Raw genomic sequence first — 55,295 nt, 5'->3', positions numbered from 1 at the left:
TGCCGCCCTCGGCGGTGACCAGGTAGTACCAGCCGTCCTTGCGGTAGAGGTTGGGCGCCTCGGTCACGGCGGCGGCGGTGCCGGTGAAGATGAGGTGCTCGTCGCCGATGAGCTTCCGGGCCGTACGGTCGTACTGCTGGATGGAGATGCCGCCGAAACGGTTCCGGCCGGGGCGCCAGTCGGCGACCATCGACAGCATCCAGGTGGTGCCGTCGTCGTCGTGGAAGAGCGAGGCGTCGAAGCCGCGGCCGTGCAGCACGACCGGGTCGGACCACGGGCCGGTCGGGGTGGGGCCGGTGACCAGGAAGTTCTGCGGGTCCCAGAAGCCGCCGGCGAAGGTGGCGACGTCGGAGTAGAGCAGATGGAACTCGCCGTGGGCGTAGGAGAGGTTGGGCGCCCACACGCCGTTGGAGTCGCCCGTGCCGGTCAGGTCGAGCAGGCGTTTCTCGTTGAGCGCGCCGCCGAGCGGGGTCCAGTCGACCAGGTTGGTGGAGTGGTGCAGGCGCACGCCCGGGTACCACTCGAACGTCGAGGTGGCGATGTAGTAGTCGTTGCCCACGCGCAGAATCGACGGGTCGGGGTGGAAGCCGGGCAGCACGGGGTTGCGGATGGCCCGCCGGTCGGTGGTGGCGGTGCTGAGGGTGGTCGCCTCGGCACTGGTCATCGTTGCCCCCTGCTGGCGTCGCGTTTCTCGTAAGTTCCGGACTCTATCGCAAGTTCCGGGTCGCGGTGATGCCAGCCTTGAGAGGTTTCATTTCTCGGTGTCGGTGATCCACTGCGCCGTGGCTCGCAGGCCGCCGAACGTGTAGAAGTGCAGCCCGACGAGGCCGTGGCGGTCGGGGTGGTAGTCGGTGGCGAGGGCCTCGAGAAAACGGTCGGGGCCGGCGGTCGCGAGCAGGTCGGCGCCGAAACGGCGGGCGAGACCGGTGCCGGTGGCCACGCCGAGGCGGGTGGCGTAACGCAGGAGGCGACTCACGCCGGCCGGGCCGGGAACGCCGACACGGATTCCGGCGGTGATGCCGCGCTCGCGGACGGCGGCGATCCAGTCGAGTACGGGGTCGGCGTCGAACCCGAACTGGGTGATGATCTCGGCGTGCAGGTCGCGGGCCTCAAGGGCGGCCAATTTGCTGGTCAGGGTGGGCCACAGCGCGTCGTCGGGGATGCCGGGATGACCCTCCGGATAGCCGGTGATGCTCACTCGGCGTACGACATGGGTCTCGAGAAGGCCCGAGGTGATGACCGAGAGTGAGTCGGGGAACGGGCCCTGAGGGCGATCGGGGTCGCCGCCGGCGACGAAGATGTTCTCGGACGCTCCTATGGTGTGCAGGGCGGCGAGGGTTTCGTCGAGCTCGGCGACCGAGGTGAGCCTGCGCGCCGAGAGGTGGGGGACAGGCGTCATCCCGTACGCCTTGACCGCGCGCGCCGCTGCCAGGCGCAGGCTGAGGTCTTCGGTCGCGAGGGACGTGATGTTGATCCGGGTGCCGGCCGGGAGGAGTTCGCGGGCGGCGGCCAGTTCCGGAACGTCCTTGCCGGTCATCTCGAGCGAGACGCCGGTCATCAGCGTCGCCAGATTCCGTGCCGCGCCGCCCATCGTTCCCCCGTCCGCCCGCGCCCAGCCTCGATCGTAAGCAGCATGGCGCCGGCCGCCGATGGTTCGCCCACGCACCCACGTCAGCGGGCTGGGCTCTTCTCCCACGTGGGCGGGGCGGGGTCAGGCGGGGCGGAGTCCCGAGCCCACGTCGTCGTGCCGCGGGGCGGACGACGGGTCAGGGGCGCTGGAGTTCGGCGGCCAGGGTGCGGCCGTGCTCGGTCCACGGGGCGGGGCGCATCGTGGCCGGGTCGAGGCGGACGTTCACGCGGCGGCCCTCGGCGTGGACGGTCTCGCCGTCGGCCGAGGTCACCTGGAAGCCGTACTCCGCGCTGGTCGTGCCGAGGCGGTCGAGCCAGAAGCGGACGTGGACCTCGCCCGTGCTGTTGATCGGGCGGTGGAAGGTGATCTGGTATTCGCGGACCACGTTGAACGCGTCGGGCGTCGTGGGGCGGCCACCGGCGAACGTCACGCCGCGCTCGGCCCACCAGACGATCGTGGCCCTTTCCACAAGGTTGGCGTAGCGCGAGTTGTGGAGAACGCCCATCGCGTCGAGGTCGTCGAAATTCACCGGCTGGGCGACGACGGCGCCGTAGATGTGGACAGCGGTGGTCATGGTTGCTCCGGAAGGATCGTCGGGTCGGTGGACACAGCTCGAAGATGATCGAGCAGAGCTCGGCGGGCGTGCCGGAACGTCTCGCCGGCGCCGAGCACCGGCGCCTGCATCACCGCGCACACCCCGAAAGACTCGGTCACGTACGCGATGCCGCCCGGGTCGGTGCCCGGGATCAGCTCGCCGTTGGCCACGGCGTCGGTGGCCAGGCCGGTCAGGAAGCCCATCCAGTCGGCCAGCTCGACGGCGAGGCGCTCGCGCACGACACCCGGGCGGGCGTTGAACTCGAAATGCGCGTTCGCGAAGAAGCAGCCGCCGGGCAGCACTTCGGCCTCGTAGAACTCGAGCCGCCGCTGGTGCGCCGCCCACAGTCGGCGCAGGCCGCGCGGTGCTTCCAGGGAAGGAGTGATTACCTGGTCGATCCATTGCGCGCGGGCATGGTCGATCACCGCCAGTTGAAGCGCTTCCTTCGACCGCCAGTGCGCGAACAGCCCCGATTTGCTGACCCCGAGGGCATCGGCGACCTGGCCGAGGGACAGCCCGTCGAGCCCGGCCACGGTGGTCAGCAGCAGGGCCTGATCGAGCACGGCGGTGCGCGTTCGCTCACCTCGCATCAACCTGCCGTCGGGCGCCATGCCCCCGACCCTACAAAACGACCGACCGTTCGTAAATATAGATGTCGTGTTGACTGGAACACGTGGACCGTCAACGTGTCAGCGCGATCGCGCACGCTCATCACCCGATCGCCGCCCCCGTCGCGGGTGTCAACGTGAACAAGCTGCTGCGCCGCGCGGCCCGCGGCCCCGCCGCCCGCATCCTCGACCTGGGCTGTGGACAGGCCGCCTGGGCGATGCAGGCGCTGGCCCACAGCCCCGACGGTCAGGCCGACGGGGTGGACCTCAGCCCCTACGCCCTGGAACGGGCCGAGGCGGCCGCGACCCTGCGTGACCTCGCCGACCGCCTGACCCTGCACGAACGCGACGCCCGCACCTACGTGCCCGACGGCGACTACGACCTGGTGCTCTGCGTCGGTTCAACCCACGTCCTGGGTGGGTTCATCGAGACGCTCGAGCTCGCCGGCCGGCACGTCAACGCCCACGGCATCCTGATCGTCGGCGAACGCTTCTGGGAATCACCGCCCACTCCGGCGGCGCTGGCCGCCCTCGACGCCAAACCCACCGACTACGACGACCTGCCATCCTTGATCGACACCGCCGCCGCGGCCGGCTGGCATCCGATCTACGCCCACGTGAGCGACGCCGCCGAGTGGGACGACTACGAGTGGTCCTGGACCGGCTCCCTGCTCGAATGGGCCCTCGACAACCCCGGCCACCCCGACGCGCCCGAGGCAGCCGTCGTCGCCCGCACACATCGCACGCATTGGCTGAGCGGCTACCGGAACATCCTCGGCTTCGCCACCCTCGTCCTGCGCCCCGAGGCCCCCTGACAAAGCCCGCGCTGCGGATCCATCGGGGGAGGAGCGCGATGCTGACGGCCGCGGTCGTTCTCGCGCTCGTCGGCGTGCGCCTGTGGAACTATCGCGGCCCCCGCACCGCCCAGCCGATCACCGGCCCGCTCGCCGCCGCCGCGCTGTTACTCCTTGCGTGGGCGGCCGGCCTGGCCGTCTCCGAGATCGGCCTGACCCCACCCACAACGACCACCATCCTGTACGCCCTGGGAGGCGTCCTCACACTGGCTGCGTTCTACGCCCTGGTCCTGACGTTCCCTCGAACCCGGCGCACGGCCACCCCATCACCCCGCCCGTGGCGCACGGCGCTGATCGACATTCCGCTGGCGACGGTCACGTTCGAGGAGGTCGCGTTCCGTGGTGTGCTCTGGGCCGCGATCGCCGCCGACGCGGGTCCGGCCTGGGCCACCGGCGGGACAGCGGTCCTCTTCGGCCTCTGGCACCTCCCGCACCAGCGCGAGCGCCCCGTCGTGGTGATCGGCACGGTCGTCTTCACCGCGGCCGCCGGATTTGTCCTGGCCGTGCTGTGCCGGGCCGGCGGTGGCCTGCTGGTCCCGTTCGCCGTTCACTGGGCTGCCAACGCCTTCGGGGTCCTGGCCGTCGCCGCCGTTCACCGCGCTCAAGGAAAGCCGGGTACGGGGGAGTGAGGGAATGAGCGGGAGGCTTGAAGGGGCGCGGAGGGGCGGTAGCGGGAGGGAGCACAAGGGGCGCGGAGCAGCGGCTTCTCGGGCGAGGGAATACCCGGACGCCGGCGGAGACGGAAACGGCCGGTCGCCCTCGGGGGAGGGGCGACCGACCGTTCCGTGTCCGGGTGTGGTTAGGGCTTGCGGCCGACCGCGCCGTAGGCCTCGATGGACTCGATGCCGTCGCCGTCGGGGCGCCACGAGCTGATCTGGGTCAGGCCGGGCTCGACCAGTTCCAGGCCCTCGAAGACCGTCGCCAGCTCGGCGGGGCTGCGCAGCATGTAGGGCACGCCGCCGCTGTCGGCCAGCTTCTGGGCGCCCTCGACGACCGCCTGGGAAGTGTCGGTGCCGTCCCAGAAGACCAGGTAGCTGCCCGACGGCACGCGGGCCATCACGGTGTCGACGATCGAGCGGATGACCGCGAGGTCGGGCTCGTAGCCCATCACGCCCATGAACATGACCGCGATCGGCTCGTCGAAGTTGAGCGCCTCGACCGCCTCGGCGAGGATCTTCTCGGGGTCGTGGTAGTCGGCGTGGACGTACGTCGTGACGCCCTCGGTCGTCGTGCCGACCAGCAGGGCCCGCGCGTAGGCCAGCACCATCGGGTCGTTGTCGACGTAGACGATGCGCGAGTCGGGGGCGATGCCCTGGGCTACCTCGTGCGTGTTCTGCATGGTGGGCAGGCCGGTGCCGATGTCGAGGAACTGGCGGACGCCCAGCTCGGCCGTGAGATGACGGACCACCCGGATGAGGAACTTGCGCGACTGGCGCGCCATCACCACGATCTCGGGGTAGACCTGGGCCACGGCGTCACCGGCGGCACGGTCGGCGGCGAAGTTGTCCTTGCCGCCCATCCAGTAGTTCCACATGCGTGCCGCGTGCGGCACGTCGGGCTGCAGTTCGGCGGGGGCCTCTTGGTCCGTCATGGGGAAGTTTCTACTGGCCCGGGGAGGTCGGCGCAACACCCCATTGTGGATATTTAAGTACCGTCCAGGTCGACGAGCACGGCCTTCAATATGTCGGGGGTGCGCGCCGGGGGTGCGGCCTCGATGATGAGCCGCCCGAACGCCGCCGCGTAGGCGTCCACCTCGTCGGGTTTGTCGAGGTAGAGGGCGCTGGTGAGGTGCTCGATGTAGACGACGTCGTCGAGTTCCTCGTGCGGGAACCGCAGGATGCTGAAGGCCCCGCCGGCCGCCGCGTGCCCACCCGAGTCGAACGGGATCACCTGCAGGCGGATGTTCGGGTTCTCGCACGCGTCGAGCAACGCCACGATCTGTTCGCGCAGCACGTCACGCCCGCCGATCAGGCGCCGCAGCACGGCCTCGTCGAGCACCGCCCAGAACGTGGGGGAGTCGGGGCGGGTCAGCAGTTCCTTGCGGGTCATGCGCAGCTTGGCGAGGCGTTCGATCTCGTGCCGGTCGGGGTCGTTGTGCGACAGACGGATCACCGCACTCGCGTACGCCTCGGTCTGCAGCAGTCCGGGCACGAACTGGATCTCGTACGTGCGGATCAGCTCGGCCGCCTGCTCGAGGTCGAGGTAGCTGTGGAACCAGCTCTCGAGCACATCGCCGTACGTGTGCCACCAGCTCGGCGAGTTGGCCGCCTTGGTCAGCTCGAGGAGGCGGTCGTGCTCCTCGGGGTCGTCGACGCCGTAGAGGACCAGCAGGTCGGAGACGTCGCGCGCCTTGAAACCGACGCGGCCCAGCTCCATCCGGCTGATCTTGGATTCGGACGCGCGGATGCGGTAGCCGGCGGCCTCACGGCTCACGCCCGCCTTCAGGCGCAGCTCGCGCAGGCGTCCGCCGAGCTGCAAGCGGCGCACGGTCGAGCCGCCGCTGTCCCCACGCCCGATCATTTCGCTCTTATCATCGAAGTCTGAGTGCCCGTGCTAGAGCTCGCGCCCGACGGCACAGTATCGCCTGCTCCCCGGCCCGTCGAAACGCCCCCGGGTCAACGTCACCACGGCAAACACGTCCCTGTCCAGCCTGGACGACTTCCCAGCCACGCGCGACCATCCTCACCTCGGTGGACCCCAGCGTCCAGTGTGGATACGACGTGATCGGCGCACCGGCGCCGGGCACGGACAGTACCGCACCCGGTGGTGATCCACGCCTACTCTCCGGCTGATTCTTCTACCGATTCGGTTGATGGGGATTGTTCAGGGCGGTGGAGAACCGGGGACTGGCCTCCGGCTGAGCGCGGCTCAAGGTAGGCCCTGCACAACCCGCAAATGTCGCGGGCCGCCGATGGTGATCACTCGTGCGGCAGAAGGTGCCGCCACGTCGCCGCCGTGTACTCCGCGGGCGTCAGCCGATAGCCGGGCCACACCTTTTCCCCGGTCAAAGGCATTTTCCGGCGTACGGTCCGAGCCTGCTCGCCCCGCAGGCGGCGCTCGGCGTAGAGGCGGCTGGTGTCCGGCTTGGGCACGCCGGCGGGCCAGGGGCGCGCGTCGTCGGGTTCGAAGTCGAGGCGTACGGCGGCCAGCAGCACGGCACTGGGTCGCCAGGGCTCGCCGCCGCGCAGGATCGTCCGCCGCACGTCCTGGACGTCGTCGGCCAGCCTGTGGAGCGCGGCCGGGAAGGCGTGATCGGGGTCGCAGTCACCCCAGGCGTCGAGCTCCGCGGTGACATAGGTGCCGTCCTCACGGCGTACGCGCAGAAGGTCTTGGGGTCGGTCACGGGCCGGCTTGTCGGGGTCGCGCCGAGTGTTGCGCGGGTCGGACAGCACGGCCTCGGCGTGGGCGCGCAGCGATTCGACCCGGCGGGGGCGCAGGGGCAGGCTCGCGGTGGCGTCGGCGAAACCGGTGTTGTCGTCGTAGACGGCGAGCGGTGGCGGGTCGAGCACGCCCTCGCCCGGGAAGAAGAAGCCACCGGGGCGGGCCCACTCGAAGATCGGCAGGCGGGCGGCGGCACGCGCGGGGGTCCCGGTCAGGCCGAGGACGGCAGCCGCCCCGCCCGCGACCAGCAAAGTTCTACGATCCATGCGGGGAGGGTAAACGGGCAAAAACCCCAATGGTGCAGTTATACGGAAAGTTCGCCCGGGAAGGCGGACTGGCAGAATGAGCCCGTGCGCGAAGTGGTGGACGGCGTCTTCGAACTCAGCCTGGGGTTCGTCAACATGCACCTGGTCGTGACGGACGATGGGGTGGTCCTCGTCGACACCGGCCTGCCCCGCAACGCCAAGCGGATCGACCGGGCCCTGCGTGACCTCGGCAAACAGATCGGCGACGTGACCGCCGTGCTGCTGACCCACAACCACTTCGATCACATCGGCAACGTGGCCGACGTGCGCCGGCGTTCGGGGGCCCGGGTTTTCGCGCACGCGGCCGACGCGATGGGCATCACCGGCGTGAACGAGCCGGTCGAGCCGAAAGGCCTGGCCAAATTCGCGGTACGGCTCATCGGGCGGCCCGAGCCGACCAAGCTCGACAAGGTGATCACGGGGGCCGAGTCGACGCCGCTGCCCGGTTTCACGGCCGTGCACACCCCGGGGCACACGCGAGGACACGTTTCTTTCCTGCTCGACCGCGACGGCGGGGTGCTCTTCGCGGGCGACACTGCGTCGAGCACGCGCGACGGCAAGGTCACCTCGGGGCCGACCCAGGCGTCGGTCGATCCGGCGGAGCAGTCGCGCAGCTTGGCCAAGCTGGCCGGCTACGAGTTCGAGCACGCCGTCTTCGGGCACGGGCGCGCGGTTTCGGGGCGGGCGGTGGAGAGCTTCCGGGCGTACGCCCGGAGCCTGCCGGGCGCCGGCGCCGGTGAAAGCGGGCCCGACGCGGGAAGTGGCCCGAGCGCCGAGAGCGGCCCTGACACGAGCACGGGCGGCGACCAGGCCGGGCGGTGATCGGGCCGGGCGGTGATCGGGCCGGGCGGTGATCGGGCCGGGCGGTGATCAGGAAGGCTGGCGCACCCAGGCGGGGGTGGTATCGGGCTCCCAGGCGCCGGAACCGCCGAGCAGGATGAACTCGCGGACGTCGGGGATCGGGACCTCGGCCGAGCCGCCGCCGGCGATCGGGTGCGGCCGGCGTGGATGGGTCTTCCCGCCGCTGCCGCCGCGCCCCTGGTAGACGAAGAATCCGTAGGCCGGATCGGGCACCGCGTCGAGCGCCGCGGTCACCACCGGCAGGCCCCGGAAGGCCTCCCACGCCTCGTCGGTGCGGAAAGCGATCTCGAACAGGACACCCCACGTGTGGGTGTGCCGCTCCCAGCGGTAGGCCCCGTGGGTGACCGCCGCCTCGGTGAGCGCGTTGCCGAGCGAGTCGCTCCAGGCGCGCGCGGTGCCGCGGGGCCCGTCGAGGACCTCGATCGACCACCACCGCAACTCCATGCCCTCGACTGTAGAACCGCCCTCACGTCTGCGCGCAAAGATGGCACACTCGACCGTAATTGATCATTGTTTACGGGCCCGTAATGGTCCCTTAATTGGGCGGCCGATTTCTGGATGCGCTGGCCGAAAGGATGGTTGCCGCCCCCTCATCGCATTACCTAGGTTGGGGATTGCTGACACCTCTTCGGCTTATTGGGGATCTCGCTTCGGGGAGGCGGGAAAGAGCCGACCAACGTTTCTGTCGGGGGGACAGGATGAGATTCACGTTAGCCTTCAAAATGGTTGCGGCCGCGGGGGCGGGCGCACTCACGGTGGTCGCGGGCGTCCCGGCCTTCGCCGGCGCTGCCCACCGCGGCGACACGCCCGCGATCAGGACCGTCGCCGACAAGCTGGAGGGCCCGTTCGGCCTGGACGTGCTGAACTCGCATGCTGCTCTGGTCGCCGAATCGGGCAGTGGCAAGGTCACCGCGATCAATCTGAAAACCGGTGCGAAGACCACCTTGATCTCCGGGATTCCCGGCGTGGCGGGCGTCGCGGCCTGGGGCGGAAAGATCTTCGCGGTGCGGGGCGGGCCGAACGAGATGGGCCCGACGCCGCCCTCGAAATATCCACCGTCATCGCTCATCGTGGCCGACTGGAATGGTAAGAACATTCGCGTTCTGGCCAACCTGGAAAAGTATGAGCTGAAACACAATCCGGACGGTCAGAAGCAGTTCGACGCGGCCGGAAAGCCGTTCGACGCGCTTTCCAACCCGTTCAGCATGATCGCCACGAAATGGGGCCTTCTGGTCGCCGACGGCGGGGCGAACGACGTGCTGCGGGTCGACCCGCACACCGGCAAGGTGTCGACCTTCTTCGTGCCGTCGAACCCGCGTACGAAGGAATGTCTGGCCAAGGGTGCTCAGGCCAACCCGGGCACGGTCGGCTGCGACCCGGTGCCGACCGGCGTCTTCGCCCGCGGCAACAGCGTCTATGTCTCGACCCTCGGCGCCGAGAAGCCGGGCGCTTCGGTGATCTACAAGCTGGACGGCCGCAGCGGCAAGGTGCAGCACAAGTGGACCGGTTTCACCTCGCTCACCGGTGTCGCGGTCAGCGACCACGGCACGATCTTCGCCTCCGAGGTGCTGTTCGGCCTGCCCGCCGGCCCGCCGCCGGCGAACCTCGACCCGTCCAAGATCGGCCGGTTGACCCGCATCGACCACGGCAAGGTCACGCACGCCGCCGTGGCCACGCCGACCGGCATCGATTTCAAGGACGGCAAGCTCTACTCGACCTCGGGAAGCCTCGCCGGCATGTTCGGCGTCAAGGCGGCCGGGAAGGTGGTCCAGGTGAACTCGTCGGCGTTCCGCTGACGGTGATCGACAGCGCCGGGGGTGACCAGGTCACCCCCGGCGTTCGCCTGTTCTCAGGACGACCGAATACGATCGGACGCCGTCGAGTCCAACGGATCAGGGAGCAGCACCGTGTCGCAGCCGTACCGCATCTTCCGCATCACGGCTGTGGCCGAGGCGTTCTCGTGGGCGGGCCTGCTCGTCGGCATGTACCTCAAGCGGGTCGCCGAGGTCACCGACCTGGGCGTTTCGATCTTCGGCCCGATTCACGGCGCGCTCTTCGTGACGTACGTCGTCTCTGTTCTGTGGCTGGGCTTCAAGGAGCGTTGGTCGGTTCTGCGCGTGTTGGTCGGCCTGTCCGCGGCCATCCCGCCGTTCACGACGCTGATCTTCGAGCGCTGGGTGGCCGGCCGCCGCCCGGCCGGGAACGAAAAGGTTCTCGAACCGGCCGCCTGAATGAACCGTCAGCATATTTCGGGAATGTCCTTTCCGGGCTGATCGCACGACCGGGTTCGTCCGTTCGGATGAACCCGGTCGTAACGTTTCAGGGACGCATTAAACGTGTTGTCCCCGCCGCCACCCGCCAGCGATGGTCATTCCGCCGGTCGGCCACGAGCCGGATCGACGGAGCTTGACCTCATGGAATTCCATGACGGATATGCCGTTATCGGGGGTGCATATCCGAGATTGCTCGATTCGTCGGCCCCGCTCGTGGCGACCACCGGTCCTCCGTACGGCCATCGGGCCATACGGACTTTTTTCGTGTACTGAATTTTCCCCGTCGCGCCCTCCGGATACACTTCCGGCCGGGAACGCTTGCTAGACGGCAACTGGGGGCCGACGTGTTGCGCATCCACTTCACGCCGGAGGACATCGGCCGTGTGCGGATCGCCGCCGACCCCGATCCGATGTGGGAAACGATCTTCAGCGTGTGGCGTCTGCGCCGCCCGGGCCCCGAGCTCATCTACGGTCGCTGGCGGGGGCACGCACTCAGGGCCAGCCGCCGCGACGATCTCGAACTGCTTCTCCCGCTGGTCCGCGGCGCCTACTACCCCGACTTCCTCACTCCGGCCGAGGGCGCGGTCGGTCTCGACGCCGCGCTCGAGGCGATCCGCTCCACCCCGGCCGCCCGCCTGCGCGGCGAACTCGAGGAACTGGTGCGCCACGCCGGCCCCAAGCCCTCGTGGATGAACCGGCTCGCCGAGGGCGACGCCGAGATCGTCGAACGGCTCGCCGGGGCCGTCCAGTCGCAGTACGAGAGCGCGGTCGCTCCCTTCTGGGACGAGGCGCGCGCCAACATCGACGCCGAGCGGTCGCGGCGCAGCCGGGTGCTGCTAGACCAGGGCATCGAGGGCCTGCTCGACAGCTTCCGCCCGATGATGCGCTGGGATCCGCCCATGCTCGAGGTCGACACCCCGTTCGACCAGGTGATCCACCTCGACGGCCGAGGCCTGCTGCTGGTGCCGTCGTTCCTGTCCTGGGGCACGCCCGACACGCTGCACGACAGCACGTTGCCGCCGGTGCTCGTCTACCCGGTGCAGCACGACCTCACACTGAGCCCCGGGCTGCGGCCCGCCGACGGCGCCGCGGTGGCCGCGCTGATCGGCCGCACCCGCACGTCGCTGCTCGAGTCGCTCGGCGACGGTCGCACCACCAGCGAGCTGGCCCGCCGGGTCGGGGTCAGCGCCGCTTCGGTCAGCCAGCACACGGCCGTGCTGCGCGAGGCCCGGCTCATCCACACGAGCCGGGCCGGGCGGGCCGTCGTACACACCCTCACCCCGCTGGGGGAAGCCCTTCTGGGGGAGCGGAGCTGAGGGTCGCGGCCCAGCCGGCCAGGTCGAGGCGGGGGAGCAGCCGCCCGTCCGGGTCGGCGCCGATCTGCACGAGCGGGCTGCCGTCGAGCCGGCCCGGATCCGTGGCGCGGCCGTCCTCCTCCCACACCGAGTGCTCGATCGCGCCGAGGCCTTCCACGACGTACCCGATGTGGTTGCCCTCCTGCTCGACCAGCAGCACCCGGCTGGTGTCCGGGTCGATCGCGGGCGGCCGGCCGATCAGCTGATCGAGGCTGATCAGCGAGGCCACGATGTCGCGGTGGGTGAACAGCCCGAGCAGCCCGCCCCCGGTCCCGGCCAGCGGCGCGAGATCGTCCGGGTAGGCCAGGATCTCGGCGATCTGACCCAGCGGCGTGGCCACCTCGACGCCGACGCGATAGGTCAGGTAGCGGTCGAGGTCGGTGGTGCGTCCGCCGGCCGGGCGGCCGTCGGGCACGGTCACGTCCTCGCGGGGCGTGTTGAGCCGGGCCAGCGCGCTGAGCGTCTCGTCGGCCGACAGCCCGGCCGGGTCGACCATCAGGTGCTGGCCGTGACCGGGAACCTGGGCCACGCCGCGGAACCGGTGCGCGTTGGCCATGCCGAGCGCGGGCAGCGGCCGGATCTGTGCGCGGTCCAGCGTGACGATCTCGACGACCTCGGCCACCTGCAGCGCGACCAGGCCCTCCGGGAAACTCCACAGCAGACCCTGTGTCCCGGCCGACGACCCCAGCCCGAGAGCGAGGGCCAGGTCGACGACCGGCACCCAATCGTTCATGTACGCCGTGACGCCGCGGCACAGTTCCCCGGCCATCGGCGATTCCGTCACCACCAGTTGCGGCAGCACGGTGTGGATGTCGACCAGGCTCACCGCGAGCCGGAAGTCGCCGCAGCGCACCAGCAGCATCGGCACCCCGGCCCCGGCCGTGGCGGCGGTGCCGGCCGGCGGGCCGCTCGCCTGGTCCGCGACCGCAGGCACCCCGGGCAGGGCCAGGATCGCGTCCGCGTCGAGGATGCTGACCACCGCCCCGGTCTCCGGATGGCCGAACGTGTGCGAGAAGACCAGCCCGTTGCCGGTGTCGCGGGTGTCGTGCCGCTGGTCGTCGGGGACGGTGGTGATGCCGTCGATCCGGTCGGCGACCACGCCCAGCATCCGGCCGCCCGCGCTGATGATCACGATGACCGGGTGCTCGCGCTCCGGCCGCTCCCACTCCAGCGTCACCGCCAGGTCGAGCACGGGGATCACCACGTCGTGCAGGTTCATCGCCCCGCGCAGGCCGCGCACCCGCGCCGGGATGGGCGCGAGCTCCTTCGGGCAGGGGATGACCTCGCGCAGCCCCGGGCCGCCTCGATCGACGCGTTGAAGGCCAGCAGGTTCGTCTGGCTCGCGATCTCGCCCATCACCGAGACGATGTCGCCGATCTCGCGCGTCGACGCCTGGATCAGCCGGATCGCCTCGATCGAGCGCTGCAACTCGCTAGCGCCCTGCTCGGCGTCGCCCGCGGTGCGGCGGGCCAGTTCGAGGGCCTGATCGCTGGTCTGCGCGATCTGGGTGGTCGACGCGGCGAGAGCGGTGACGGTGGCGGTCATCTCGGCCGTCTTGGCCCGCACGAGCTGCTCCATCTGGACCTGCGCGGTGACCTCGGTGGCGTACTTGATGACCTTGAAGGGGTTGCCGTTGAGGTCGAGAACCGGGTTGTAGGTCGCCTGGATCCACATGTCGCGCTGGTACTTGCCGATCCGGTGATAGCGCCCGGCCGCGAACTCGCCCCGGTTGAGGTTCAGCCAGAACTCCCGGTATTCGGGACTCACCACGTACTCGGGGGTGCAGAACATGCTGTGGTGCTGGCCGACGACCTCGCGCAGCGAATAGCCGGTGGCCCGCAGGAAGGCGTCGTTGGCGTGCAGCACGACCCCCCTCGAGATCGAACTCGATGACCGCCTGCGACCGGTCGATCGCGTTGACCTTCGACTCGAACTCGGCCGCCCGCAGCTTCGACGCGGTGATGTCGGTGGCGAACTTGACCACCTTCACGACCCGGCCGTCGTCGTCGAGGATCGGGTTGTAGGTGGCCTGGATCCACACCTCACGATCGCCCTTGCCGAGCCGCTCGTACTCGCCGCCCTCGAACTCGCCCCGGCCCAGCTTGGCCCAGAACGCGCGATACTCGGCCGAGTTGGCGTACTCGGTGTCGACGAACATGCGGTGGTGCTGGCCGACGACCTCGCGCTCCTGATAGCCGAGCGCGTTCAGGAAGTTCTCGTTGGCGGCCAGGATCGTGCCGCGCAGGTCGAACTCGATGACGGCCTGCGCCCGGTCGATCGCGTCCATCCAGCCCACGGCCTCGGCCGACGCGCGTCGCTCGGCCGTGATGTCGCGCAGCGCCACGACGAGCGTGCCGCCGTCCACGACCCGTACGGTGGCCCGCCACTGCGCCGCGCCACCGGACACGTCGGGCGCCGCGAACTCGGCGACCGTGCCCTGCTCGCCGGCCCGCCGCAGCTCGCCCAGCACATCCTCGTCGCGCACGAACTGCTCGGCCCACCCGGCCAGCTCCGGGTTGCTGACGGCGACGAGCGCCCCGCCCGCGCCGTCGACGACAATCCCGGTCGTGTCCGTCGAGACCAGCGCGCGAAAAGCAGCGTCGAACAGCGGCTCGGCAGCCAGATCGGTCGTCATCGCAACTCCCGGCGCAGGTCGGCACGCACCCTGAAGAGGGTCTCCACCTGGCCAGTCGGCCGGTTTCCCCGCGATCTGACCCGAGAAAATATCGGAGCTTTCCGCAAACCGAACATTCCGCCGCGCCGCCGCGTCGCGTGGGACTGAGGGCGACGCCGGGTCAGGCGAGTTCGTGCTCGGCGGGGTCGGTGTTGAGCACCCACGCGAGAGGCATGGTGGCTCGCACGACGTAGTGGCCGTCGACCAGCCGGTGCATCGTCACGGTCTGCGCGGCGTCCTGGTCGACGATCCAGTACTGCGGGATGCCGGCCGCGGCGTACTCGCTGCGTTTGGTCACCGTGTCGATGCCCTCGGAGCCGGGGGAAACGATCTCGGCGACGAGCAGGACGTCCGCGACAGGCAACCAGACGCCGTCACTCTGCGCCTTGCTCCAGACAATCAGGTCGGGGATGCGCCCACCGAGGCCGCCGTCTCGCCCGGGGATGCGCAGGCCCACCGCTTGAGCGATGCGATCCGCGGGGACACCGGCGGTGGCAAGCCAAACCATGAGCCGAGTCGCGATGATCGCGTGGGCGTATCCCGGCGGCGGCATGATCGAGAGAACCCCCTCCGGGCTGATCTCGTACCGGTGGTGGTCGTCCGCGCTCATCATCGCGGTCAGGTCATCGAGCGTCACGACTGCGGGCATGTGCCTGCCGACGGCCTCCGAGCTCATGTGGGCATCGTACCGATTTCGCCGAAGGCGTGGTTGCGACGCGTCGTAGCTGTGGACAACCCGGCCGCTGATTTTGGGTGTGGCGAGGCACACCGGTCGGTGGGCGAATGCGGCGGCACTATTGAGGTGGTGGCGCAACGTAACGACGATCCTGGGGTTCAAACCGTCAGGGGTAATTGTCGTGATGGTCGTTACAGCGGTTGGCCACGGGGCGCGGAGCACGCTAGCGTGTCGATGTCTCGAAACCTATGGGAATTATGGGTTTTACGGGGTCGTCAACCACGCAATTACAGGGTGTTACGTGATTGAGATACAGGGGCTCCGGAAGACCTACCGGGCCAAGGGACGGCGCGACCGGGCGGTCGTTGCCGTCGACGGCGTTGACCTCAGCGTTTCCGAGGGCGACGTCTTCGGCGTGCTCGGGCAGAGCGGCGCCGGCAAAAGCACGCTGTTGCGCTGCGTGAACATGCTCGAACGCCCCGACGAGGGCACCGTCTCGGTCGGCGGGGTCGAGCTGACCGCGCTGAACCGCCGGCGCCTGCGCGTGGCCCGGCACGGCATCGGCATGATCCACCAGCACTTCGCCCTGCTCTCATCACGCACCGTGGCCGGCAACGTGGCGTTCGCGCTCGAGGTCACCGGCGTCCCGCGCGCCGAGCGCCGGGCCCGCGTGGCCGAACTGCTCGAGCTCGTCGGGCTCGGCGGCCGCGCCGACGCGTACCCCGCTCAGCTCTCCGGCGGCCAGAAGCAGCGCGTCGGCATCGCCCGTGCGCTCGCCGCCCGACCCAAGGTGCTGCTCTCCGACGAGGCCACCTCGGCGCTCGACCCCGAGACGACCGACTCGATCCTGCGGCTCCTGCTCGACCTCAACGCGCGGCTCGGCCTGACCATCCTGCTGATCACGCACGAGATGAACGTGGTCAAGCGCATCTGCCACTCGGCGGCGGTCATGCGCGACGGCCGGTTCGTGGAGTCCGGCGCGATCACCAACCTGCTGCACCGCGGCGACTCCGAGCTGGTCCGCGGCCTGTTCCCGCTGGACGCCCCGACCGAGCTGCCCGGTCATACCGTCGTCGACGTGACCGTCAGCGGCGAGCAGACCGACGCTCCTCTGCTGGCCGAGCTGTCGCGCCGCTTCGAGATCGACGTACGGATCCTGGGCGGCTCGGTGGAGAGCCTGGCCGCCACCCGGGCCGGCCGATGGCGGCTCGCGCTGCCCGACGGCAGCGACGCTGCCCTGGCTTTCCTGCGCGAGCGTGGGGCGCTGGTCACCGTTCCGCAGCCGCCGCTCCGGCTCGAACCGGCCCCCGTCAGCCTCACCGCGAACCAGGAGGCCGCGTCGTGACCTGGCCCGAACTGACCGACCTGCTGATGGTCGGGCTGCGGGAGACCGCGTGGATGGTCGGCGCCTCGACCGTGCTCACCGCGGTCGGCGGCCTGCTGCTCGGCGTCCTGCTGGTGCTGACCGCCCCCGGCGGCATGCTCGCCGCCCCGGCCGTCTCCTCCGTGCTCGGCCTGGTCGTGAACGTCGCCCGCTCGCTGCCGTTCATCATCCTGCTGGTCGCCGTCATCCCGTTCACCCGGGCCGTGGTCGGCACGACGATCGGCACCGACGCCGCGATCGTGCCGCTGACCATCGGCGCCATCCCGTTCTTCGCCCGCATCGTCGAGGCCGCCCTGCGCGAGGTGCCGCCCGACGTCGTTGCCGCGGCCACCGCGATGGGCGCCACCCGCCGCCAGATCGTCGGCAAGGTGCTGCTGCGCGAGGCCCGCCCGGGCCTGATCGCCGGCCTCACCATCACCGTGATCGCCCTCGTCGGCTATTCGGCGATGGCCGGCGTGGTGGGCGGCGGCGGCCTCGGCGACCTCGCCATCCGGTACGGCTACCAGCGCTTCGACACCCAGGTCATGATCGCCACCGTCGTGGTTCTGATCGTGTTCGTGCAACTCGTGCAAATGGCGGGCGACCTCGTCGTCCGCAGGCTGTCACACCGATAAGAAAGGTCCACGATGCGCCGCACCCTTGCTGCCGTCCTCACCTCCGCGACCCTGATCCTGGGCCTCGCGGCGTGCGGCTCGAACGACGATGCCGCCGGTTCAGGTTCGGGTGCGGCTTCCGACACCCTCAAGGTCGGAGTCAGCCCCGTTCCGCACGGCGAGATCCTCAAGTACGTCGCCGACAACCTCGCGGCCAAGGAGGGTCTGAAGCTCGACATCGTCGAGTTCAACGACTACATCCAGCCGAACGTGGCCCTGCAGGAGAAGCAGCTCGACGCGAACTACTTCCAGCACATCCCGTACCTGGAAGAGGAGATCGCCGCCAAGGGCTACAAGTTCACGCCGCTCAAGCCGGTGCACATCGAGCCGCTGGGTGTGTACTCCAAGAAGGTCAAGAACATCGCGGACGTGCCTGAGGGCGGCGTCGTCGGCATCCCGAACGACCCGTCCAACTCGGGCCGCGCGCTGAACCTGCTCGCCGCCAACGGTCTGCTCACGCTGAAGGACGGCGCGGGCGTCAAGGCGACCGAGAAGGACATCACCGCCAACCCGAAGAACCTCAAGTTCAAGGCGCTCGAGGCGGCCCAGCTGCCCCGCAGCCTCGAGGACACGGCGATCTCGGTCATCAACGGCAACTACGCGATCGAGACCGGCCTCAAGCCGGCCACCGACGCGCTGGCGCTGGAGAAGGGCGAGAACAACCCGTACGCGAACCTGGTCGTGGTCCGCACCGGCGACGAGAACGACCCGCGGGTCGTCAAGCTCGAGAAGCTGCTGCACTCGCCCGAGGTCAAGAAGTTCATCGAGGACAAGTACCAGGGTTCGGTGCTCCCCGCGTTCTGATCGTCCGCACGTAATGCTGGCCCCCGTCGGATCACCGGCGGGGGTCATCGCGTTCGGGTGATGATCCGAAAGGTATGACCCGCGCGCGGCGAGGATGGGGGAGGGTCGACGGCGGAGGTGCACTGTGGACCTGGCCCGTCTCGGCGTTGCGCTGCTCACCGCCGGCCTGATCGTCGTTCCCGTCCCGGCGTCCGCCGCCCCCGATGGCGCCGCGGCTCCCTCGACGCGGGAATTCGGCAACGGGCCGGACCGCAACGAGGTCGCCGCCGCCGACCCGGCGGCCGCCGTCCTGTCGGCCGAGTCCGCCGCGCCGGCTTGGAGGTCGGCCCGCCAGGGCTATCCGCGCCGGCACGTGCTGCCGCTGCCGCCCGTGAACGCCGAGGACCGGTCGATCAAGCTCGGGCTGATCCCGTACCACGGCATCGCCCCTCGCCTGAATGAACTGCAGGCCGCCTCGAACCGGGTGTCGGCCGAGGTGGTCGGGAAGTCCGCGCTCGGCCGCGACCTCTATCTGGTCACGGTCACGGCACCCGAGTCGGCCTCCGAGGCGGCCCGGCAGGACCGCTGGCGGGCGCTGATCGAGGACAACCCGCGGGCCGCCGCCCGTGATCGGGAGCTGGCCCGCGGCTACAAGACGCCGGTGCACATCAACGGGAACATCCACGGCGACGAGTGGGAGGGCACCGACGGCGCGCTGCGGGTCATCACGCGCCTCGCGACGGCCACCGACGCCGCCACGGCCGCGTTCCTGCGGCGTACGCGGGTCTATGTGACCGTCACGAACAACCCCGACGGGCGGGTCGCGGGGACGCGCGCGAACGGTGCCGGCTTCGACATCAACCGCGACTATGCCACCAGCTCGCAGCCCGAGTCGCGGGCCGTGCGCGACGTGCTGCTGGCGACACAGCCGTTCGTGATGCTCGACGAGCACGGCTACACCGGCACCACGCTGATCGAGCCGGCGACGCCGCCGCACGGGCAGAACTACGAGTACGACCTCTACATCAAGCACGCGCTGCCGAACGCGCTCGGCATGGAGGCGGCCATCCAGCGGCTGGGGCACGCGGAGACGCAGCGGGCCGACATCCCGTTCCGCGACTACGCGCCGGGCGACTGGGACGACTGGCCGCCGATCTTCACGCCCATGTACGCGATGTATCACGGCGCGATCGGGCACACGGTCGAGATCCCGCTGGCCGTCAACCGCGGCAACTACACGTCATTGCCGGTCGAGGAGCTGCGGCGACGCTCCGGCATCAACACCGACGTCGCTGAAGCGACCATCACGGGGGCCCTGACGTACGCCGACTCACACCGTTCGTCGCTGCTGGCCGACCAGATCGAGCAGTTCCGCCGCGGCTGGGCGGGCGAGCCGTCGCCGGCGATCCCGGACGGCTTCGTCGACGGCTTCGGTCCCGAGGACCGCTACTCGACGAGCTTCCCCCGGGCGTACGTGATCCCGGCCGGGCCGCCCGCCGCCGCCCGGCTCGTGAATCACCTGGTCGCGCACGACGTCCGGGTCAGCCGGGCCCGTCAGTCGTTCACGCTGAACGGCAAGCGCTATCCGGGCGGCACGTACGTGGTCGACATGCACCAGCCCAAGCGCGGCCTCGCGAACGTGATGCTCGAGGCCGGCCGCGACATTTCGGAACTCGTGCCACAGATGTACGACATCTCCGGCTGGAGTCACCGGCTGCTCTGGGGAGCGCCCGTCGACATCAGCCGGAATGCCGCGCCCCGGGTCGCCACCACGCCCGTCGTCACGGCGGTCTTGACCGGTGCCGTCACCGCTCGTAAGGGCTCGGATCTTGCCCTCACGATGCGCGACGGTAATGACGTACGGGCCGTGAACGCCCTGCTCGACCGTGGCGTCAAGCTGTCCCGGGCCGACGCGGCCACGGTGGTGGTTCCGGCCGCCGCGCGTCGTCACGCCGAGGAACTGGCCAAGACCCTGGGCGTACGTTTCGAGGCCGCGTCCCGGGGTGCGACCGGCGCGCCTTTCGCCGCCCCCGTCCTGGCCGGCGCGGTCGCTTCCGACGAACTGTTCCTGCTGCGCGAGCTGGGATTCGACGTACAGCCGGTCTCGACCGCCCTGCTCAACTCGGGCACACCCCTGAACGGCGTGGACACGCTGATCGTCTCGTCGGGCCTGAGTTATGCCCAGCTCAACGCGGTCGGCCGGGCCACGGTCGACGCCTTCGTGGCCGGCGGCGGCGGGGTCGTCACTCGCGGCGCCACCGGGGCCGCCTTCAACACGGCGACCTCGTTGCTCCCGGCCACCCCGGTCGCTGCACGCGGCGACGCCAACGGCGTGGTCGCCGTGAACAACACCGGTCCGGTCGTCGGCGCCGGTTCCCTTCCGCATTCGTTCGTCTATTCGCCGCTGTGGTTCACCGGCAGCGGGTTCACCGTCGAACAGCGTTACGCCTCCGACCCGTTGGTGGCCGGTCACTGGCTTCCGACCGCCCCCGGCGTCGCCGGACCGGAACAGGCCGCGGGGCAGCCCGCGGTCGTCTCCGGCGCCACCCGCGGCGGCGGGCGAGCGGTCCTGTTCGGCACCGAACCCCTGTTCCGGGCCCACCCCAAGGGCCTGTACGCCCAGTTCGCCCGCGCCCTCTTCTGGACCGCCTCGAACCCGGGTTGATCTTTCGGGGCCGGCGCTTCATGAGGGCCGTTCCGGCGGAAACCCGGTGGACCTGAACCCGGGTTCACGTCATACGGTGGGGCGATGGGGGTCATCCGCGGGCACGTCAGCGTCTTCTATCACCTGCTGGTCAACACGCTGCTGGTGTCGGTCACCAACTTCACCGTGTGGTTCGCGATCACGTTCTACACGTATATCGAGACCCGCTCGGTGTTCGCGACCGGTGTCATCTCGGGCATCTTCCTGGTGATGACCGCGCTGACCGGCATCTGGTTCGGCAGCCTGGTCGACAACCACCCGAAGAAGACGATGATGCAGGCCTCGGCCGCGGTGTCGCTCGCGCTCTACGTCGCGGCGCTGGTCGTCTACCAGATGACGCCGCGCGAGGAGTTCCGCGACCCGCTGAGCGTCCAGCTCTGGATCCTGATCGTCCTGCTCATGATCGGAGTGATCGCGGGCAACATCCGCACGATCGCGCTGCCGACGATGGTCACCGCGCTGATCGAGCCGGACACGCGCGACCGCGCGAACGGCCTCGTCGGCACCGCGTCGGGCGTGTCTTTCCTGGTCACATCGGTGATCAGCGGTCTGCTGGTGGCGCTCGGCGGCATGTTCTGGGTGCTGATCGTCGGCGTGGTCGTCCTCACTCTCTCGATCGTGCACCTCGCGTCGGTGCGGGTGCCGCCGGGCGTCGTGGGTGAGGCTTCGCAACCCGCTGAGCTTCCGGCGGGGATCGAGGCGGCGACCGGCGAACCCGTCACCGGCGCGAGCAAGATCGACCTGCGCGGCACGGTCAAGGTGATCAAACAGGTTCCCGGGCTGCCCGCGCTCATCGTGTTCTCGGCGTTCAACAATCTGCTCGGCGGCATCTTCATGGCGCTGCTCGACGCGTACGGGCTGTCGATGATGTCGGTGCAGGCGTGGGGACTGCTGTGGGGCGTGCTGAGCACCGGCTTCATCGTCGGCGGTCTGCTCATCGCCCGTACCGGCCTGGGTAAGAACCCGGTCTGGCTCCTGCTGATGGTCAACATCGTCTGCTGGACCGTCACCCTGCTCTTCCCGCTGCGCGACTCGGTGATCTGGCTGGCCGTCGGCCTGTACGCGTACATGCTCGTCATCCCCTACGCCGAGGCCGCCGAGCAGACGATCCTGCAGAAGGTCGTCCCGTACGAGCGGCAGGGCCGTGTGTTCGGCTTCGCCCAGAGCGTCGAGCAGGCCGCCTCACCCCTGACCGCGTTCCTGATCGCGCCGGTCGCCCAGTTCTTCTTCATCCCGTTCATGACCGACGGCGCCGGCGCCCGCTGGATCGGCGGCTGGTTCGGCACCGGCTCCGCCCGCGGTCTGGCCCTGGTCTTCGTGCTCACCGGCATCGCCGGCCTGATCGCGACCGTGATCGCCCTGCGCAGCCACCCCTACCGTCGCCTGAGCAAGCGCTACGCCGAGGCGGAACCGGCGCGCGCATCGATATAAGGTGCTGCGATGCGAGCGCCCGATGACCTTGACGCGGTCGCGTGGGAGAAGCTGACCAGGGCCGTGACGGTCGTGGCCGTCGACCTGCTGCCGTCCGCGCGGCGGTCGCCGCCGCCGGCGACCGGCCCCGCGACGACGACCAGCGCGCCGAGACCGTCGAGCTTCTGATCGAGGAGCCGGACACCGCATTCGCCGTGGCGGCCCGGTGGATCGACGCCGGGGACCACGGTTGCAACGGCACCGGGCTGGTGGCGGCGCTGCACCACGCCTGGCGAGATCGCGACCACCAGTCCGTGCGGCTGCTCACCCACGCACCGATCCCGGACGCCCCCAACCGTCTGCGGCTGCGCATCGTCGACCTGGCGACAGCCCTCGACCGGCTGCCGAGCCTGCCGGCCGACACCCGACGGCTGCTGACCACCGCGGCCGCCCATCCGGACCGGGACCTAAGACACGCCGCGCTGCGCTGCCTGGCCCGGTGGGACGCGGTGCCGCCGGACGCCGGCAAGCTGCCACCGGCCGTGCTGGCCGCGCTGCCCGACAAGGAACCCGTCATCGAGGTGATCCGCGGCATGCTGGCCTACACCCGGGGCAACGACGCCATCACCCTCGTCGCGGCGCTGGAGCCCAGCATGGCCGAACGCCTGCTGCCGGAACTCCTCGCACTCACCGCTCGCCACACGGCGGGCATCGTGGTCGCCCGTCAGTTCGCCGTCATTCCGTCGGCGGCCGCGGACCCCGCGGTCACCGCCGCGCTCGCGTCGGCCATGCGCTCACCGGTCGAGATGCAGCGCGCGGCCGCGGCCGCGTCGTGGCTCGTCCTCGGCCACCCGCCGGCCGTGGCGCTCGACGTGCTCCGGACGCTGCTCACCGACGGCGACCGGCCGGACTGGTATCTCATCGAGGTGGCCCGCGCCGCGCCACCGCTGCCCGAGCTGGTGACCCCGTTGCTCGGCAGCGCCGACGTCTGGACGCGGGTCCGCACCGCTGTCGCTCACCACCGCATCACCGGCGAGACCGGGCCCGCCGCGACAGCCCTGGCCGGGGTGCTCGGCGAGCCGGGCAGCGAGGTGCAGCCGGTGCACGGCGACGCGATCGAGGCCCTGGCCGATCTTGCGGTGCTGCCGCCGGAAGCGGCCGGGCGGGTCCGGGAGTTCCGCGACTCGGCTCGGCGCCTCGACCGGGATCCGGTCCTGGACGAACGGCTCCGCGACGCCGCCCGCCGCCTGCTCCGGGCCACCCGTTCGGGGTAGGCAGGACGCAGTGCCAGGTTCGTCTGCGCGAGGCATTGCGCGTTCGCGCAGCGTTCGGCTCGTCTGCGCGAGGCATTGCGCGTTCGCGCAACGTCCGGCTCGTTTGCGCGGGGCTTTGCTCGTTCGTGCTCGTTCGTGCTCGTTCCGGGGCGGCCCGCTGTGTGTTCAGCGGTTGTCGCCGCTGCCGCCCAGCACGCCGCGTTCCTGGCGGCTGGCCAGCTTCGCGAGGTTGGCCTTCGCGATGTCGTCCAGCGACAGGTCGAGATAGTCGGCCAGCACCGCCACGTACCACAGCACGTCGCCGAGTTCCTTCGCGATGTCGTCCCGATCGATTCGGGACTCGTCGCTGTCGAGGTCGCGTACCCACTTCTTGAACTTCTCGGCGACCTCGCCCGACTCGCCGACCAGTCCGAGCACGAGGTGCAGCAGTTCGTTCTTCTTGTCGCGCGGCGCGGCGGTGCGCAGGGCGCCGCGCTGATAGTCGTCCAGGTTCATCGGTTGCCGCCGGCTATGCCGCGCATCAGGTTGCGGAGCAGAGCATCGGTGAAGTCGGTGGTCAGGGGCTCGGCGGGCATGAGCAGTCGGTGGTAGCAGGCGCCCCACAACTGATCTATGACGACCTCGGGGTCGACGTCGGCGGCGATCTGGCCGGCCTGCTGCGCCGTTCGGAGCCGGTCGGCGGCCAGATCACGGCGGGGGCGGGTGTATTCGGCGGTGAACAGGGTGGCGAGGTCGGGATCCGACTGGGCGGCACCGACGAGGGCGGCGATCACGGGGCCGCCATGTTCGGCGGTCATCAAACGTACAAAAGCGTGCAGTTGACTGCGCAGATCGTGTTCGATGTCGCCCGTGTCGTCGAAGGCCAGCCTCGTCTCGACAGCCTCGAAGTACGCCTCGAAGGCGAGTGCGCCGGGGGACGGCCACCATTTGTAGAGGGTCATCTTGCTGACGCCGGCCCGCTGCGCCACCTTGTCGAAGGTCAGCCCGGCCAGACCGCTCTCGAAGAGCATCTCGCCGGCGGCGGACAGCGCGGCCTGGCGTACGGCTTCGGCGGGTCGTCGCCCACGGCCGCGCCTCAGCCCGTTCTGGGTGTCAGTCACTCTTGCAGTATATGGACAAGTGGTCTACTTTTAAATGGACAGCTTGTCTACAACATTGTTGAGGGTGGTCACGATGAGTTCGATTCCGATGGGCGATGCTTCGGTCGGCGGGGACGCCTCGGTGGGCCGGGTCGCGATCGTCACCGGTGGTTCGGGTGGCATCGGGCAGGCGACGGCCGAGCGTCTCGCGGCCGACGGCATGACGGTCGTGGTGCACTACGCGACCAACCGTGAGCGGGCCGAAGAGGTCGTCGCCAAGATCGGGGCGGAGGGCGGGGTGGCGATCGCGCTCGGCGGCGACGTGGCCGACGAGGTGGCCATGACGGCCCTGTTCGACGCGGTCGAGGAGCGTTTCGGCGGGGTCGACGTGGTCGTCAACACGGCCGGCATCATGCTGCTGGCCCCGCTCGCGTCGATGTCGCTCGACGACTTCGACCGCATGCACCGTACGAATGTTCGCGGCACCTTCGTCGTGTCCCAGCTCGCGGCGCGGCGCGTACGGCCGGGCGGCGCGATCATCAACGTCGCGACCTCGGTGCTGCGGCTCCAGCAGCCCAACTACGCGGCGTACGCGGCCACGAAGGGCGCGGTCTCGGCGATGACCCTGATCCTGGCCCGCGAGCTGCGCGGCCGCGACATCACGGTCAACACGGTGGCTCCCGGCCCGACGTCCACCCCGCTGTTCATCGACGGCAAGCCGCAAGAGGTCATCGACCGCCTGACCGCGCTCACCCCGCTCGAGCGCCTCGGTACCCCCGAGGACGCCGCCCGCGCGGTCTCGTTCCTGGCCGGCGTCGACGGCCGCTGGATCAACGGCCAGACCATCTTCTCCAACGGCGGCGCCGCCTGAGCGGTGTTTGAGCGGTCGTTCAGGAGCGGAACAGGTCCAGATCGACGGCGGCGGCCAGGGCTTCCATGCCGGCGTCGTTCGGGTGCAGGTGGTCGCCGGTGTCGTAGCGGGCGGCATACTTGGTGGGGGAGCTCGGGTTGTGGAGCGCGGCGTCGAAGTCGACCACCGCGTCGCAGCCGCTGCCGTCGGCCTTGAGGAAGTCGTTGATCGCCGCACGGCCGGTCTCGCCCTGCGAACTCCAGTAATCGGCACCCTCGTACGGGGTCAGGGTCGAGCAGAAGATCTTGACGCCCGCGTCGTGGCTGCGCTGGATCAGGTCCTGCATCGCCGCTACGAGCTCGGTGCTGCCGATGCCGTCGTCGCCGCCGAGGTCGTTGATCGCGGTGTCCGAGACGATCACCCATTTCACGCCCGGCTGGGCCAGCACGTCGCGGTCGAAGCGCTTCACGGCACTCTCGCCGGAGCCGTCACCGACCAGCATGTTGCCGCTGATGCCCGCGTTGAGCACGCCGACCTGGGTGCCCGCGGCCAGCAGACGCTTGGCGAGCTGGTCGGGCCAGCGCCGGCTCTGGTTGAACGACGAGTCGAACCCGTCGGTGATCGACGCGCCGAGCGCGACGACCGAGCCCAAGGCGGCCGCGTTCTGCACGTCGACGCCGGCCAGGAACGCGTAGTTGTCGAAAGTGCGCGCGCCCGAGAGCGACGCTTTCGCGCTCTGATTGCCGGAGGCGGCATAGTTGTTGCGGTTCGCGAAGACGTGCTGGCTGACCGAGTCGATCTCCTGGGGGACATAGGCGGTGACCGCGACGTCCGCGCCGGCCGGCAACGTGAAGTCGACCGCGTCGCTGACGGCCGTCTTCCCCGCCGCGATGGTCACCGAGTCGGTGCCGCCGAAGGTCACCTTGGTGTTCGTGCCCGCGTCGACCGTACTGGTGCGCAGGGACCGAGCCAGATAGACGGCGCTGACGGTCAGGGGTCCGGTGCCGAACTCGTTGGAGAGGCGGAGGCGTACGGTGTCCCCGCCGATGCTGGTCCGCACCACCTGCCGGACCGTCTGCCGCTCGAATCCGCGTCCGCCGTCCTGCAGCGCGACCGCCCAGGTACCGGTCCAGGGCGTCCCCGCGGCGCTCGGTTCAGTGCTCGGCTCGGTGCTCGCGCCAGTGGTCGGATCGGGGCTCGGCTCGGCGCTGGGCTGCGCGACCCCCGTCGTTCCGCCGCTGTCGTCGTTGCGGGTCGAGTCCCGCCGTACGAGCACGATGGCCACCACTATGAAGACCACGAGCGCCGCCGAAACCGTGACCGCCGACTTTCTGAACCGTTTCACTGCGCTCACGCTACTGGAGCTGACCTGGGGTTCTTGCTATGCGTGAGCTGGGAATCTGAACCAGTTGAGCGTGATCGTGACACGGATCTCACGGCCCGTCGTGGTCCGATTTTCCCGCTCGACTGCGTCATGCTGTCGGGGTGACCGATCTGCGTGTTCTTACCGGCGGCGCTGAATCGCCGACCTATTTGCTGTTGCACGGCCTCGGCGCCACGGCCGAAGTCTGGGAAGGGCTGGCCGCCCAGCTCGGCGACGCCGCATGGGTCGCGCCCGACCTGCCCGGGCACGGGGGTTCGTCCGCGCTGCCGTCCTACTCCTTCGCCGGGGTGGCCGCCGCCGTCGCCGGCCTCGTCGACCCCCTAGGCACCGTGATCGTCGGTCATTCGTTCGGTGGCGTGATCGGGCTCCACCTGGCCGGCCGCCCCGGAGTGCTGGCCGTGATCGGGCTGGGCATCAAGGTGTCCTGGACCGAGGACGAGCTGGCGAAGGCGGCAGCGCTCGCCGAGCGCCCCGCCCCCGCGTACGCCACCCGCGAGGAGGCCGCACGCCGCCACGCGAAGGTGGCCGGCCTCGACGGCGACGCCCCGGCATCCGCGGTCACCGAGACCCCCGAGGGCTGGCGGCCGACCTTCGACCAGCGAGCGTTCGCGGTGGGCGACCCGCACGTGGCCGCCCTCCTCGAACTGGCCACCGTCCCGGTGCTGCTGGCCCGCGGCGAACACGACCACATGGTCACCGCCGGACAGATCGCCGACCTGGGCACCGACCCGATCGATCTGCCCGGCCTGGGCCACAACGCTCACGTCGAGCGGCCGGAAGCCCTGTTGCCGCTGCTCGCGACCGCGCACAACGACCGGGTCGCCTGACGGCCCGTTCCCGCTTTGCTCTCAGTCAGCCGTGTCTGTGTACGGCCGCTCGTCGTATCAGCGCTTTATGGCGATGACCGCGCCGTTCGCGCCCGGCGCGTCGAAGTGCACGGTGTGGATATCGGTGAAGCCGGCCGCTGCGAGCCAGTCCGTGTACTCGGCGTCGGAGTAGTTCCGGCCGCCCACGGTCTCGACGAGCATGTTCATGCCCATCAGGGCGGCGGAGGCGGGTCCGGTTCGTTCGGCGTTGAGCAGCAGTTCCGAGATGACCACCCGTCCGCCGGGCGCGAGGGCCTCGTACGCCTTGGTCAGAAGTTGTTGGTTCGTGGCGGCGTCCCAGTCGTGCAGGATCATGCTGAAGAGCACGACGTCGTGGCCCTCCGGCAGATGCTCGTCGGTGAGGAAGTCGCCGGGCGTGGTGGCGATGCGGTCGCTCAGGCCCGCGGCGGCGATGTTGCCCGCGGCGATCTCGCACACGTGCGGCAGATCGAAGACGGTCGCGCTCAGGCTCGGCAGCAAACGGCAAAGCTCGATCGGGTACGCCCCGGAGCCGCCACCCACGTCGAGCAGGCGCTCACTGCCGCTCAGGTCGACGTGCGCCGCGAGCTCCTTCGCCGTGAAGATGGACGTCGAATACATGGCGCCCCAGAAGCTCTCCAGCATGCGAGGGTCGGCTGTATCGAACATGGACTCCTGTGTGGACGGGTCCCAGGTGAGCGGTCGATCGGTGTGAAGCGCTTCCCCCACCCGGTGCCAGGGCAGGTAGGTGCGCTGATCGCAATAGGTCACCTGACCGCCGAAGTAGTAGGGCTTGCCCTTGACCAGAAACTCCTCGGCCAGCTCGGTGTTGCGATAGCCGTCACCGTCCTTCGCGAGCAGCCCGAGCGAGGCGCACGCGGTGAGCAACAGATCGGCCGGCCGGTCGGCCAGCCCCAACTCCTTCTCGGCCTCGGCGACGGTCATCGTGCGGCCGCCCGCCAGCCGCGTGAAGAGCTCCATCTCCACGGCGGCCGCGAACGTCTTGAAGCTCCAGAAACCGGTAACAAGCCCCATCAACGGGGTCGGCGTCAACATACATAGATCATTCCAAATCCCGCCGACGACCCAACCGCCGCCCGGACCGCCAAACCAAGCACGCCGATCACCAACCCGAGCCTGTCGGTCGCCGCTCCGAGCCCGCCGAGCGCCGCTCCGAGCCCGCCGAGCGCCGCTCCGAGCCCGCCGAGCGCCGCTCCGAGCCCGCCGAGCGCCGATTCGAGCGCCGAGCGCCGATTCGAGCGCCGAGTGCCGAGCGGAACTTGCCGAGGGCTGAAGCGAGCGCCGAGCCGGCCGTCGGGTTGCCAGCGAGAGCCGGGCAACGCCCGGTTTCTCTGTCGTGGTGCCCCGGAATGGCCGTTTGCGGTGCCCCGTTGGCTCGCCACTGTGGGTATTACCAGGAACCAGGCCTTTCGCTGCTTGATCGTTCTGCTGATCCTTGATGCAGGGGTCTCGATCGCGGTTCAGGGGTCTGAACCCAGGAGTCCGGCGCCTGGATCCGACACCGCCGATTGATTATGGCTGGGAGGGGCCCGTTTTCGTGAAGTCGGGAGCTTTTATCCGGCTTCATCAGCATGCGCGAGGGGAATGGGACGCGGGCATGGGGCACGTGTCCGTCGGCACGAAGCGGATGCTCGACTCGGGATCTCAGCGGACAGGCCTTCACGGCGAAGGGGCGTACATGGCCTGGGCCGTGCCGGACAGCTCTCTACATTGTCAGGGCGAGCTTCCCGGTTACCCGGCCGGTGGCCAGGCGGTCCATGGCGGTCCGGGCCTCTTCGAGGGGGTAGGTGCGCTCCAGCGGTGACGAGATCGACGTCAGGGCCGCCAGGTCGGTCCGGTTCGCGATGACGATCGGGGCGCGCAGGGTGTGTTTGATGAACGGGGAGACGGTTTTGGCCTGCAGGTTGCGTTCCAGGCCGCCGAAGAAGCGGCCGCCGTTCTCGCCGCCGGTCAGGCACAGGGTGCCCTGTGGACGAAGCAGTGCGCGCAACGCCGGCAGCGGGCGGTTGCCGGCGATGTCGATGATGAGGTCGTAGGAGCCGGTCAAAGGCTCGCGGGTGTAGTCGATGACGTGGTCGGCGCCGAAACGGCGTACGGCTTCGAGCTTGGCCGTGCTGCACACCGCGGTCACCCTGTCGCCGCGTGACTTGGCCAGGAGGACCGCGAACGAGCCGACCCCGCCGCCCGCGCCGATGATCAATACGTCGCGGGTGGGGGCTGTGGACGGCGCGAGCATGCGCAGGGCGGTCGCGCCGGAGGTGGGGATAACCGCTGCCTGTGGAAAAGTCAGGTGCTCGGGCTTGTGGAGAAGCCGGTGCGGTTTGGCCGTGGCGTACTCGGCCCAGCTTCGGGAACCCTCGCCGAAAACCTCGTCGCCGACCTTGAAGTCGGTGACCCGTTCACCGACCTCGGTGACGGTGCCGGCCAGGTCGAGCCCGGGGGTGGGGTTGCGCGGGCTGCGCAAACCGAAGCCGAGGCGGGCGACGAGCGGCAGTCCGGTCATCGCGTGCCAGGCGCCGCGGTCGACGCCGGCGGCGTGGACGCGTACGAGAACCTGGTTGGGTTTGATCGTCGGCCGGGGGACGTCGGCGAGGCGCAGCACGTCGGCGTCGCCGTAGGTGGTTTGGACAATGGCCTTCACATGGACTCCTCTGCCGGGTGGCGGAAAACGTCTTCCAGGCCGACTTCGAAGACCCGCGCGATGCGGAACGCCACCTCCAACGATGGCGAATATCGGCCCTGTTCGATAGCGATGACGGTCTGGCGGGTGACGCCGATGCGGTCGGCCAGCTCGGCCTGGGTCATCTCACCGGCGGCGAACCGCAGCGCGCGGATCTCGTTGGTGATGCGGGTCGGTTTCACCAGGGATGGAAGCCCCGGCGGTAGGCGACGATCCGTGCGGTCGACCCGAGCACCGCGGACAGTACGAACGCGAGATAGATGACGTTGGCGATCCAGAAGTGCCGGGCCTCGAGCAGCGCGAGGGCCATCGCGGCGACCGCGCCCGTGACAACCAGCGAGCCGCCGATGTGGTCGCCGAAACGGGCGATCTCGCGGTCGCGCTGATCGGCCCGCTGTGCACGGCCGAACAACATGTCCACAGCGATGTTGACGACGATCGCGCCACCGATCGTCCACAGGAGGGCGGGCACATAGTCGACGCCGGTCGTCCACAGGATGACGTAGACCGCGTAGGCGATGAGGCTCGTGACGGCGAGGCTCCAAGCCCGCCGTTCCTCGGTTGTCATGCCTTGAAGGTAAAGAAACCCGGACACCAAGTCAAAGTTTCTTTACATGATTCTCAGCGCCGCCACAGGTTGCGCAGGTGAGCGCCGCACGGGCGTTGCCGGATGACGGGTGGCGGGCTTGGCTGGTTGGGGCCGTGCGGCTCAGCTTCCGGGTGGGCCCGGAAGCTGAGCGCGGGGGGTCAGAAGCCGGCGAGGACCGTTTTGCCGACCGTGCGGCCGGATTCCTGGGCGGCGTGAGCCTTTCTCATGTTGATCGCGTTGATGCCGTCAATACGAGTCGTCAATGTTGATTCGATGACGTTCTTGTCCACAAGGGCGGCCACCTGGGTGAGGATCTCATGCTGGGCCGTGCTTGTCGGGTCGTAGAGGGCGCGGGTGAACATCAGCTCCCAATGCCAGGCGATGCTCTTCGATTTCAGTCCGACCAGGTCCAGGCCCTCGGGTTCGTCGATGGCGACCACCGCGCCGTACGGGCGGATGATCTCGGCGAAAGTGCCGATCATGCCGGCGGAGTGGGGGCTGAACACGTAGTCGACGCCTTCGGGAAGCTGGGCCGCCAGGTCGCCGCGATGGTCGACCACCCGGTGGGCGCCTCGGTCCAGCACGTACTGGCGACTCTCGGGGCGCGAAGCGGTGCCGATCACCTCCAGGTCGGTGAGGCGGCGAGCGAGTTGCACCAGCACCGCCCCGACACCACCGGCGGCGCCCAGCACCAACAGACGACCGGTGCTGCCCGCGGTCAGACGCAGGCGATCGAAGAGCGACTCCCAAGCCGTCAACGCGGTCAGGGGCAGGGCGGCCGCGGCGGCGAAGTCCAGGGACGCCGGCTTCCGGCCCACGATCCGCTCGTCGACGAGGTGCAGTTCCGAGTCTGTGCCGGGACGGGCGATCGAGCCGGCGTACCAGACCTCGTCGCCCGGCCGGAACAAGGTGACCGCCGAACCCACCTTTTCCACAACCCCGGCCGCGTCGAAGCCGAGGATGCGCGGTTCGCCGCCCGGGTCGGCGCTCGCGCGCACCTTCACGTCCACCGGGTTGACCGACACCGCCTTGACCCGCACCAGCAGATCGTGCTCGCCGGGCGACGGCACCGGCACCTCGAGGTCGAGCAGGGACGACGGGTCGGAGATCGGCAGATTCTTGCGGTAGCCCACCGCGCGCATCACATCGGTCATGACCTGCACGGTATTGCGATTTCCGCAGCTACCGGCGGCAAGGTGACGCGGGACTCGGACTGCGCGGGGTGGGGTTGGAGTGCCGGGACTCGGGCGGGGTGAGGGAGACGACGCGGGACTCGGTGGGCGGAAGGGTGGCGGGCCATGGGCGGTAGTGCGCCGGGGCGGGTGGGTGGCTGCGGGCGGGAGTGACGGGGAACTCGTCGGATTAATCCGGGATTCACAAACGGGCGGATCGTTATCGTGGGTGATACGGCGCGTCATCGCCGATGTCATCGGGGCGGTCGACGATTCGGGGTCATGAGGACCTTCGACCGTCACCGGGTGGCTCACTGGGCCGCCGAGCTGATCGAGGTCGCCGCCGTGTTCTTCGCGGTCGGCGCGGCCCACCTGTTCGTCACGTTGATGGGGGAGCGGGCCCACGGCGCCGCGATGCTGATCGCCAGCGGAGCAATTCTGGTCGTCGGGGCCGTGCTGCGCCGGCGGTGGACCCAGCGCCGCAGCCAGGCCGCCGCACCGCGGCACGTCACCCTACCCGACCTGCTCGCCATCCCCGGCGGTCACCGCGAGCTCGTCCGGGTCCGCACCACCCTGCCCGACCGGCCCGGCACGCTCGCCGCGCTCAGCACCCGTCTGGCCGAGCGGGGCATCAACATCCTGGCCATCCAGGTCCATCCGGACGAGCGGGGCGCCGTCGACGAGTTGCTGGTCGCCGTCCCGCCCGAACTGACCGCGCGGGACGTGGCCGACACCGTCGTGACCGGCGGTGGCGAGGACACCGAGACCAGCCGGGCCGACGTTCACGACCTGGTCGATCCGGCGACCCGCGCCCTGACGATCGCCCGTCAGGCCGCGTCCGGGGCGGTGTCCCTCGCCGACGCCATGCACCGGCTCCTCGCGGCCGACCTCACATCGACCAGACCGGCCGGGGCCACGCACGTCGCCACTCTTCATCACGCCACCGGCGAACACCGTTTCCTGGTACGCCGTTCGCCCGCCTTCACCCCGACGGAGATCTCCCGGGCGCAGGCGCTCCTGGACCTGTGCGCGACCGCGTCCCGCTCGGCGAGGTGAGAGGCGGCGCGGGGCGGGTCTGAGGCGCGAGCTGAGAGCGGGGCGCGAGCCGAGGACGGGGGCGTGAGGGCGGGTGGGTGGCGGTGTGGGACCGGGTGCGCGGCGGGCCCCGCGTGATCCGTGTGAGCCCGCCGCACGACAGCCGGATCAGCGCCGCAGGTCGACCCAGACCAGGCGGTGGTCCGAGGTGGGGAAGCCGTTGACCGGCGACCACACCGGGTCGAAGACGCCGCTCAGGCGGGACAGCGGATCCGACCGTACCGGCCAGAACACGCCCGAGCCGGTCACCTTGATGCCCTTGCGGGGCAGCACGTAGTCGGCCCGCAGGTTTCCGGGCGCGGTGTCGGCGAAGTCGGCCGTGTCGAAGCGCGGATCGCCGGTGTGGGCGGCGTTGGCCCCGCCCTGCAGCGCGGACGCCTCGGCGGCCCCGGCGCTCGACGGCGTCGTACGGGAGGAGATCAGCGGGTGGTCGAGGAGCTGGTTGATCGCGCGCCCGTAGGAGTCGCCGTCGTTCGGGTCGGCGTTCTGGTCGCCCGCGATCACGAAGGCCTGACCGGGCTTGAGGCCTCCACGGCGGCCCCGATCGTCATAGATGTACGACGATTTCTTCCCCGGCGTCACGTAGTCGGCCCAGAAACGGATCTCGTCGTGGTTGCGGCGCCCGTTGCGGTCCTCCGGCCCGTCGAAGGTCGGCGGCGTCGGGTGCGAGACCAGGAAGTGCAGGGTACGACCGCCCACCCGGATCGGCACGTCCCAGTGGCTCTTCGACGACAGCCGCAGCGCCGCCTGGGCGGCCGGCGAATAGAACTCCGTCGGCATCAGATTGCCCGGCATGTCCCGCCACTTGAAGTGCTGGAACGTGCGCACGGCGGGAACGTCGATCGGATACTTCGAATAGACCACCATCCCGTACTGCCCGGGGAACAGGCCGAAGCCGTACGAGTCGTCCCCGTACGCCTGATCGCCCGGAGTCGTATCGGCCACGCCGTTGTTGTTCAGGTCGAGCCCGGACGACACCCCGGTGTTCGACGGCGCCACATACCGGTACGGATAGCGCACGGTCCGTGCCCCGTTCTGCGGCACCTCGAGGAAATTGCGCGCGAACAGCCGCGCCGCCTCGGGGTCGTAGTCGAATTCGTTGAGCAGCACGATGTCGGGCCGGGCCCGCTGAATGACCTCGGCCACGTTGCGCGCCTGCCGCCGGTAGACGTCGTCGACGTCCGGCTCGGACAGGTGGGTGCGCAGCAGCCCTTCGGACGGCCGGTTGAGTGAAAGGTTGTAGGTCGCCACGCGCAGCGATCCGGTGGCCTGGGCCGGCGGAGCGACGCCGAGCACGACCGTGGACACCACCGCGGCAGCGAGAAGAATTCGCCTCATCCTCTGTCCCTATCGGACCCGTCGTCGCGAGACAATGGCGCACGCGATTCCGTTAGGGTCTGTTCCCGTGCACTTCACCCTCGATCCCGCCGCGCCCCTCGACGACCTCGAACCCCTGGCCGGGCTGATCGGCGACGCGCGTGTCGTGGCGATCGGTGAGTCCGCCCATTTCGTACGCGAATATCACCTGCTGCGGCGCCGCCTGATCCGTTTCCTGACCGAGCGTCACGGATTCACGACCGTCGCGTTCGAGTCCGGTTTCAGCGAGGGCCTGACGATGCGCGACTGGATGGGCGACGGCGTCGGCGACCCGCCCGAGGACGGCATGACCTATCGCTTCGCCCGCTGCGCCGAGATGCGCGACCTGCTCCACTACCTGAAGGAGCGCGGCCTCGAATACTGGGGCCTCGACCTGCCCGGCGATCTGGGCTCGATGCTCACCGTGCTCGACCACCTCGACGAGCACCCCGGCATCGACCACGAAACCGTTTCCGCCGTACGTCGGCACGCCGCGAAATTCGCCTCGGCCTACACGATTCCGGCCTTCTCGGCGTACCGGGAAATGGCTCTCATCGATCGGGACGCGTTGACGCTGGGGCTCGCCGAATTGACGGCCCGTTTCGACTCGACCCCGCGTAGAACCGACGCCGACCGTCACGCGACCGCCCGCCACGAACTGCGCCTGATCACCCTGCTCGACCAGATGCTGCGCGCGCAGACCGCCGCCGTGGAGGGCTCGGCCGCTCACGCCCGGCTGAACATCCGCGACGGCGCGATGGCGGCCACCGCCGAGTGGATCCTGAATCGCGCCGAGGGCCGTGTGATCATCGCCGCCGCGAACTCACACATCCAGCGGCGGCACCCGATGTTCGATGTGCTCGGCACGCACCTGTCGGCCGCGCTCGGCGACGGCTACTTGGCGATTGGCGTGACCTGCGAGACCGGCCGCGTCGCCACCCGGCGGCTCGCCCCCGACGCGCCCGCGATGGCGGAGGCCGTCGTCGTCGACCTCGCGCCGCCGCCCGAGGACAGCGTGGAGGCGGCCCTGGCGAGCGGTCGCCCGACGATCGCCCGCCCGCCGGCCGGTGCCCGCAGGATCCGGCTGCTCGACACGTACGCCGAGCAGCCGGACGCCTTCGACCTGATCGCCTGCGTCCCGGTCAGCACCCCGACCGAGCAGGCGGTTTGGGCCGGGGCCTAGGTGAAGCGGGCCGCGATCCAGTCCGCGATCAGGGTGGTGCTCTCGAAGACGGCGCCGTCGTGGGTCGCGCCGTCGATCTCGACGTATTCGACGGGCTGGGCGTAGCCGTCGAGCTGGGTGAACAGCGGGCCGGCGGTGAAGAAGTACGGGACCGCCTCGTCGGCGTTGCCCTGCACCAGCAGCACCGGCGCGGTTGTCGGCTTCCGGCCCGGGTTGGCGTACTTGGACAGTTTGGTCACCACGCTCTGCGGAAGCGTGCCGCCGACCAGCAACTGCGACGCGGTCAGCGGGGCATAGGTGGCCAGGATCTCGTTGAGGCAGCCGCTCTGCAGCACGCCGGTGCGTTGCCGGGCCGGCTGGGCCAGCAGCAACTGCGGGACCACCGACGGGTCGACGGCCTGCAGGCCGAACAGCGCCATCACCAGGTAGCCCTGCGCGGCCGTGCCGGGGATGAGCGGCACGAACAGGTCGGCGTTGGAGACCGGGGCGATCGCGGCGGTGCCGCGCAGGACGAGCGCGCCGTCGTACGTGGGGGCGAGCTCGTTGGCGAACAACGCGCCCTGGCCGCCCTGCGAGTGGCCGTCGATGACGTACTGGGTGCCGAGGGTGGCGTCGAGGTTGCGGGCCGACTTCGCACTGTCGATCATCGAGCGGGCCGCGCTGGCGCCGACCAGGTACGGGTGGGGCAGCGCGGTGCCGAGCCCGGGGTAGTCGGGGGCGGCGACCGTCCAGCCGCGCTGCAGGAGCACGGCGATCGCGGCCCGCGCCTCGGGCCAGAAGACCGCCTGGCTCGCCGACGGGGCGCACTGGTCGGCCAGGCCGGTCGTGCCGTGACCCCAGACCACGATCTTGTTGTTCTTGCCGGTCTTCGGGGTGAGGACCAGGCCCGTCGCGGTGATCAGGCCGCCGTTGACGTTCGTCGTCACATAGCTGATGCGTTTACCGTTCGCGAGCGGGGAAAGCTCGGACGGAAGGGTCGCGGTCGCGCTGGAAAGAACCATTCCTGGCAGATCGACGGCGTGGGCCGCCGTACCCGGGAAAAGTGCCGCGGGAATGACGAGCAAAGCGATGATAAAGGCCGCGAGGCGCTTTTTCAGGGCAGGGTGCATCAATGTTTCCTTTCAAAAAGGACTGAAAAGGGACGCGCAGCCGGGTCGTCGTGGACGCGGTCGGGCGCAGCGTCATTCGCGCCGCGGACGTGGGGTCCGCGGCGCGACGGGACGCAAAGGGGGAGGCGAGGGGACTCGGGCCTGGTCAGGGCGTACCAGGCCCGAGCGCTCAGGGCACAGCGATGGTGCGGGTCGAACTGGTGGAGGCTAAGGGATCAGCGCGGGCTGGCGAAGTGGTCGGCCACGCGGCGGAGGGCGGCAATCGTTTCCGCGTCGCGAATTTCGTCGTCCTGGGTGGGCCAGGCGCTGCATTTCACGATGACGACCTCGGCGTCCGGGTCGACGTAGAGGTATTGGCCGTGCACGCCGAGCCCGGTGAAGGCGTTGAAGCTCTCGGAGCCGAGCGTCCACCACTGGTTGGCGTACCCGTAGTGGCGGTAGCCGCTGGGGCCGAGCGCGCCCACGGCGAGCTGGGGCCGGTCGTTGCCGCGACTGCGGCGCACCCATTCCTGCGGGACGATGCGTTCGCCGCCGACGACGCCGTCGTTGGCCATGAGCAGGCCGATGCGGGCCACGTCGCGGGCGGTCGCGTTCAGGGAGCCGCCACCGATCGCGGTGCGGGGCCGCCCGCGGGTGAGCCAGTAGTAGGCGTCACGGTCGGCGCCGAGCCTCTGCCATAGCTTCTCGGAGGCGTACGCCGCCAGGCTCTGACCGGTCGCGGCCTCGAGCACCCAGCCGAGGAGCTGCGTGTCGAAGGTGGAGTAGTTGAAGCGTTCACCCGCCGGCGCGGCCCGCGTTGCCGCGCGGACCACGTCGGCGATGTCTCCACCCCCCATGACGGCCTGCTCGAAACGCTTGATGCCGCTGTCGGACACCTCCCACGTCTCGAGGTCGCCGACGCCGGTGGTCATGTCGAGCAGCTCGGCGATCGTGTTTCCCTCGTACGCCGTGCCGAGGAAGTCGGGGCGGTAGTCGGTGATCTGGTCCTTCTCGCTGCCGATCAGGCCGTCGTGCAGCGCGATCCCGACGAGGATCGAGGTGACCGACTTGGACAGCGAGAAGAGCTGCATGCGGGACCGGGGCCCGGTGAAAGCGCCCGGATAGGACTCGTGCACGACCGTGCCGCGGTGCAGCACGACGAAGGCGGTGGTGAAGGTGCGACGGTGAAGCTCGGTGAGGGAGCGGTCGCGGTCGTCGAAGCGGTAGGTGAGGTCGAGCGGCTGGTGCTCGATCGGCAGGGGAAGAGATGTGGCCCCGCGGGCGACCCTTTCTGTCGGCATCAGCCAGTTCATGTGGGTGAAGGTCCACTCGTTGAACGGCCTGCGCATGATCAGATCGCCCTGCTTGTCCCACCAGGAGGGCTCCCGGAAGGCGGTTGGCCTCTCCGCGGTACTTGTCATGTCGGTCCCCCGTTGTCGGCCGTTCGTTCGAACATTTCACGCAAAGTCAGACCAGTTGGTTCATCGATGGGCTCGAGGTAGGCGGCCATGATGCCCAGGACGCCCTTGCCCACCAGGTTGGCCGTCGGACCGTGATCGGCGATCTCGGCGCTCGGATCGCCCAGGTGGCGGACGGCCAGACCCTCGGTGACCGCCGCCAGCAGGTCGGTGAATTCCTTGATCGTGATGCCGGGGCGCAGCCGGTAGCCGCGGGTCGCGATCGTCTCCTCGTAGATCTTCTGCCACGGTTCGAGAGCACCCGCGTAGTTGTTGGCTATCGCGTTGCGGACGCTGTCGTTGCGGTGCGCGGTGGCGACCATGATGAGTTGTAGCTTGAAAAGCGGCATGCGGCACAGCGCCATGAGCTCGTGGTAACTCGAACGGTCGACGGCGTCGACCAGGCTCTCGTCGGTGGCCAGCCAGTCGCCCCGCGTCTCGACGTCGGCGCCGTACTGCGGGTCGTAGTTGATGGCGTGCAGCATGAAAGCGAGCAGGTCGTTGAGGTAGTCGTCGTGACTGGCCCAGGTCGACCGGTAGGGGCCGGCGCCCTTCTGGCGCAGGAACGGCAGCTCGAGCTCTTCGACCTCGGCCGAGAGGGCCCGCTCGGTCAGGAAGCTCAGACCCGACCAGTACTGCTTGCGGCCGTCGCCGGTGGCGGTGGCCGGGCGCTCGCCGCCGAGGTTGCGCTCGATGAGGTTGGCGCCGGCCTTGAGGTAGGACGCCACCTTCAGCGAGTTCACCAGGGCGGCCCGCGTCGACTCGCGCACCCCCTTGACCCGGGTGACGATGCCCGAGAAGTCCGCGCAGTAGGGGTAGGGCAGATCCTTCTTGCCGTACGTCATGCTGCTGATTGTTGTTGGAATCCACAGACCTTCAAGTGCGCACGTGCGTAGTACTCGCAGGCTATGCCTTCGGGCATTACACACGCACGTTCCGTGACAGGTTAGACGCAGAGCGCGATCAGTGCCTGCTCATCAGGGGTGCAGAGCCCGCACGTACGCCGTGGCGAGCGTACGGCGGGTAGGCGTACCTGACTGGGCAAGAGCGGTCATCCGGGCGTCGACGACTGCACGCTCCTCGTCGGACAGCGCCACCTTCATCGCCTCACCGTAGGTCGGCGCGAGCGGGTTGGGCGCCACGTCCTTACGTGCCGCCCAGTCCCCGATCGGCTCGGCCGGCACGTCCAGCTGGGCCCGGTAGTCGACCTCGATGCCGTCGAAGCCCGCCTCGGCCGCCCAGCGCAGCAGATCCCGTTCGTCGAAATCGGTCATCGGGTTCTCGCCGCGCCGGGCGCCGTCGCGATAGACCGCCACCACCTTGGCCAGCAGGTGACCGACCTCGGGATCGCGCAGCCCGAACAGGCTGTCGGGCCGGTGCTCGAGCAGGAACCGGTTGATCGGCTCGAAGATGGACAACCGCCCGCCCGGCCGCAGCACCCGGAAGAACTCACGGAACGCGTCCGCCTTGTGCTCGCAATAGATGATCACCGAGCGGGTGGTGACCACGTCGACCGAGGCGTCCGGGATCGACGACAGGTCCTCGGCCGCCGCGTGCAGGAACGTGCACCGCTTGTCGTCGCCCGCGCGCCGCCGGCACTCCTCGAGGCCGCTGTCCGAGATGTCGCTGAAGATCACGTGGCCGTCCGGGCCGAGCCGTTCCAGCGCGCCGAAGGCGATCAGCCCGGTGCCCGCGCCCACGTCGAGCACGGTGTCGGCCGGTGTGAGCGCCGCTCGATCGAGCACTTCGTCGCGAAAGACCTCCAGCGCGGTCGCGTGCTGAGCCCGCAGCTCGGCGTTACCCCCGTCGCGACGCGTCAGCAGCCACCGCGTCCACTCGTCCGAAGCCATCGGATCACCGTAGGGCACGACATCTCTCGATGGGTGAGACTTCTGGCGAGGCTATAGAAATGTGATCAGCGATGGATGTAGGGCAATGCCTTATTGAGGTCTATAACATCAGCATATTTCGCGTCGAGATCGAACAGATTGGACTCGTGGGGGCCACCCTCACGGTCGGCGCAGGCCTCGCGCACGACCATCGGACGGAATCCGTTCTGCAAGGCGTCCAACGCGGAGGCCCGTACGCATCCACTGGTCGAATAGCCGCCGATCACCAGCGTGTCGACCCCGTGCGACGAGAGCCACGCGGCCAGCGACGTGCCCGCGAAGGCGCTCGCGTAGTGCTTGACCACCACGAGTTCACCGTCGGCGGGGGCCAGGGGAGGGGCGAAACCGGCGAACGGGCTGCCGGTGGCGAAGACGGCCAGGGCCGGCACCTTGGCCGCGAACAGGGGCGCCTCGTGGCAGGACGAATCGGCGTACCGGACGCTGGTCCAGACAACCGGAACCGTTTGCGCCCGGGCGACGGCAGCGATCGACGCCATTGCCTCGGCGGCCGCCTGACCGGATTTCAGAAAGAGCGGGGAATCGGGCGACGTGTAGGCCAGGGCCGGGTCGACGAGCAGCACGGCCGGGTTCTTTCCCCAGCCCAGACGCCGCGCGAAACCGGCGCGGGCGTAGTCGGCGTCGAGATCCATCGCTCACGCTAACCCCGGCCCGCGTCTACGGTAAAGAGCGTGGAGATCGTGGAGGTCGGCCCGCGCGACGGGCTTCAGAACGAGAAACGCGTCCTGCCCACCGAGACCAAGACCGATTTTGTACGCCGGGGGACAGCGGCCGGCCTGCGCCGGATCGAGGTGGTCGCGTTCGCCCGCCCCGATCGCGTGCCGCAGATGGCCGACGCGGAAGACGTTCTACGTGCTCTGCCCCGCCCTGACGGTGTTCGGTACATCGCGCTCGTACTCAACGCCCGGGGCCTCGACCGCATTCTGGCCCTGCCGCCCGCGGCCGGCCCCGACGAGATCAACTACGTGGTGGTGGCGACCGACGAGTTCTCCCGCCGCAACCAGGGCATGACGACCGCGCAGGCCATCGAGGGCTTCCGGGCGGTCGCGGCCCGCGCCAAACAGGCCGGGCTCGCGGTGACCCTCACGGTGGCGGCCTCGTTCGGCTGCCCGTTCACCGGTGAGGTCCCGGTCTCCCGCGTACGCGACGTCGTGCGCGACGCCGGCCCGGCCGACGAGCTGTGCCTGGCCGACACGATCGGCGTCGGCGTCCCGGCGCAGGTCAGAGCGCTGGCGACGGCCGTACGCGAGGTGAGCTCGGCGCCGCTGCGAGCGCATTTCCACAACACCCGCAACACCGGGTACGCCAACGCGAGCGCGGCGGTCGACGCGGGCTTCGCCGCCCTGGACGCCAGCCTCGGCGGGATCGGCGGGTGCCCGTTCGCACCCGCCGCCACCGGGAACATCGCCACCGAAGACCTGGCGTACCTGCTGAACCGTTCGGGCCTCGAAACCGGCGTCGACGTCGCAGCGGCGGCGGCAGTCGGCACCTGGATCGGCGACCAGCTGGGCCTCGACGTCGTACCCGCCCAGTTGGGGCGGGCCGGCCTCTTCCCTCAGACCTGACCGCGGTCGGGCCGTTCCAGCTCGGCTGCCGTGCCCGGCCTGCGATTCCTGGCCCCGTCGCGAAGCCCGCGATGGCGTTCATTGTGGGTGCCGGGGCAAACCGCCAGGGTCGGCCAGGGGTCGCCACCAGGGTCGCTGACCGGCTCGACCCGGGGGCTGCTCGCGCAATGGTGGACTCGACACAGACAGGAACGACAGCGAGGAGCCGGCCATGTCGACCATCCGCATGCACGCCACCACCACCGCCACCCCCGAGCAGTTCATCGCCGGGCTGACCGACTTCGGGCCGGGCCGCAAGAAGCTGTTCGCCAACAGTGACGACGGCTACCTCAAGGTCCACTCGCAGAACGGCACTCGGGCCGACGTCACCGAGGGCGCGGGCGGAGTCTGGGAGCGGCTGCAGTACGACTGGTCGAATCCGCGCCGCGTCGTACTCCGTACGATCGATTCGAACCTCTGGGGTGGCGACTCGGGCCACACCTACACGCTGACGCCACAGCCGGACGGCACCACCGCGATCGACGTGGTGGTGGTGCGCGAGGGCAAGAACGCCAAGGGCAAACTGACCGGTTTCCTGCTCGGCTCGGTCGGCAAGGGCACGCTGACCAAGGCCTTCGCGGGCTCGGTCAAGGCGATCGAGGCGCGCAAGTACACCCCACGCCCCTGAACGGTGCCGACCGGCGTCAGCCGCCCGTCACCGCCGACGAGACGGCGACCATGACGGTCCACTTGACGAGCATCGTCGCGCCGAACGCCACCCAGTAGCGGGCCCGCCCGGTGGACTGCTCATCGGCCTGCTTACCCGCTCGCACCGCCGCGAAGACGCCGAGGAAGCTCAGCACCGCCGTCGCCGCCACGACTCCCGCCACGCGCGGCGGCGCCCACTGCGGCCGGGCGTCCATGCGCCGGCGCACGTCGTCGACAGCCCACCCGGGAACCTGCGTCTGTACGGTCATGTCGCTCCCATCGGCAGCCCCCCGCAGCGCCGAGTGCGGCGGGGGAGCGGTTCGGGTGCGAACCGGTCACTCGATGCAGCGCTGACCCTCGGCCGTCAGGGAGAAGGACGTGACCTTGCCGTCGCGGACGTCGAAGCGGTAGTGGTCGGCCCAGCCGTAGCCGGTCTGGCCGTCACCGATGGCGTCCTCCCAGGTCGGGTACGCCTTCTTCAACGCGGTCACGGTGCTGCCCAGTTTGATGCCCTTGGGCGTACGGACTCTGCCGTAGGCGCCGATGCTGGAGAGCCCCATCCCCGGCGTGAAATACACGGTGGCGCCGCCGGGCCGCAGCTTGGCCACGCCGCAGTTGCCGGTGAAGTTCTCGGTCTCGTAACCGGTGATCATGCCGGTGGCCTCGGCCTGCTTGCGGGTCATGCCGAGCTTCAGCGCGCCGAACCCGCTCGGCCCCAGCACCGTGGGCGTGGTCTTCGGCGAGCTCGACGCCGACTTCGACGGGCGCACCGAGGTGGACGTCGAAGCCGAGGGAGACGTCGACGTCGGCGGGGCCGGGGGTGCGGTCGTGGCCGAGGGTGAAGGGGCGAGCGACACTCCGTCCGGACGCGCCGCGCCGTCCAGCTTCTGCGGCCCCTGGTTGTTGCAGGCGGTCATGGCCAGCGCCGTGCAGAGAAGCACCGTGGCGAGTCGCGTACGCATGGGTCGTTCCTTCTTTCACTGTCCCGTTTGCTGTGTCATCAGGTGCGATGCGCCGATGGGCGGGACAGTTCTCGAAATTTGGTCACGAGGGGGTAACAACCAGGGCGGCCGGGTCTTCGGGCCGGTAAAGCGCCCACCGGCGGGCCGAACGGGCCCGCGACAGGAACGCGCCCACCTTGCGATCGGGCACCGACTCGTACGCCAGAGCTCCGGTGTTCTTGTCCTCGAGGAAGCCGTGGTACCGGTCGGCCGGCGCGGGCTTGAAGCCCCTGGTCCCGCCCTCCCCGGGCGGCGTGGGGTAGAGAACGAGCGTGGCCGACGGGTTCACCGCGGTGCGCACCTGGGAGACGTCGGCCGAGACCAGCAGCCAGCGGCGGTCGCCCGACGGTGAGACCTCCAGCAACGCGAGGTCGGCGCGCAGACCCGAGGCCGTACGCCGAGCCTGCTCCCAGAAGTCGTCGGCGGCCACCTGAGCCGGGGTGGGCTCACCGGCCACCCGGTCGGGAAGGGCGGACCGGCGCTCGTCGGAGGAGTGGGCCCTGCGGGTCGCGACCGTCTCGCGGACGATCTCGCGAAGCGCGAAGACCCCGACCAGGAGCAGGGCCATGCCGGCGACGCGGGCGGCGGTCAGCGCGGCGTCGATCCAGAGGGCCGTGGGAAGGTCGGACACGATGTCGGGGCTGGTCGCCACGAAACGGATCACGAACGTCGCGCCGACACTGATCAGCCAGGCCGTGATCGCCCAGTGGGTCAGCGGAACCTGGTGGCCGCGGTCCTCGAGCATCCGGGCGGTGCGGTTACGCCAGACGAAGAAGCCGATGAAATAACCGATCGACGCGGCGATGTAGAGAGCGTTGGCGGTGTCCAGGTAGTCGGCCGTCCACAGCACGAAGGACGGAATGCCCCGGAGGCCGGCGGTGGCGAGGTAATAGGCGAACAGGGCCTCGAACGCGACGAAGGCGAGCCCGAGCGTGCCCGCGATCGCGAGGCACACGATGAGGACGAGGGTTCCCACCTCCCAGGAGCGCGGCGGGCGGGCAACCTGGACAGCGGCGTCGTACATCGATCCTCTTCCACTCGCGGGACGGTCGCGCGGAGCATAGTGGATCTTCGCGTCAATTGAGGGCCACGGCAGCCCGTACGAGATCGGCGTTGCTCCCGGCCGTCTCACCGTCGGGAAGCAGCACCGAGTCCTCGAAGCCGACCCGGGTGTCGTGCCCGCGCCGGAACGCGTCGCGCACGAGCGGCCACGTCCACTCGCCCGAGCCGTGCGTCAGTCGCGGACAGGTCGAACCGGCCCGGTCGAGCAGGTCGCTGACCTGGCGCGCGACCACCTCGGGCCGGTCCTCGGACGAGCCCGGGTCGATCTCGATGCTGACCCGGGTGAGGCGCGGCAACAGGCCGGAGGCGACCAGCCGGGGCATCTCGGACGGCGACCAGACGCCCGCGTCAACGCCGATGCCGGTCTCGAGCATCGCCCGCATGACGTCGTCCCAGCCGTCCTCGCTGAGGTTGACGGTGGCCAGGTCGACGCCCTCCCACTCGCGGATCATGGCGATGCGGTCGGCGAGCTCGGGCACGATCCAGGCGCCGGTGGTCAGACCGATCTCGACCGGGGCGTCGCTCAGCTCGCGCACCCGGCGGCACGTCTCGTTCACGACGGCCGGGTCGAACGTCTCGACGCCGGACTCGTCCCGCACGTGCAGGTGGACGCCGCCGGCGCCGGCCTCGAAACACTCGCCCAGATCGTCGAGCAGCTCGTCGAGCGAGATGGGCATCGCGGGGTGCACGTCCTTGCCCCACGGCCCGGTCGGCGTCACCTGCAGCAGCGTCATGAACCCAAATCTACGACCCTGATCGCGGGCCGGGCGCCGTTGCCGGGCTGGGCTCCGGTGGGCCGGCCGTCTTCGGTTTCGGCCAGCGCGGTGAAGGCGGCCCACGGCATCCGGTCGACCGACTCGGCCGTGCCCTCCTCGGCGATCGCCCGATAGGCCTGGGAGGCGGCGCGGACGGCGGCCAGCAGCGCCGCGAGAGGATGCAGGACCAGGCGCACCCCGAGACCGGCCAGCTCCGCGTCGCTCAGCGCGGGCGCGGCCCCGCCGGCTTCCGAACGAGACACCACCAGGGGTACGCCGGGGAGCGCGTCCCGCAGCCGGGCCAGCGCCTCGGCCGTGCGGATCCCGGCGGGCAGCACGGCGTCGGCGCCCGCCCGCGCGTACGCCCGGCACTGCTCGATCGCGGCGTCCAGCCCTTCGGTGGCGTACGCGGTGGTCCTCGCGATGACCGCGATCTCGGGCGCCTGCGCGACCAGCGCCTCGACATGATCGCCGCCCTGGTCGGCCAGCACGAGGGCCGAGATGCCGGCGCGCTGATAGGCCAGGGCGCTCCACACCGAGTCACGCGGCGTGTCGAAGCCGGCCCCGGCGTCGGCCAGCACCGGCACCCCCGGAATGACCGGCGTGAGGGTGGCCGCCCGATCGGCGATCTGGGTGGCCGGCACGTAGTCGACGTCGGGGCGGCCCATCATCACCGCGGCCAGCCCCGCCCTCGAGAGGTAGACCGCCCGGTGACCCGCGTGCACGGCGAGCGTGGCGCTGAGCGGGTCGTGGACGCCCGGCACGTGGGTCACACGGCCGGCGGAGAGCAGCTCTCGGAAGGCGTTCATGCTCCGCTATTTAACAGGGCGCGGTCATCCGACAGGGCATCGCCACCGCGCGATCGTCGAGTCCCACCAGCAGCGCGGGCACGGCTCGTGTGCGACCGTCAGCGGTACGCGCTCGACGAACGCCTCCTCGGCGACCCATTCGCCGTAGCGGGCCCGGCCCATCGCGCCGAGCAGCGTCGCCGTCTGGGTGCGCTGCGCGGCCAGGGCCCGTACCTTGCGGTGGTTGATCTCGGCGTCGAGCACCAGGTCGATCGTGAGCGCGCTGTCGGCGTACACGATCGGAAAGCCCGGACAGAAGACGCCCAGCCCTTCGTTGAGCGGCTGCCACCGGCGGGCCCAGCGCTCGCCGACCGCGCTCTGCAGCAGTCGCGCGCCCCTCCCGGCGGCTCGATCGAAGGCCCTGGCAGCCCACAATCCGACCGTACGGTGGTCCGCGTGCCCGGTGTTGCCGTCCGGCCCGAACGTCAGCACGGTGTCGGGCCGAACCTCGGCGATCAACGCGGACAGCTTCTCGACCGCCGCGTCCGCGTTCACGCGCGCGCAGCCGCCGTCCGGGTAGTCGAGCCAGTGATGCTCGGCAACTCCCAGAATGTCGAGACTGCAGGTCAGCTCGCGGGTACGTTCGGCGGCCAGCCGGTCGGGCGGCCAGCGCCGCGGGTCGGGCGTACCCCGCTCCCCGCGGGTGGCCGTCACACAGACAACCCGGGATCCTCGCGCGGCTGCCATCGCCATCAGCCCGCCGGACAGGTAAGCCTCGTCGTCGGGGTGCGCCCAGATCCCCAGCACGGTCCCGAGCTCGCGTACGTCGAACATCGCCCTCGCCCTTCCTGGTCGGTCGGAACGAGCTTCACCGCCCGCGCTTGCCAAGACCTTGCCGCCCGCTTGCCGCTGATCGCCGCGCGATGCCGATTCCTGTCCCGAACAGGTGGACGGCCACCTCGAACATGCCCTTGACCTGCACGGACATCGTGGCCACTGTCCCGCACAGGGCTGACTCTTCCTCGGGCGCCAAACGCTCTGGCAGGCTGATTCCATCGCCTCCGGTCAGCCCCATTCGCGGGACATTTCATTCTGCGCGAATTGCCGATCGGAGTTCATGCGAAAAAGCCCGCTTGTTCTGAAAGGGAGTCAGCGTGATCTCAGGGAGAAGGGCCACCGCGTGGGCCGCAATCGCCACGATCGCCGGGGTAGGCGGAGCCGCCGGTCCCGCGTCGGCCGCCCCGGCAGCACCGCCCTGCCAGAGCAGCAGCTTCGACGACTATGACCACAGGGAGTACGCCAAACAATTCAGGAGGAACGTCCAGATCCTCTCGGGCCCGGCTGAGAACTGCGCCGAACAATTCCTCGCCACGCCCAACAACCTCGTCGACTACCACTGCTGGACGCGGGCGTGGGACGGCACCACGTGGACCTACCTGCGCACGGCCACGACCGTCTACGGCTGGGTGTGGGACGGCGACCTGAAGGATGGTGGATCGACCGTCAACTGCCCGCATGGAGGACTTCTGGCCGGCTAGGCGAGCGTGCGCCCCCTGCGGCCGACGCGCTATTCGGGGCGGGAAGCACGCTCGGTCGCGACGATGAGGAACTCCTGGTCGCCGTCCCCGGTGCAGCCGGCCTGCATCGCTTCGGCGCCCACGTTCACCTCCGCGCGGCCGCCTAGGATCCCGACGCAAAGTCCGCTGTGCACCGGGCGCAATCGGTAGCGTCCGGGCGCCGAGGCATCGAGCAGGTAGCGCTGGTGGGCGGCGCCGGTGCAGTCCTCGGGGGCCAGCAGCGCGCCCGGGCCGGTGTGCGCGTCGTCGACGGTCAAGCATCCGGCGCCGTGAGTCGGATGGTGCCACTGGATCTCGACGATCTGTGGGCCGGCGCTTTTCAGGTACGTGTCCGGGGAGACCGCGCCGCACGGGCGCTGCACGGCCAGCGGCCGGTCGGTGCGGCCGTTGCGCTCCCGCCCTTCGCCGAGGCACAGCCCGTGATCGGCGACATGCGCCGGACGGATCAGGTACCAACCGTCGGGAAGCGGCTCCGGGGCAGCAGGGCCGGCGGGTGGATCGTCGCCACCTTTCGAGCTGCTCCACACCACCACCGCGGCCACGCCGGCCAGCACGACCGCTACGGCCGCCGTTACCGACCGTCGAGTCCGGGCTACGGCCGGTTTCGTCTTTGGGTCGAACTCTTCATCGTCCCCCGGCGACACGACCGGGCCGGCGGCAAGGCGATCGCGTGCCGCGACCCATCGCGCCGCCGCGGCCCCGTCGAGCCCGCACGCCCGCACGAACGCCATCACCACCTGCTGCCGGGGCAGGGTGTTGCGGCTCAGCGCGGAGGCGACCGTGCTGGACGGCAGAACGTCGCCGGACGTCGCCGCTTTGGCCGCGAGCTGCCGGTAGGTGAGCCCCGACCACTCGCGTAAGCTGCGCAACGCACCGACATACTCGGCCGGAGTCGTCGTCTCGTCAGGGTCCGGAGGGCCGTCGGGGGTCAGGGGACGGGGACCGCGCTCACGCACGTGACATCCTCTGCTGAGTCGGCTGGCTCAAGGGTCGGGAACAACTCTATCCAAAGTAGTCACTGTTTCCCGGCCGATCGTTGCCCGGGCCACCACCGGCGGTCCCTGGTCGGCTTCGGCTCGCCGCCGGCACGAAAGGCAGGCCGCAGCGTCCGCCGGGTCGAAAATGCCCAGGTAACGATTGATCCGCTGCTCGGCGATCCGCACTTTCGCATGGTGAAGTAGGCGCGGTCTCGTGGGTCGGTCGTAGATTGAGATCATGGAATACACGCGACTGGGGAGTTCGGGACTCAAGGTCAGCCGGGTCACGCTGGGGTGCATGAGTTTTGGGGAGCCTGACCGGGGGGTTCAGCGGTGGGCTCTGAACGACGCCGCGGCCGAACCGATCTTTCGGCAGGCCGTCGAGCTGGGCATCACCTTCTGGGACACGGCCAACGCCTACAGCTACGGCTCGTCCGAGGAGGTTGTGGGGCGGGCGATCCGGAAATATGCCGAGCGGGACCGGATCGTGCTGGCGACCAAGGTGTTCTTCAAGATGCACGACGGGCCGGGCGGTTCGGGGCTGTCGCGTAAGGCGATCATGGAGAACATCGACGCCTCGCTGAACCGGCTCGGTACGGACTACGTCGACCTCTATCAGATTCACCGGTTCGATCCGGACACGCCGGTCGAGGAGACGATGGAGGCTCTGCACGACGTGGTGCGGGCCGGCAAGGTGCGTTACCTCGGGGCATCCTCGATGTGGGCCTGGCAGTTCGCGAAGTTGCAGCACGCGGCCGACCTCGGCGGGTGGACGCGCTTCGTGTCCATGCAGAACCAGTACAGCCTGCTGCAACGCGAAGAGGAACGGGAGATGTTCGGGCTGCTCGCCGACCAGGGCGTCGGGTCGATCCCGTGGAGCCCGCTGGCCAAGGGACGGCTGGCCCGGCCGTGGGAGGACATGAGCACCCACCGGGCCGAGACCGACGCGTTGCACGCCCGCTACGCCGTCGACGAGAACCGGGCCATCGTCGACGCGGTCAAGCGGGTCGCCGACGCGCGCGGGGTGCCGATGGCCCAGGTCGCCCTCGCATGGGTGCTGCACAACCCGGTCGTCGACGCCCCGATCGTCGGCCCGACCAAGCCGCACCACCTGAGCGACGCGGCCGCGGCCCTGGAGATCGAGCTGACCGCGGACGAGATCGCGGCCCTCGAGGAGCACTACACGCCGCGCGCACCCTCCGGCTACTGACCTGGTTCGGGCCTGGCCCCCGCAAATCAGGGCAGGATCGGTTTCATGACACGACAGTCCGGCGATCGCCTCCCGGCCCCGGAACCTTGGACAGGCACCCGCGTCGCATTGAGGGCGGCCGTGCTCATTCACCAGCCCAGGGCCGGTTCGCCCAGGACACTGCCGCCGACCGCCGCGGCGAGTTCATGCGCTTGTTCTGGTCTCGAGGGGGCGACGTGCACATAGATGCTGTGCCCAGCCGGGGCCTCTGGGTGCCAGAGCTCGTCGCCGTTGAGGCCGAACTGGAAACCGGAGTCTGAATGGCTACCCGGCCAGCAGACGTCCCAGCTGATCGTCGCCGGGTCGCGGTTCACCACACCGAGAAACAGTTCGGCCAGGTCGTTCGGCAACGGACGCTCCGGAGTCAGGACCGTGACCGCCATCGGTGGCAGCTGCCGCAGAGCGACGACGACCCCCGGTGTCAGGTCTGTCAACAGGTACGCGCTGCCGTCCCGGTGCAGTCCCGGCCGATCGTCGGGTCCGAGGTGGGGATCCAACGCCTCCAGCACCGGTGAAAGCAGGCCCGCCGGGATGGACAGGGAAACAAAGACGGAAGCGACGGCCAGGTAGCGGTCCAGTGCCGTATCCGTTCTGGTCTTCGCGTCGGCGACAACGTCCGGACGGCAACCACACGTGGTTTCCGCGAGGGCCAGGAGGCGTTGTGCCATTGCGTACGCTTCGTTCACATCGTCGCTGGTGTGAATGCGATACACCTCCGAGTTGCCCACGGCCGAGCAGTGTTCCAGCGAACCGGAGCCTCAGCCAGCCGATTTCGTACGCCTCCCGGCGGCGGCCTCTGCTGCCGGGGGCATAGCGCCGCGATGTTCGAGGTAGGCGTTCAGAGCGGCGGCTCCGGTGAGCATCGCGCGGCCTCGGGCGTTCAGGCGGTCGTGCCAGTCGTGGAGCATCGACTCGAGTGGGGCGATGCCGCCGGCCGAGCGGACCTGGGCGAGCACCGGGGCGATCCGTTCCAGCGGGAAGCCGCCGCGCCTGAGCTGATGCGCCAGCAGAGCGTCGCGTACGTCGGCCTCGCTGTAGACGCGGTAGCCCGTGTGCGGGTCGCGGCGCGGCTCGACGAGGCCGGCACGTTCCCACTTGCGCAGCGTGGCCGGGCGGATGCCGAGCCGCCGCGCCAACGGCCCGACGAACGTACCGCCGGGTGGGGGCGACACCACGGTCGGGCCGCGCGGAGGCGGTGCGACGGCGGACGGATCGAGGGCTCGCAGGGCGGATTCGACGGACGTGAGGGTCCGGCGATCGGCCAGGAGTTGCGCGTGGCTCTCGTCGATCAGGCGCAGGGCGTCGAGGATCGCCGGCCGGTTCACCGCCTGCATGATCGCGGCGGCCGTCTGATGGCCGTGACCGGGGATGAGAGCGAGAAACGCGCGCAGAGCCAGCGCATGCGACGGCGTATAGGTGCGATATCCGTACGCCGTGCGGCCGGCGGCGGGCAGAACACCATCGGCCTCGTAGTTGCGCACCGCCTGGGTCGACAGCCCGTGCTCCCGCGCCAGGTCGATCGGCCTCAGCCGTACGCCGTCTTGAAGCTTTTGCACAGGCGCCCCTGGCCGACTCGGGTGGAAGTCTCAACCGTCGGTTCAACGATAGCGTTTAAGGCATGAACCTTGGCATCGAGGCTGCTTCTGTCATGCGGCTGCTCAAGACCCGGCCGCGGCTGCTGGCCCTGGGCGAGCCCACCCACGGCGAGGAACTGCTCCTCGACGTACGCAACGAACTTTTCCGGCAGCTCGTCGAGCAGGAGGGCTACCGGACGATCGCCGTCGAGAGCGACTGCCTGATGGGCCTGACGGTCGACGGCTACGTGCGATCCGAAGCCGGTACGCTCGACGAGGCCATGGCCGGCGGGTTCAGCCACGGGTGGGGCGCCTTCGAGGGCAACCGTGAGCTCGTCCGCTGGATGCGCGAATTCAACGACGACCGGCCGCCCGCCGACCGGGTGCGGTTCGCCGGATTCGACGGGCCGCTCGAGATCACCGGCGCCGCGAGCCCGCGCCCGGCACTCACCGCGGTGCACGCCTATCTGACCGCGTGGGCCGACGCCGGTCTGCTCCCGGCCGACGACCTCGACGAGCTGCTGGGCGACGACGACCGCTGGACGAACCAGGCCGCGATGATGGACCCGACGGCGTCGATCGGCCGGACACCCGAGGCCCGTCAGCTCCGCCTGCTCGCCGACGACCTCGCGACCCTGCTCGAAGCCCAGACCCCCCAGCTGATCGCCGCTTCCTCGCGGGCGGAGTGGAACAACGCCCGCCTGCACGCCCGCACCGCCGCCGGCCTGCTGCGCTATCACTTCTGGACGGCCGACACCTCCCCCGGACGCCTTGCCCGCCTGCTGGCCCTGCGCGACGAGATGATGGCGGCCAACCTGCTCGAGCTCGCGGCGCGATCGCCGACCCTGGTGGCCGCCCACAATGGTCACCTGCAGCGCGACAAGAGCTCGATGCGGCTCGGCGACCATCCGCTGCAGTGGTGGAGCGCCGGCGCGATCGTCGACGCCCACCTCGGTGACGACTACGCCGTCCTGGCCACCGCGCTCGGAACCATTCACGACAAGGGCGTCGGCGTTCCCGCTGCGGACACGCTCGAGGGCCTGCTCTACGCGCTCCCCGACGACCGGTCCATCGTCGACCCCCGGCATCCGGCCCTGTCCGGCGTGAAGCCCCGTGTCTCCGAGTGGTTCGGCTACGCGCCGCTGGACCCCGCTCAAATCGGCAACATCGACGGGATCGTCTTCGTCAAGAACGAAGCGGCAAAGAGGCGTACCTGATTAGATTCTTTCGATGGATGGGTGGTCGGCCGAACCGCTGATTTGCGGGAACAGCAAGACGTCGACACTTGCGCGGTGACATATCAGACACCGCACCAGCCGGGTCCGATGTGGCCCGGACAGCCTCCCCGCAAGCCGGGGTTCTGGCAGCGACTCACGCCGTTGCAGCGGGCCGGCCTCATCGTGGCCGCGCTGATCCTGCCCTGCTGCGGCGGGATGACCGCGATCAACGCCCTGACCGGCGACGACACCAAGACGACCACCGGGGCGGGCCGGAACCTGGCCGACGTCCAACCCATACAGGCCACGCAGACGAGCGAGCCCGCGCCGGAAACGACAACCGAGCCGGCAACCGAGCCCGCTCCCACGACCGAGACCTCATCGAGCGCCGCCACGACCCAGAAGACGATCACCAAGAAGACCGTCACCGACCAGGCCAAGATCCCGTTCCAGACCAGGCGGGTCAAGGACAACAGCCTGGCCAAGGGCAAGACCACCGTACGCACGGCGGGCGTCAACGGCATCAAGACGATCACGTACGAGGTCACCTACACCGACGGTGAGCAGACCTCACGCCGTACGGTGAAATCGGTCGTCACCCGCAAACCGGTGACCAAGGTGATCGCCGTGGGCACGAAGACGAGCAGTAACTGCGACCCTAATTACAGCGGGTGCGTGCCGGTTGCCAGCGACGTCGACTGCGCGGGCGGCAGCGGGAATGGACCGGCCTACGTGGACGGCCCGATCACTGTCATCGGGACCGACATCTACGACCTGGACCGCGACGGCGACGGCATCGCCTGCGACTCTTGACGATCAACGGCCGAGCGCCGCGAGGATTTTCTTCTGGTCCTCGTCGAAGCGCTCGGCCGGCACGTTCGCGTCGGCCCGCGCGAAGTCGAAGTCGTCCATCTCCCACGCCGGGAAGACGTGCACGTGGGTGTGTGGCACCTCGAAGCCGGCGACGATCAGTCCGACGCGCGGGGACCCGTATGCCTTCTTGAGCGCGCCGCCGATCGTGTGACTCACCGTCATCACATGTCCCAGCAGGTCGGCCGGCAACTGCGTCCAGTCGTCGACCTCGTCGCGCGGCACGACCAGCGTGTGCCCGGCGGTGAGCGGCGCGATCGTGAGGAACGCGGCCACCCGATCGTCGGTCCACACGAACCGGCCTGGGATGTCACCGTTGATGATCTTGGTGAAGAGGGTCGCCATCTGCCCGTCCGTCCTCGCGTTGCGCCTCGGTCGGACCTCACCCTAATCGGCGGCCTGGCACAGTGTCGGCGTGGACCTTGATTCCGGCGCCGGCCTGCTGCACCGCCTCACCTCGTATTCGCCCGCCCGCGAGTGGAACGTCCCGACGGACGACCCCCGCGTGCGCCGGGACCTGAAGCCGAACGACGTCGACCTGCTCCCGCCGCAGGTCAAGGGCTATCCGGACGGGTTGCCGACCACCCCGCTACCGCGCGATCTCCCCGATCCCGGAGTGCCCGCCGCCGCCGTACTCTCGGGTCAGCCCGCGCCCCGTCAGCCTTTGGACGCCGCCCACCTCGGCCGCGTGCTCTTCCTCGGCGCCGGCGTGGTCCGCACAACCGAGCGGTTCGGCCGCCCGTTCCTCTACCGGGCGGCGGGCTCGGCCGGGGCCAGGTTCCCGTTACCTCTCAGTGTGCTTTGGTGAGCACATGGTCGGTAGTCCTGCCTTGCGGCGGGACGGTCCCGGTCTGACCGACTGGTGTCGTGCCGGGTTCACGCTTCACAGCCACCTGCCCGCATACACGGGTCTTCCGGTCGGCTCCACGTGCTGCCACCGAGCCACTCCCGGCGGTGTTGTCCGACTCGACCGCGAGAGCGGCCGGGTTCAGTGCGGCGTTCCGGTCCGGTCGATGACCAGCCCGCACGCCTCACAGACGAATTCGCGCTCGGACAGAGCCGGCTTGGTTGTCACCGCGCCCCATGCCGAACAGGTCTTGGAAAAGCGATCCCGCAACGCGCCGTTGCGCAAACGTTGACATCACGGCCAGCCGCCGAGATCGCAGAGACGACACCGGAACGCACACCATCGCTCACGGCCCCCCTTCCTGCGCGCCCCCATCGGGACGAAAGCAGTCTCCCGCACCGCATAACAACTAGTCAAGAGACATATTGTCGTCTGCCTAGGATTTGGCACGTGGCGTCGCGGCACGGTTGCCTACGGGTACCGGTGGCCGCTGCCCATTCTTTCCATTGACACCGTCACTATTGCCAACCAGTGAGCACTACCGACTATCACCACGTCAGCAGATGCCACCCCTTGAGGTGTACGCGGTGACGCGCGGGGTGACCGGCGTCGACGACGGCGTCCACCGGTACGACCCGGTCGTGCACGGGCTCGTGCAGGTCGGCCCGGCCGCGGAGGGTGACGCGACCACGCTCGTCGTCACCGGCGTGCCGTGGCGGTACCCCGAGCGCGGGTTCCGTCACTTCTACTGGGACGCGGGCACGCTGCTGGCCCAGTTCGAGGCGGCGGCCGCGTCGGCCGGACTCGGCCCGCGCCTGCGCACCGACTTCCCCGACGCCGAGATCCGCGACCTGGTCGGCGCGGACGGCGTGCACGAGTTCCCGTTACCGCTCAGTGTGCTTTGGTGAGCACACGGTTGGTAGTCCTGCCTTGCGGCGGGACGGTCCCGGTCTGACCGACTGCTGTCGTGCCGGGTTCACGCTTCACAGCCACCCGCCCG

General features: G+C 69.8%; 60 protein-coding genes and 1 pseudogene (1 of these 61 running past the window's edge). 24 read left to right on the top strand and 37 right to left on the bottom strand.

What is annotated here, in order from left to right:
- The 4 genes from EER30_RS39095 to EER30_RS39080 form a co-directional block, all read right to left on the bottom strand.
- Positions 1-664, bottom strand: the 5' end (the start) of a protein-coding gene (locus EER30_RS39095) for a glycoside hydrolase family 43 protein (protein ID WP_127506559.1). Its footprint begins 1,001 nt before the window's first position; 664 of the gene's 1,665 nt are visible here — the first part of the coding sequence; it begins with the start codon at positions 662-664; its stop codon lies off the left edge, out of view.
- 87 nt (positions 665-751) lie between these two features.
- Complete coding sequence (locus EER30_RS39090) at positions 752-1,591, bottom strand: methylenetetrahydrofolate reductase (RefSeq protein WP_205650609.1); 840 nt, start codon at positions 1,589-1,591, stop codon at positions 752-754.
- A 175-nt stretch (positions 1,592-1,766) separates the two neighbouring features.
- Positions 1,767-2,204 (bottom strand): acyl-CoA thioesterase, encoded by a 438-nt coding sequence (locus EER30_RS39085; protein ID WP_127506557.1) that lies wholly within the window; start codon positions 2,202-2,204, stop codon positions 1,767-1,769.
- On the bottom strand, positions 2,201-2,836 hold the full coding sequence (locus tag EER30_RS39080; RefSeq protein ID WP_127506555.1) for a TetR/AcrR family transcriptional regulator: 636 nt from the start codon (positions 2,834-2,836) through the stop codon (positions 2,201-2,203). Before EER30_RS39080 ends, EER30_RS39085 begins: the two co-directional genes overlap by 4 nt.
- Positions 2,837-2,898: 62 nt before the next feature.
- Here EER30_RS39080 and EER30_RS39075 point away from each other — a divergent pair, with 62 nt between their 5' ends.
- Together EER30_RS39075 and EER30_RS39070 are read left to right on the top strand one after the other, a co-directional pair.
- On the top strand, positions 2,899-3,648 hold the full coding sequence (locus tag EER30_RS39075) for an SAM-dependent methyltransferase (protein ID WP_127506553.1): 750 nt from the start codon (positions 2,899-2,901) through the stop codon (positions 3,646-3,648).
- A gap of 38 nt (positions 3,649-3,686) precedes the next feature.
- The gene (locus EER30_RS39070; RefSeq protein ID WP_127506551.1) at positions 3,687-4,316 is read left to right on the top strand and encodes a CPBP family intramembrane glutamic endopeptidase; all 630 of its coding nucleotides are present in this window, start codon (positions 3,687-3,689) and stop codon (positions 4,314-4,316) included.
- Between the two features lie 170 nt (positions 4,317-4,486).
- Here EER30_RS39070 and EER30_RS39065 read toward each other — a convergent pair whose 3' ends face one another.
- The 3 genes from EER30_RS39065 to EER30_RS39055 form a co-directional block, all read right to left on the bottom strand.
- Complete coding sequence (locus tag EER30_RS39065) at positions 4,487-5,278, bottom strand: SAM-dependent methyltransferase (RefSeq protein ID WP_127506549.1); 792 nt, start codon at positions 5,276-5,278, stop codon at positions 4,487-4,489.
- Positions 5,279-5,331: 53 nt separating this feature from the next.
- Positions 5,332-6,207, bottom strand: a complete 876-nt coding sequence (locus EER30_RS39060; RefSeq protein ID WP_127506547.1) for a Sco1979 family transcriptional regulator — start codon at positions 6,205-6,207, stop codon at positions 5,332-5,334.
- A 398-nt stretch (positions 6,208-6,605) separates the two neighbouring features.
- Entirely contained in the window at positions 6,606-7,334 is a 729-nt protein-coding gene (locus EER30_RS39055; RefSeq protein WP_127506545.1) for a hypothetical protein, read from the bottom strand.
- An 84-nt stretch (positions 7,335-7,418) separates the two neighbouring features.
- Here EER30_RS39055 and EER30_RS39050 point away from each other — a divergent pair, with 84 nt between their 5' ends.
- Positions 7,419-8,195: an MBL fold metallo-hydrolase gene (locus EER30_RS39050; protein WP_127506543.1), complete on the top strand. Its 777-nt coding sequence runs from the start codon at positions 7,419-7,421 to the stop codon at positions 8,193-8,195.
- Positions 8,196-8,243: 48 nt separating this feature from the next.
- Here EER30_RS39050 and EER30_RS39045 read toward each other — a convergent pair whose 3' ends face one another.
- Entirely contained in the window at positions 8,244-8,678 is a 435-nt protein-coding gene (locus tag EER30_RS39045; RefSeq protein ID WP_205650608.1) for a hypothetical protein, read from the bottom strand.
- A gap of 254 nt (positions 8,679-8,932) precedes the next feature.
- Here EER30_RS39045 and EER30_RS39040 point away from each other — a divergent pair, with 254 nt between their 5' ends.
- The 3 genes from EER30_RS39040 to EER30_RS39030 all read left to right on the top strand — a co-directional run bounded on the left by EER30_RS39040 (position 8,933) and on the right by EER30_RS39030 (position 11,823).
- A complete protein-coding gene (locus EER30_RS39040; RefSeq protein ID WP_164842645.1) occupies positions 8,933-10,030 on the top strand; it encodes a ScyD/ScyE family protein in 1,098 nt (365 codons plus the stop codon).
- A 111-nt stretch (positions 10,031-10,141) separates the two neighbouring features.
- Positions 10,142-10,465: a DUF3817 domain-containing protein gene (locus EER30_RS39035; RefSeq protein WP_127506539.1), complete on the top strand. Its 324-nt coding sequence runs from the start codon at positions 10,142-10,144 to the stop codon at positions 10,463-10,465.
- A gap of 386 nt (positions 10,466-10,851) precedes the next feature.
- Positions 10,852-11,823 (top strand): ArsR/SmtB family transcription factor, encoded by a 972-nt coding sequence (locus tag EER30_RS39030; RefSeq protein ID WP_127506537.1) that lies wholly within the window; start codon positions 10,852-10,854, stop codon positions 11,821-11,823.
- On the opposite strand, the gene EER30_RS39025 is transcribed toward EER30_RS39030, so the two are convergent.
- From EER30_RS39025 to EER30_RS39015, 4 genes and pseudogenes are all read right to left on the bottom strand, one after another.
- Complete coding sequence (locus EER30_RS39025; protein ID WP_127506535.1) at positions 11,783-13,102, bottom strand: chemotaxis protein CheW; 1,320 nt, start codon at positions 13,100-13,102, stop codon at positions 11,783-11,785. The genes EER30_RS39030 and EER30_RS39025 overlap by 41 nt on opposite strands.
- Positions 13,078-13,728 carry a methyl-accepting chemotaxis protein gene (locus EER30_RS49070; RefSeq protein ID WP_240670583.1) on the bottom strand — a complete coding sequence of 217 codons (651 nt, stop codon included), beginning with the start codon at positions 13,726-13,728 and terminating at the stop codon, positions 13,078-13,080. Before EER30_RS49070 ends, EER30_RS39025 begins: the two co-directional genes overlap by 25 nt.
- Positions 13,729-13,864: 136 nt before the next feature.
- Positions 13,865-14,149: pseudogene (locus EER30_RS49065) on the bottom strand (PAS domain-containing protein); the annotation flags it as partial.
- Positions 14,150-14,657: 508 nt separating this feature from the next.
- Positions 14,658-15,212, bottom strand: coding sequence for a Uma2 family endonuclease (locus tag EER30_RS39015; protein ID WP_240670582.1), 555 nt, complete (start codon positions 15,210-15,212; stop codon positions 14,658-14,660).
- A gap of 301 nt (positions 15,213-15,513) precedes the next feature.
- Here EER30_RS39015 and EER30_RS39010 point away from each other — a divergent pair, with 301 nt between their 5' ends.
- The 6 genes from EER30_RS39010 to EER30_RS38985 all read left to right on the top strand — a co-directional run bounded on the left by EER30_RS39010 (position 15,514) and on the right by EER30_RS38985 (position 23,420).
- Positions 15,514-16,557 carry a methionine ABC transporter ATP-binding protein gene (locus EER30_RS39010; RefSeq protein ID WP_240670581.1) on the top strand — a complete coding sequence of 348 codons (1,044 nt, stop codon included), beginning with the start codon at positions 15,514-15,516 and terminating at the stop codon, positions 16,555-16,557.
- The gene (locus EER30_RS39005) at positions 16,554-17,210 is read left to right on the top strand and encodes a methionine ABC transporter permease (protein ID WP_240670580.1); all 657 of its coding nucleotides are present in this window, start codon (positions 16,554-16,556) and stop codon (positions 17,208-17,210) included. The genes EER30_RS39010 and EER30_RS39005 overlap by 4 nt, the downstream gene beginning before the upstream one ends.
- Positions 17,211-17,222: 12 nt before the next feature.
- Entirely contained in the window at positions 17,223-18,053 is an 831-nt protein-coding gene (locus EER30_RS39000) for a MetQ/NlpA family ABC transporter substrate-binding protein (protein ID WP_127506533.1), read from the top strand.
- 124 nt (positions 18,054-18,177) lie between these two features.
- Positions 18,178-20,697 (top strand): M14 family zinc carboxypeptidase, encoded by a 2,520-nt coding sequence (locus EER30_RS38995; RefSeq protein ID WP_205650605.1) that lies wholly within the window; start codon positions 18,178-18,180, stop codon positions 20,695-20,697.
- Positions 20,698-20,781: 84 nt separating this feature from the next.
- Entirely contained in the window at positions 20,782-22,167 is a 1,386-nt protein-coding gene (locus EER30_RS38990; protein WP_127506530.1) for an MFS transporter, read from the top strand.
- Between the two features lie 41 nt (positions 22,168-22,208).
- Positions 22,209-23,420 (top strand): hypothetical protein, encoded by a 1,212-nt coding sequence (locus EER30_RS38985; RefSeq protein ID WP_127506528.1) that lies wholly within the window; start codon positions 22,209-22,211, stop codon positions 23,418-23,420.
- A gap of 165 nt (positions 23,421-23,585) precedes the next feature.
- On the opposite strand, the gene EER30_RS38980 is transcribed toward EER30_RS38985, so the two are convergent.
- Together EER30_RS38980 and EER30_RS38975 are read right to left on the bottom strand one after the other, a co-directional pair.
- Positions 23,586-23,915: a nucleoside triphosphate pyrophosphohydrolase family protein gene (locus tag EER30_RS38980; RefSeq protein WP_127506527.1), complete on the bottom strand. Its 330-nt coding sequence runs from the start codon at positions 23,913-23,915 to the stop codon at positions 23,586-23,588.
- On the bottom strand, positions 23,912-24,520 hold the full coding sequence (locus EER30_RS38975; protein WP_240670579.1) for a TetR/AcrR family transcriptional regulator: 609 nt from the start codon (positions 24,518-24,520) through the stop codon (positions 23,912-23,914). Before EER30_RS38975 ends, EER30_RS38980 begins: the two co-directional genes overlap by 4 nt.
- Positions 24,521-24,593: 73 nt before the next feature.
- Here EER30_RS38975 and EER30_RS38970 point away from each other — a divergent pair, with 73 nt between their 5' ends.
- Positions 24,594-25,370: an SDR family oxidoreductase gene (locus EER30_RS38970; RefSeq protein WP_240670578.1), complete on the top strand. Its 777-nt coding sequence runs from the start codon at positions 24,594-24,596 to the stop codon at positions 25,368-25,370.
- A gap of 19 nt (positions 25,371-25,389) precedes the next feature.
- On the opposite strand, the gene EER30_RS38965 is transcribed toward EER30_RS38970, so the two are convergent.
- Positions 25,390-26,694, bottom strand: coding sequence for an SGNH/GDSL hydrolase family protein (locus tag EER30_RS38965; protein WP_164842644.1), 1,305 nt, complete (start codon positions 26,692-26,694; stop codon positions 25,390-25,392).
- A gap of 140 nt (positions 26,695-26,834) precedes the next feature.
- Here EER30_RS38965 and EER30_RS38960 point away from each other — a divergent pair, with 140 nt between their 5' ends.
- Positions 26,835-27,560, top strand: coding sequence for an alpha/beta fold hydrolase (locus EER30_RS38960; RefSeq protein WP_127506523.1), 726 nt, complete (start codon positions 26,835-26,837; stop codon positions 27,558-27,560).
- Positions 27,561-27,617: 57 nt separating this feature from the next.
- On the opposite strand, the gene EER30_RS38955 is transcribed toward EER30_RS38960, so the two are convergent.
- From EER30_RS38955 to EER30_RS38935, 5 genes are all read right to left on the bottom strand, one after another.
- A complete protein-coding gene (locus EER30_RS38955) occupies positions 27,618-28,634 on the bottom strand; it encodes a methyltransferase (RefSeq protein WP_127506521.1) in 1,017 nt (338 codons plus the stop codon).
- A 670-nt stretch (positions 28,635-29,304) separates the two neighbouring features.
- Complete coding sequence (locus tag EER30_RS38950; RefSeq protein ID WP_127506519.1) at positions 29,305-30,240, bottom strand: NAD(P)-dependent alcohol dehydrogenase; 936 nt, start codon at positions 30,238-30,240, stop codon at positions 29,305-29,307.
- A complete protein-coding gene (locus tag EER30_RS38945) occupies positions 30,237-30,464 on the bottom strand; it encodes a helix-turn-helix domain-containing protein (RefSeq protein ID WP_127506634.1) in 228 nt (75 codons plus the stop codon). Before EER30_RS38945 ends, EER30_RS38950 begins: the two co-directional genes overlap by 4 nt.
- Entirely contained in the window at positions 30,458-30,847 is a 390-nt protein-coding gene (locus tag EER30_RS38940) for a hypothetical protein (RefSeq protein WP_127506517.1), read from the bottom strand. Before EER30_RS38940 ends, EER30_RS38945 begins: the two co-directional genes overlap by 7 nt.
- A gap of 179 nt (positions 30,848-31,026) precedes the next feature.
- A complete protein-coding gene (locus EER30_RS38935) occupies positions 31,027-32,022 on the bottom strand; it encodes a zinc-binding alcohol dehydrogenase family protein (protein WP_240670577.1) in 996 nt (331 codons plus the stop codon).
- Positions 32,023-32,322: 300 nt separating this feature from the next.
- Between EER30_RS38935 and EER30_RS38930 the strand changes: the two genes are divergently transcribed.
- Positions 32,323-33,096 (top strand): ACT domain-containing protein, encoded by a 774-nt coding sequence (locus EER30_RS38930; RefSeq protein WP_127506515.1) that lies wholly within the window; start codon positions 32,323-32,325, stop codon positions 33,094-33,096.
- 147 nt (positions 33,097-33,243) lie between these two features.
- Here the strand turns inward: EER30_RS38930 and EER30_RS38925 are convergent, their stop codons facing one another.
- Complete coding sequence (locus EER30_RS38925; RefSeq protein WP_127506513.1) at positions 33,244-34,473, bottom strand: endonuclease/exonuclease/phosphatase family protein; 1,230 nt, start codon at positions 34,471-34,473, stop codon at positions 33,244-33,246.
- 67 nt (positions 34,474-34,540) lie between these two features.
- Between EER30_RS38925 and EER30_RS38920 the strand changes: the two genes are divergently transcribed.
- The gene (locus EER30_RS38920; protein WP_127506511.1) at positions 34,541-35,674 is read left to right on the top strand and encodes an erythromycin esterase family protein; all 1,134 of its coding nucleotides are present in this window, start codon (positions 34,541-34,543) and stop codon (positions 35,672-35,674) included.
- Here the strand turns inward: EER30_RS38920 and EER30_RS38915 are convergent.
- The 5 genes from EER30_RS38915 to EER30_RS38895 form a co-directional block, all read right to left on the bottom strand.
- Entirely contained in the window at positions 35,671-36,738 is a 1,068-nt protein-coding gene (locus tag EER30_RS38915) for an alpha/beta fold hydrolase (protein ID WP_240670576.1), read from the bottom strand. The two genes, EER30_RS38920 and EER30_RS38915, sit on opposite strands and share 4 nt — an antisense overlap.
- Positions 36,739-36,998: 260 nt before the next feature.
- Entirely contained in the window at positions 36,999-38,183 is a 1,185-nt protein-coding gene (locus tag EER30_RS38910; protein ID WP_127506507.1) for a serine hydrolase domain-containing protein, read from the bottom strand.
- Positions 38,180-39,064, bottom strand: coding sequence for a hypothetical protein (locus EER30_RS38905; protein ID WP_127506505.1), 885 nt, complete (start codon positions 39,062-39,064; stop codon positions 38,180-38,182). Before EER30_RS38905 ends, EER30_RS38910 begins: the two co-directional genes overlap by 4 nt.
- A 132-nt stretch (positions 39,065-39,196) precedes the next feature.
- Positions 39,197-40,069: a class I SAM-dependent methyltransferase gene (locus tag EER30_RS38900; protein WP_127506503.1), complete on the bottom strand. Its 873-nt coding sequence runs from the start codon at positions 40,067-40,069 to the stop codon at positions 39,197-39,199.
- Positions 40,070-40,134: 65 nt separating this feature from the next.
- A complete protein-coding gene (locus EER30_RS38895; protein ID WP_127506501.1) occupies positions 40,135-40,758 on the bottom strand; it encodes an isochorismatase family protein in 624 nt (207 codons plus the stop codon).
- 39 nt (positions 40,759-40,797) lie between these two features.
- Here EER30_RS38895 and EER30_RS38890 point away from each other — a divergent pair, with 39 nt between their 5' ends.
- On the top strand, positions 40,798-41,691 hold the full coding sequence (locus EER30_RS38890; RefSeq protein WP_127506499.1) for a hydroxymethylglutaryl-CoA lyase: 894 nt from the start codon (positions 40,798-40,800) through the stop codon (positions 41,689-41,691).
- Between the two features lie 211 nt (positions 41,692-41,902).
- Complete coding sequence (locus tag EER30_RS38885) at positions 41,903-42,358, top strand: hypothetical protein (protein ID WP_127506497.1); 456 nt, start codon at positions 41,903-41,905, stop codon at positions 42,356-42,358.
- Positions 42,359-42,374: 16 nt separating this feature from the next.
- Here the strand turns inward: EER30_RS38885 and EER30_RS38880 are convergent, their stop codons facing one another.
- From EER30_RS38880 to EER30_RS38855, 6 genes are all read right to left on the bottom strand, one after another.
- Positions 42,375-42,647, bottom strand: coding sequence for a hypothetical protein (locus EER30_RS38880; RefSeq protein ID WP_127506495.1), 273 nt, complete (start codon positions 42,645-42,647; stop codon positions 42,375-42,377).
- A 66-nt stretch (positions 42,648-42,713) separates the two neighbouring features.
- Positions 42,714-43,340: a hypothetical protein gene (locus EER30_RS38875; protein ID WP_127506493.1), complete on the bottom strand. Its 627-nt coding sequence runs from the start codon at positions 43,338-43,340 to the stop codon at positions 42,714-42,716.
- 82 nt (positions 43,341-43,422) lie between these two features.
- Complete coding sequence (locus tag EER30_RS38870) at positions 43,423-44,403, bottom strand: hypothetical protein (protein ID WP_127506491.1); 981 nt, start codon at positions 44,401-44,403, stop codon at positions 43,423-43,425.
- A 52-nt stretch (positions 44,404-44,455) separates the two neighbouring features.
- Positions 44,456-45,175 carry a 3-keto-5-aminohexanoate cleavage protein gene (locus EER30_RS38865; RefSeq protein ID WP_240670575.1) on the bottom strand — a complete coding sequence of 240 codons (720 nt, stop codon included), beginning with the start codon at positions 45,173-45,175 and terminating at the stop codon, positions 44,456-44,458.
- Positions 45,172-46,005 carry an isocitrate lyase/phosphoenolpyruvate mutase family protein gene (locus tag EER30_RS38860; RefSeq protein ID WP_127506489.1) on the bottom strand — a complete coding sequence of 278 codons (834 nt, stop codon included), beginning with the start codon at positions 46,003-46,005 and terminating at the stop codon, positions 45,172-45,174. Before EER30_RS38860 ends, EER30_RS38865 begins: the two co-directional genes overlap by 4 nt.
- A gap of 24 nt (positions 46,006-46,029) precedes the next feature.
- Positions 46,030-46,818 (bottom strand): PIG-L deacetylase family protein, encoded by a 789-nt coding sequence (locus EER30_RS38855; RefSeq protein WP_127506487.1) that lies wholly within the window; start codon positions 46,816-46,818, stop codon positions 46,030-46,032.
- Between the two features lie 320 nt (positions 46,819-47,138).
- Between EER30_RS38855 and EER30_RS38850 the strand changes: the two genes are divergently transcribed.
- Positions 47,139-47,522: a hypothetical protein gene (locus tag EER30_RS38850; protein ID WP_127506485.1), complete on the top strand. Its 384-nt coding sequence runs from the start codon at positions 47,139-47,141 to the stop codon at positions 47,520-47,522.
- Positions 47,523-47,551: 29 nt separating this feature from the next.
- Here EER30_RS38850 and EER30_RS38845 read toward each other — a convergent pair whose 3' ends face one another.
- The gene (locus EER30_RS38845; RefSeq protein ID WP_127506483.1) at positions 47,552-48,517 is read right to left on the bottom strand and encodes an RICIN domain-containing protein; all 966 of its coding nucleotides are present in this window, start codon (positions 48,515-48,517) and stop codon (positions 47,552-47,554) included.
- Between the two features lie 27 nt (positions 48,518-48,544).
- Positions 48,545-48,724 (bottom strand): hypothetical protein, encoded by a 180-nt coding sequence (locus EER30_RS38840; RefSeq protein ID WP_127506481.1) that lies wholly within the window; start codon positions 48,722-48,724, stop codon positions 48,545-48,547.
- A gap of 52 nt (positions 48,725-48,776) precedes the next feature.
- Here EER30_RS38840 and EER30_RS38835 point away from each other — a divergent pair, with 52 nt between their 5' ends.
- On the top strand, positions 48,777-49,748 hold the full coding sequence (locus tag EER30_RS38835; RefSeq protein WP_127506479.1) for an aldo/keto reductase: 972 nt from the start codon (positions 48,777-48,779) through the stop codon (positions 49,746-49,748).
- Positions 49,749-49,876: 128 nt separating this feature from the next.
- Here the strand turns inward: EER30_RS38835 and EER30_RS38830 are convergent, their stop codons facing one another.
- The gene (locus tag EER30_RS38830; RefSeq protein WP_127506478.1) at positions 49,877-50,515 is read right to left on the bottom strand and encodes a hypothetical protein; all 639 of its coding nucleotides are present in this window, start codon (positions 50,513-50,515) and stop codon (positions 49,877-49,879) included.
- A 30-nt stretch (positions 50,516-50,545) separates the two neighbouring features.
- Entirely contained in the window at positions 50,546-51,343 is a 798-nt protein-coding gene (locus EER30_RS38825) for a TioE family transcriptional regulator (RefSeq protein ID WP_127506476.1), read from the bottom strand.
- Positions 51,344-51,405: 62 nt separating this feature from the next.
- On the opposite strand from EER30_RS38825, the gene EER30_RS38820 reads away from it, so the two are divergent.
- Positions 51,406-52,578, top strand: a complete 1,173-nt coding sequence (locus tag EER30_RS38820; RefSeq protein WP_127506475.1) for an erythromycin esterase family protein — start codon at positions 51,406-51,408, stop codon at positions 52,576-52,578.
- A 75-nt stretch (positions 52,579-52,653) separates the two neighbouring features.
- Positions 52,654-53,391, top strand: a complete 738-nt coding sequence (locus EER30_RS48160) for a G5 domain-containing protein (RefSeq protein WP_240670574.1) — start codon at positions 52,654-52,656, stop codon at positions 53,389-53,391.
- Between the two features lie 3 nt (positions 53,392-53,394).
- On the opposite strand, the gene EER30_RS38810 is transcribed toward EER30_RS48160, so the two are convergent.
- The gene (locus tag EER30_RS38810) at positions 53,395-53,793 is read right to left on the bottom strand and encodes an HIT family protein (RefSeq protein ID WP_127506473.1); all 399 of its coding nucleotides are present in this window, start codon (positions 53,791-53,793) and stop codon (positions 53,395-53,397) included.
- A gap of 70 nt (positions 53,794-53,863) precedes the next feature.
- Here EER30_RS38810 and EER30_RS38805 point away from each other — a divergent pair, with 70 nt between their 5' ends.
- Both EER30_RS38805 and EER30_RS38795 read left to right on the top strand, forming a co-directional pair.
- Positions 53,864-54,256 carry a hypothetical protein gene (locus EER30_RS38805; RefSeq protein ID WP_127506471.1) on the top strand — a complete coding sequence of 131 codons (393 nt, stop codon included), beginning with the start codon at positions 53,864-53,866 and terminating at the stop codon, positions 54,254-54,256.
- A gap of 626 nt (positions 54,257-54,882) precedes the next feature.
- The gene (locus EER30_RS38795) at positions 54,883-55,203 is read left to right on the top strand and encodes a nitroreductase family protein (RefSeq protein WP_127506467.1); all 321 of its coding nucleotides are present in this window, start codon (positions 54,883-54,885) and stop codon (positions 55,201-55,203) included.
- The last annotated feature ends 92 nt before the right edge of the window (positions 55,204-55,295 follow it).

Source organism: Actinoplanes solisilvae (assembly GCF_003999975.1).
In the GTDB taxonomy this organism is placed as follows: domain Bacteria; phylum Actinomycetota; class Actinomycetes; order Mycobacteriales; family Micromonosporaceae; genus Actinoplanes; species Actinoplanes solisilvae.
This window is presented reverse-complemented; position numbering and strand designations above follow the sequence as displayed.

What these genes read in the sequence shown, in the direction of transcription:
- EER30_RS39090 (WP_205650609.1), bottom strand. Translation starts at nt 1,591, where the DNA reads ATGGGCGGCGCGGCACGGAATCTGGCGACGCTGATGACCGGCGTCTCG.
- EER30_RS39085 (WP_127506557.1), bottom strand. Translation starts at nt 2,204, where the DNA reads ATGACCACCGCTGTCCACATCTACGGCGCCGTCGTCGCCCAGCCGGTG.
- EER30_RS39080 (WP_127506555.1), bottom strand. Translation starts at nt 2,836, where the DNA reads ATGGCGCCCGACGGCAGGTTGATGCGAGGTGAGCGAACGCGCACCGCC.
- EER30_RS39070 (WP_127506551.1), top strand. Translation starts at nt 3,687, where the DNA reads ATGCTGACGGCCGCGGTCGTTCTCGCGCTCGTCGGCGTGCGCCTGTGG.
- EER30_RS39065 (WP_127506549.1), bottom strand. Translation starts at nt 5,278, where the DNA reads ATGACGGACCAAGAGGCCCCCGCCGAACTGCAGCCCGACGTGCCGCAC.
- EER30_RS39060 (WP_127506547.1), bottom strand. Translation starts at nt 6,207, where the DNA reads ATGATCGGGCGTGGGGACAGCGGCGGCTCGACCGTGCGCCGCTTGCAG.
- EER30_RS39055 (WP_127506545.1), bottom strand. Translation starts at nt 7,334, where the DNA reads ATGGATCGTAGAACTTTGCTGGTCGCGGGCGGGGCGGCTGCCGTCCTC.
- EER30_RS39045 (WP_205650608.1), bottom strand. Translation starts at nt 8,678, where the DNA reads ATGGAGTTGCGGTGGTGGTCGATCGAGGTCCTCGACGGGCCCCGCGGC.
- EER30_RS39040 (WP_164842645.1), top strand. Translation starts at nt 8,933, where the DNA reads ATGAGATTCACGTTAGCCTTCAAAATGGTTGCGGCCGCGGGGGCGGGC.
- EER30_RS39015 (WP_240670582.1), bottom strand. Translation starts at nt 15,212, where the DNA reads ATGAGCTCGGAGGCCGTCGGCAGGCACATGCCCGCAGTCGTGACGCTC.
- EER30_RS39000 (WP_127506533.1), top strand. Translation starts at nt 17,223, where the DNA reads ATGCGCCGCACCCTTGCTGCCGTCCTCACCTCCGCGACCCTGATCCTG.
- EER30_RS38990 (WP_127506530.1), top strand. Translation starts at nt 20,782, where the DNA reads ATGGGGGTCATCCGCGGGCACGTCAGCGTCTTCTATCACCTGCTGGTC.
- EER30_RS38980 (WP_127506527.1), bottom strand. Translation starts at nt 23,915, where the DNA reads ATGAACCTGGACGACTATCAGCGCGGCGCCCTGCGCACCGCCGCGCCG.
- EER30_RS38970 (WP_240670578.1), top strand. Translation starts at nt 24,594, where the DNA reads ATGAGTTCGATTCCGATGGGCGATGCTTCGGTCGGCGGGGACGCCTCG.
- EER30_RS38955 (WP_127506521.1), bottom strand. Translation starts at nt 28,634, where the DNA reads ATGTTGACGCCGACCCCGTTGATGGGGCTTGTTACCGGTTTCTGGAGC.
- EER30_RS38940 (WP_127506517.1), bottom strand. Translation starts at nt 30,847, where the DNA reads ATGACAACCGAGGAACGGCGGGCTTGGAGCCTCGCCGTCACGAGCCTC.
- EER30_RS38935 (WP_240670577.1), bottom strand. Translation starts at nt 32,022, where the DNA reads ATGACCGATGTGATGCGCGCGGTGGGCTACCGCAAGAATCTGCCGATC.
- EER30_RS38930 (WP_127506515.1), top strand. Translation starts at nt 32,323, where the DNA reads ATGAGGACCTTCGACCGTCACCGGGTGGCTCACTGGGCCGCCGAGCTG.
- EER30_RS38925 (WP_127506513.1), bottom strand. Translation starts at nt 34,473, where the DNA reads ATGAGGCGAATTCTTCTCGCTGCCGCGGTGGTGTCCACGGTCGTGCTC.
- EER30_RS38910 (WP_127506507.1), bottom strand. Translation starts at nt 38,183, where the DNA reads ATGACAAGTACCGCGGAGAGGCCAACCGCCTTCCGGGAGCCCTCCTGG.
- EER30_RS38905 (WP_127506505.1), bottom strand. Translation starts at nt 39,064, where the DNA reads ATGACGTACGGCAAGAAGGATCTGCCCTACCCCTACTGCGCGGACTTC.
- EER30_RS38900 (WP_127506503.1), bottom strand. Translation starts at nt 40,069, where the DNA reads ATGGCTTCGGACGAGTGGACGCGGTGGCTGCTGACGCGTCGCGACGGG.
- EER30_RS38895 (WP_127506501.1), bottom strand. Translation starts at nt 40,758, where the DNA reads ATGGATCTCGACGCCGACTACGCCCGCGCCGGTTTCGCGCGGCGTCTG.
- EER30_RS38885 (WP_127506497.1), top strand. Translation starts at nt 41,903, where the DNA reads ATGTCGACCATCCGCATGCACGCCACCACCACCGCCACCCCCGAGCAG.
- EER30_RS38880 (WP_127506495.1), bottom strand. Translation starts at nt 42,647, where the DNA reads ATGACCGTACAGACGCAGGTTCCCGGGTGGGCTGTCGACGACGTGCGC.
- EER30_RS38875 (WP_127506493.1), bottom strand. Translation starts at nt 43,340, where the DNA reads ATGCGTACGCGACTCGCCACGGTGCTTCTCTGCACGGCGCTGGCCATG.
- EER30_RS38870 (WP_127506491.1), bottom strand. Translation starts at nt 44,403, where the DNA reads ATGTACGACGCCGCTGTCCAGGTTGCCCGCCCGCCGCGCTCCTGGGAG.
- EER30_RS38865 (WP_240670575.1), bottom strand. Translation starts at nt 45,175, where the DNA reads ATGACGCTGCTGCAGGTGACGCCGACCGGGCCGTGGGGCAAGGACGTG.
- EER30_RS38860 (WP_127506489.1), bottom strand. Translation starts at nt 46,005, where the DNA reads ATGAACGCCTTCCGAGAGCTGCTCTCCGCCGGCCGTGTGACCCACGTG.
- EER30_RS38855 (WP_127506487.1), bottom strand. Translation starts at nt 46,818, where the DNA reads ATGTTCGACGTACGCGAGCTCGGGACCGTGCTGGGGATCTGGGCGCAC.
- EER30_RS38835 (WP_127506479.1), top strand. Translation starts at nt 48,777, where the DNA reads ATGGAATACACGCGACTGGGGAGTTCGGGACTCAAGGTCAGCCGGGTC.
- EER30_RS38820 (WP_127506475.1), top strand. Translation starts at nt 51,406, where the DNA reads ATGAACCTTGGCATCGAGGCTGCTTCTGTCATGCGGCTGCTCAAGACC.
- EER30_RS38810 (WP_127506473.1), bottom strand. Translation starts at nt 53,793, where the DNA reads ATGGCGACCCTCTTCACCAAGATCATCAACGGTGACATCCCAGGCCGG.